This is a genomic window from Luteimonas arsenica, from assembly GCF_004352825.1.
Taxonomy (GTDB): Bacteria; Pseudomonadota; Gammaproteobacteria; order Xanthomonadales; family Xanthomonadaceae; genus Luteimonas; species Luteimonas arsenica.
The window spans coordinates 845,077-901,529 of record NZ_SJRW01000001.1 but is presented as its reverse complement, the minus strand read 5'-3'; the positions used below and the strand labels follow the sequence as shown (position 1 = coordinate 901,529).

Sequence of the window (56,453 nt, the reverse complement as noted above, 5' to 3'; positions counted from 1 at the left end):
CGGAGAAGGCGCGCGCCGACATCTCGGTGCTGGAGCAGGCGCTGGAGACCTACCGGCTCGACAACATGAGCTACCCGACCACGGCGCAGGGCCTGCCCGCCCTGCTGGATCCGCCGGCCGGCCTCGCGCGCCCGGAGCGCTACCGCAAGGGCGGCTACATCCGCCGCCTGCCCGAGGATCCGTGGGGCAACGCCTACCAATACCGGCAACCCGGCCGCAGCGGCGGCTTCGACGTCTACTCCTTCGGTGCCGACGGCGCCGAGGGCGGCGACGGCGACAGCGCCGATATCGGCAACTGGCGCTGAGGCAGGGCCATGCGGCGCGCGCGCGGATTCACCCTGGTCGAGCTGATGGTGGCGCTGGCCGTCATCGGCCTGGCGGGTGCCGCCGTCGCGCTGACCCTGCCGCCGTCGGACGACGTGCTGGTGAAGGAGACGGAAACCTTCGCGGCGCGCCTGGCGCACGCGCGCGACGAGGCCATCCTCGGCATGCGCACGATCGAGGTCGGCGTCACCGCGCGCGGCTACGGCTTCAGCCGCCGCCGCTTCGAGGGCTGGCAGCCGCTGGAGGGCCGCGCCTTCGCCGCGGTCGACTGGGCGCCCGGCACGCAGCCGCAGCTGCCCGGGCGCGACGGGCGGATGGCGTTCCGCTTCGATCCCACCGGTGCCGCCGAACCCGGCAGCCTTGTGCTGCTGCGCGAAGGGCGCCGCGCACGCGTCTCGGTCGACGGCGGCGGCGAGGTGACGGTCGATGGCAGCGCGCGCTGAGGCCACCGACATCGACGGCGTCCGTGCCCGCAGGTCGTATTGCGCCCTCATCGCGCACGGGCGCCGCGCTGCCGGCTTCTCGCTGATCGAGATGCTCGTGGCGCTGGCGGTGTTCGCGCTGGCCATGCTCGGCCTGATGAATCTTTCCGGCGAAAGCACGCGCACCGCGTTCGCGATCGAGGAGCGCGTGCTGGCCGCGGTGGTCGCCGACAACGTCGCGGTCGAGGCCGCCACCGTGGACGTGCGCGAACTGGCCGACGAGGCGAGTGGCCGCGAAGAGGCAGGCGGCCGCGACTGGCGCTGGACGCGCAGCACCACGCCGACCGCCGACCCGTCGCTGCTGCGCGTGGACATCCGCGTATCGCCGCCGGGCGAGTCGCGGGTGGCGGCGGACGTCTCGCTGTTCCGGAGCGCGCCGCGGTGAGCCCGGCGCGCGGCTTCACCCTGCTCGAGGTCATGGCCTCGCTGGCGATCTTCGGCCTGATCGCCGCCGCCGGCGTGGCGGTGATGGGCCACGCCGCCGACAGCCAGGGCGTGCTGCGCGAGCGCATGGACCGCCTGGGCGAGTTCCAGCGCGCGCGCGCCCTGCTCCGCGCCGACCTGTCGCAGGCGGCGCTGCGCCTGGTGCGGCGCAGCGACGGCAGCAGCGCCCGCGACGCCTTCCACGGCGGCCGCCCGGACGAGTCTGGCCCGCTGTTCGCCTTCGTCCGCCGCGGCCGCGAAAACCCCGAGGCCGCCGCGCGCTCCTCGCTGGAGTACGTCGAATACCGCATCGTCGACGGCCGCCTGGAGCGCAGCGCGCGCGCGGCCGTCGACGGCGCCGCCCCGCCGCCTGCGCGCGTGCTGCTGGACGGGATCGGCAGCGCGCGCGTGGCCTACCTCAGCGACGGCCTCTGGAACGACGGCTGGCGCGGCGGCACCGGCAACCTGCCGCAGGCGATCGAACTGGAACTCGAGCTCGAGGCCATCGGCCACGTGCGCCAGCGCTTCCTGCTGCCGGGGATCACGCAGTGAGCCGCGCCTGCGAACGCGGCGCCGCCCTGCTCACCGTCCTGCTGCTGGTGGCGGTGATGACCGTGCTGCTGGTGGCGGTGATGGACGACATCCGCTTCGGCCTGCGCCGCACCGGCAACGCCCAGGCCCTGGCCCAGGCGCAGTGGTATGCGCTGGGCAGCGAGGAACTGGCGCGCGCACGCATCCACCAGCTCGACCGCGGCGACGGCCGCACCACGCTGGAGGGCGGCTGGAACGGCCGTCCCTTCGTGTTCCCGATCGACGGCGGCGTCATGCGCGTGCGCCTGGACGATGCCACCGCCTGCTTCAACCTCAACAGCGTGGTCGAGGGCGCGCCCGGGCAGTGGCGGCGGCGCGAGGCCGGGGTGCGGCAGTACCTCGCCCTGCTGCAGGCGCTGGGTTTCGACGCGACGCGAGCCGACGCCATGGCCGACGCCCTGGTCGACTGGATCGATGCCGATCAGCTGCCCGGCCCGGCCGGGGCGGAGGATCCCGCCTACGCCTCGCGCGGCCCGGGTTATCGCACCTCCAGCGCCCTGCTCGCCGAGGCCAGCGAACTGCGCGCGATCGCCGGCCACGACGCGGAGGCGTATGCGCGACTGCGGCCGCACGTCTGCGCGCAGCCCGACCCGGCCCTGTCCCCGGTCAACCCCAACACCCTGGGCGAGGACGACGCCGTGCTGCTGGCGATGCTGAGCGACAACGTGCTCGACCTCGCCGCGGCGCGGCGCGTGATCGCCTCGCGCCCGGCGCAGGGCTGGCCGGACGTGCCCGCCTTCCTGCAGCAGCCGGCGATCCAGGCGGCGAACCTGCCCGACCCGTCCCTGCAGCAGCTGCGCGTGCGCACCCGCTGGTTCGCGCTGCTCACCGAAGTCGAATACGACGGCGCCGAAGTGGTGCTGAGCGCGCTGCTGGACGGCGAATCCCCCGGCTCCGCGCGCCTGGTCGCGCGGCGATGGACATACGACGAATGAACCACCGCATCCTCTTCCTGCCCGCCGATCCCGCGGCCGCGGCCACACTGCTGGACGTGGACGACGGCGGCCGCGTGCTGTCGCGCGCCACGCTGCGCCCGGGCGACATCGCCGCACCGGCGCCGACGCCGACGCCGACGCACACCGTGCTGGTGGTACCGGGCGAGGCCGTGCGCATCGACCACCTCGACCTGGCGGCGCACAGCGAAGCCCAGGCGCGCGCCGCCGCGCAGGCCCTGCTCGCCGCCCGCCTGGCCCGGCCCGGCGCGCTTCACGTCGCGCTCGATGTCGGCACCGCCGGGACCCTGCGCACCGTGGCCGCGGTGGAACCCGGGCTGCTCCGCGACTGGCTCGCGCGCGCCGGTGCCTTCGGCCTGACCCCCGACGCCGCGGTACCCGAACAGCTGCTGCTGCCCATGCCCGATGACGAAAGCGATGCCGCCGTGCGCGTCCTCGACGCTGGCGACCGCTGGCTGGTGCGCGGTGACGGCCTGGCCTTCGCCGCCGCCCCGGCGCTGGCGGTGCGCGTGATCGGCGAGCGCCCGCGCATCGCGGTCGAAGGTGGCATGGACGCCATGGCCACGCAGGCCCTGCGCCCCGCGGTCGACCTGCTGCAGGGCGACTTCCTCCCCGCGTCCCGGCGCGCGCGCCCAGCCGGCCGCCGGCGCCTGACCTGGCTGGCCGCGGCCCTGCTGGCCTCGCCGCTGCTCCTGCTCGCAGCACAGGCGCTGCGCCTGGAGCTGGCCGCGCGCGCGCTCGACTCGCGCGCCGAGGCCCTGGTCCGCGACGCGCTGCCCGGCACCGGCCGCGCCGGCACCGGTCCCGACACCCTGGCCGCCCACCTGCAGGCGATCCGCGAGCCGCGCGCCTTCGCGGCCGCCAGCGGCGCCCTGTTCGCGGCCGTCGCCGGACGCCCCGGCACCCACCTGCTCGAGCTCGAGTACCAGCGCGGCGACCGCCTGCGCGCGGTCGTCTTCCACGCCAGCGCCGACGACATCGAAGCCCTCCGCGCCGCCCTCGCCGCCGACGGCTGGCGGGTGGTCGAAGGCGGCAGCAGCGAAACCCCGGACGGCCTGCGCACCGGGCTGGCCCTGGAGCCCGAAGCATGAAACCGATCCCACGAATCCTGGCCTGGTGGCACGGCCGCGAGCCGCGCGAGCGCCTGATGCTCGCGGTGATGGCGATCCTGGTCGCCGCCTTCGTCGCCTGGTGCGGCCTGCTGTGGCCGCTGCGCGCATGGCGCGAGAGCGCCGGTGCGCGCTACGACCGTGCCACCATTGCACTCCAGGCGACCGAAGCCGAGGTCGCGGCGCTGACCGGCAGCGCGGCGTCGACACCCCCTGCCAGCGGCGAAGCCCTGCAGCACCGCCTGCTCGAAAGCGTCCGCGACGCGGGACTGGCGCCCAGCCGCCAGCGCAGCGCCGCCGACGGCGCCTTCATGCTCGAATTCGAAGCCGTGGCCCCGCCCGCGCTGTTCGGCTGGCTCGGGCAGCTGGCCGAAGGCGACGGCCTGGCCCCCGCCTCGCTTCGGGTCGAGCGCGCCGACGGCAGTCTGCGCGCCGAGGTCGGTTTCGGCGGGGCCGCACCGTGAGCGGTCGCCGCCTGGCCCTGTGGTTCACCGGCGCCTTCGCCCTGGCCCTGCTGCTGTGCCTGCCGCTGCAGCTCGTGCTTCCCAGGCTGTCATTGCCGCCGGGCCTGTCGGCGACCGGCGTCGAGGGCAGCCTCTGGCGTGGCCGCCTGCGCCAGGCACGGTGGCGCGGCGCCGAACTGGGCGAGCTGCAGCTGGGCCTGTCGCCGCTGCCCCTGCTCGCGGGGCGCCAGCAGCTCTGGCTGCGCGGCCCACACCTGCACCTGGCGCTGCAGGGCGGGCGCATGCGCGGCATCGACAAGGCCCAGGGCGTGCTGCCGCTGCCCTCGCCACCGGGGCTGGCGCTGCGCGCATCGCTCGAGGACGCGCGGATGCGCTTCGACGCCGACGGCTGCCGCGACGCCGGCGGCCGCGTGCGGATCGAGGCCACGCTGCCGGGCGACGCGCTGCCGCCCCTGCTGCTGTCCGGCACGCCGGCTTGCGACGGCCGCAGCGGCAGGATCGCCCTGCTGCCCGAGGCCAGCGGCGGCCCGCTGGTGCTCGAGGCCACCCTGTCGATCGAAGCCGATGGCCGCTACGCGCTGCAGACGCTGGCGCGCAGCGACGACCCGGCGATCCGCTCCGCCCTGCTGGCGGCCGGCTTCCAGGACGCCGGCGGCGGCCTCAGCCGCGCCGATGCCGGCCACCTCGCCTACTGAACGAACGGCCCCGGGCAGGCCGCACGTCGCCGGTCACGCCCCAGCCCCGGGGTAAAATCCGCGGCTGCACGTTCCGTGCGCCCCCGGTACCCCGATGAAACGCCTGACGCTCTCCCTCGCGCTCGCCGCCGCCTGCTCCACCCCCGCCCACGCCGAAATCCCCTTGGGCACGGTGGCGGGATCGGACATCGCCTTCGAGGGTCTGTTCCAGGTCGACGGCTACCGCTTCGACAACGACCGCAGCGACCTCGACGGCCGCGACGACGGCCGCGATCGCGCGACCGGCGTCCGCCGCCTCGAACTGGTGCTGAAGGGCAGCGGCCCCGGCGGCTTCGCCTGGACCCTGGGCTACGACGCCCACGGCGAGGCCTGGCTGGACAACAACCTGTCGTGGAGCTTCGGCGGCGACGGCGCGCCGAAGCACACCTTCCTGCTCGGCCAGGCCAAGCAGCCCAACAGCCTCGAAGAGCTGTCCTCCACCCGCAACAACGACTTCATCGCCAAGGCCGCCGCCACCGGCGTCTTCGCCACCGGCCGCCGCCTGGGCGCCTCCTGGGCCTACGACGCCGGCGGCCACGGCGCCACCGTGGGCTGGTTCGGACACAACCTGGACAATGACGCCGGCGGCGCGGGCTACGGCGCGCGCGCCTGGTGGGTGCCGCTGCGCGACGAGGGCCGGCTGCTGCACCTGGGCCTGAGCCACGTCGACCGCGACACCCGCGCCGACCAGCTGCGCCTGCGCGCCCGGCCCAACGCCGACATGGCGGCCGTGCGCCTGGTCGACAGCGGCGCGCTGGCCGACGTCGACCGCCTGGCCACCACCGGCCTGGAGGCGATGTGGATCCAGGGCCCGCTGAAGCTGCAGGGCGAGTACTACCTGGCCAGCGCCGACCGCATCGGCGCTGGCGGTTACGACGTCGACGGCGGCTACGCCAGCCTCCTCTGGGCGCCCGGCAGCGAAGGCTGGGGCTACCGCGGCGGCCTGCCGCGCACCACGGTCGACGGCGCCGGCCTGTGGCAGTTCGGCCTTCGCTACGACCTGCTCGACCTCGACGACGGCGCCGTGCGCGGCGGCCGCATGCAGGCCTGGACGCTGGGCGTGAACTGGTACTGGCGCGAGAACGCCAAGCTGATGCTGAACTACGTCGACGTCGCCAGCCGGCGCGCCGGCCCCGGCAGCGGCGAAGTGCTGCACGACGATCCCTCGATCGTCGAGGCGCGCGTCCAGCTGCACTGGTAGCGGCGTCACACGGCGGTAAAGGAACCGCAACAGGCGCGACACCGCGCATCGTCAGGCTTCGATCAAACCGGAGCCCTGCATGCGCTACGCCATCGTCACCGAGACCTATCCGCCGGAAGTCAACGGCGTTGCGCTCACCGTGCAGGAGCTGGAACGCGGGCTCCGCGCGCGCGGCCACGAGGTCGACGTGGTACGGCCCCGCAAGCACCGCGGCGAACGCCCCAATGACGGCGAGATGCTCGCCGCCGGCATCCGCCTGCCCTTCTATGCAGGCCTGCGCTTCGGCCTGCCTGCCGCCGGGCGGCTGCGCCGCCGCTGGCGCCGGCAGCGCCCCGACGCGGTCTACATCGCCACCGAAGGTCCGCTGGGCTGGTCGGCGATGCGCGCCGCGAAGGCACTCGGCATCCCGGTCGCCTCCGGTTTCCACACCCGCTTCGACCACTACATGCGCGACTACGGCCTGCCGTTCATGGAGCCGGTCGCCCTGGCCTGGATGCGGCGCTTCCACAACGCCGCCTCCGCCACCCTGGTGCCGACGCGGGAACTGCAGGCCGAGCTCGAAGGCCTCGGCTTCGGCGCCGTCGTCCACCTGCCGCGCGCGGTCGACACCGCGCGATTCGACCCCGCCCACCGCGACGAGGCGCTGCGCGCCCGCTGGGGCCTCGCGCCGGGCGCGCTGGCGGTGACCTACGTCGGCCGCGTCGCCGCGGAGAAGAACCTCGACCTCGCCATCCGCGCCTTCCGCGCCCTGCAGGAGCTGCGTCCCGACGCGCGCTTCGTCTGGGTCGGCGAAGGTCCCGAGCTGGCGGCGATCCGCGACGCCAACCCCGATTTCGTCTACTGCGGCCTGCAGCGCGGCGAAGCGCTCGCGCGCCACTTCGCCAGCGCCGACCTGTTCCTGTTCCCGAGCCTGTCGGAAACCTTCGGCAACGTCACCATCGAGGCCATGGCCAGCGGCGTGGCCACCGTCGCCTACCGCTACGGCGCCGCCGCCGAGCACCTGCGCCACGGCCAGCACGGCGCCGCGATCGCGCCGCACGACGAGGCCGCCTTCATCGATGCCGCCTGCCGCCTGTCGCTGGAAGACCGCTCCCGCCGCGGCATGGGCGCCAACGCCCGCGCATCGGTGCTGCCGCTGCGCCCGGCGCAGGTCGCCGCCGACTTCGACGCCATCCTCAAGGGCATCGCCGCCCACCGCAGGAGCCATGCCGATGTCCACGCTGCCCTCGCCTGAGCGCCGCCACGCCGCCGCCGACCGCTTCCTCTGCCTGCGCACCAACGACTGGTGCGCGCGCAGCGGCGTGCTGCGCATCTTCGCCGCGACCAGCCGCCTCGGCGACGGCGTCGCCTGGTACGCGCTGATGGCGGCGATGGTGCTGTTCGACGGCTTCGACGGCCTGCGCGCCTCCGCGCACATGGCCGCCACAGGCGCCATCGCGCTGCTGCTGTACAAGGCGCTCAAGCGCTGGACGCGACGCCCGCGGCCCTATGCCGCGGACGTGCGCATCCGCGCCTGGATCGCGCCGCTGGACGAGTTCAGCTTCCCCTCGGGCCACACCCTGCACGCGGTATCGTTCACCGTGGTGGCGCTGGCGTACTACCCGCAGCTGGCCTGGCTGCTGCTGCCCTTCACCGCCATGGTAGCGCTGTCGCGCGTGGTGCTGGGCCTGCACTACCCCAGCGACGTGCTCGCCGCCACCGCGATCGGCGGCATCCTCGGCGGCGGCACGCTGTGGCTGGGTTCGCATATCCCCGGCCTGTCCTGAGCGGCCTGTACTGACCGGGCCACGACTCAGCGACCCATGGCCGGCATCGCCGCGCCGACGCGGTACCAGTCGACCCTGCGGGTGACCACCATGATCGCCGCGAGCACCACGAACAGCAGGCCGGCACCGAGCACCAGGGCATTGTCCTCGGACACCAGCAGGCCGTAGAGCGCGGCGTACAGCGTCGCCAGCATCGCCGCGAAGCCCGCACCACGCGCCACGCCGCCGAGCACCGCCGACAGGTAGAAGCCGATCAGACCGATGCAGGCCAGCGCCGCCGACAGGTAGGCGAAGCCGAACGGGATGTGCTCGCCCAGGCTGACCAGCAGCAGGAAGAAGATCGCGATCGCCAGCCCCACCAGGCCGTACTGGATCGGGTGGATCGGCTGCTGGCGTATCAGCTCGAACATGAAGAAGGCCACGAAGCTCAGGAGCACGAACAGCAGGCCGTACTTGGTCGCGCGCTCGGCCTGCAGGTAGGCGTTGACGGGATCGACCAGGGTCACGCCGGCGGCATCGGGATCGGCGCTCCAGCCCATGCCCCCGCCGGCCAGCGAGGCCTTGCGGCGGTAGCGGCCCTGGGCCTCGGTCGCCAGCGAAGCCACCTTCCAGTTCGCGTTGAAGCCCGCCGCGTCGAGGTCGTGCACCGGCGACAGGCCCTCGAAGCGCGGATGCGGCCAACTGGAGCGCAGGCGCAGGTCGTTGTCGCGCGCCAGCGGCATCATCGCGAAGGATTCCGTGCCGCGCAGCTCGAGGTCGAGCCGGCTGTCGAAGGCCAGCCTCGCACCCGCCACCGGCGCCTTCAGGCGCGCGTGCACGCCCGGCCCCTCCTCGTGGCCGATGCCCTGCGCCAGCGCCTGCACGCGGCCGCCGATCTGCAGCCGTGGCAGTTCGCGCAGGCCGCGCACGTCGGCGATGCCGAAGGCCAGCCACGGCTCTCCGATGCGGCGATCCGCGCCCTCGGGCGCATCGTCGGGCAACTGCGCGTCGAAGCGCGCCTGCACCGTGCCCTGCCACTGGTAGACCCGGACCTCGTGCAGTCCGCGCTTGCGGACGTCGGGCGCCAGTGCGCCGTCGACCACCAGGGTCTCGGGGAAAAAGGTCCAGTGCCGCGTCCGCCGCCGCACCGTGGTGCGCATGATGCCGGCGGCATCGGCCGACTGCTCGCGCACTTCTTCCGAATAGGGCACCACCAGCACCGGCCCCGCCACCACCTGGCGCCCGCCATAGCTGGCGGCGATGTTCGCCACCGCCTCCGCCCGCCGCTCCTGGCGCTCCTGGATCACGCCCCGCACCATCGACAAGGGCACCAGGATCGCGATCGTCATCGCCGCCACCATCAGGATCTTCACCCACAAACGCATGTCCGCACTCCCATGGAAAACCGCGGACAGGCTGCGGCCGCCGCGTGTGCGCAGCGCGGGGCGAGGGTGAGGTGAATGTGAAGTCGCGGCAGGGAGAGTCCTCGCAGCCCACCGTGGAGGCAGGGGGGATGCCCAGCCGGATAGAGTCCGCATCCAGCTACCAAATCCGGCCGCCGGCCATCCATGGCCGGCTCTGGGCATCCCCCCTGCCTCCACGGCGGGCCCGACTGTTTTCGCGATCTGGCAGACAAGAGCCCCGCGAGCGGAACGTTCTGCGCCAGCCGAAGAGAAACAACGTTTCCCGTACGCCGGCTCTTGGCTCTTGGCTCTTCGCTTTTGGCTTTTGGCTTCTGCTCTTCGACCCGAAGCCGACGAACGCCACAGCCCGTCCCGTGCACAGGGGGTGTGCGGACAGCCGGCCATGGATGGCCGGCGGCCGGCTTCCGTAGCTGGACGCGGAGGCGGCCGGGGGAGCACACCCCCTGTGTACGGGACGGGCAGCGCGAACTCCAACGGAGTCGCCCCAGACCCAACGGAGCTGCTCCAGTCACGACAACAGAGCTGCCCCAATCACCAACAGCGCGTCAGGCCGCGGGCAGCTCGATCCCGGCCAGGGCGCCGCCGCCGTCACGGTTGCGCAGCCAGGCGCGACCGCCGTGCAGCTGCGCGACCTCGGCGACGAAGGTCAGGCCGATGCCGCTGCTGCGACCGGCGTCGCCGGGGCGCGGCAGCGAATAGAAGCGTTCGAACACCTGGTCGAGCGCGTAACCCGGAACGCCTGGCCCTTCGTCGGCGACCTCGATGCCGACGCCGTCGCCGCGCGCGCGCATTGCCACCGACACCGTGCCGCCGCGCGGCGAGAACGCGATCGCGTTGTCGACCAGGTTCTCCAGCGCCTGGCGCAGCAGGAATGCGTCGCCCGCCGGTGCCGGCAGCGGTTCGTCGGCCTCCAGCGACAGTGCCACGCCGGCCGCGCGCAATCGCGGGGCGACCGCCTCGGCCACGTCGCGCGCGACCGCGGTCAGATCGACCGGCGCTGGACTCTCGATCCGCTGCCGGTGCTCGACCGCGGCCAGCGCCAGCAGCTTGTCGATCATCGCCGCCATGCGCTCGCTCTGCGCGCCGATGTTGGCGGCGAAGCGCCGGTGGTCGGCGTCGGGCAGCGGTGATTCCAGCAGCTCGGCCGAACCGCGGATCGCCGCCAGCGGCGACTTCAGCTCATGGGTAAGCGTGTGCACATAGCGTTCGACGTAGCGGCGATCCTCGAGACGCTCGCGCATGGTCTCCAGCGCGCGACCGAGGTCGCCGAACTCGCCCGCGGCGTCCGGCGGCAGCGCGCGTTCGCCGGCGGTGACCGCATCGGCATAGCGACGCAGCCCGCCGAGCTCGCGCGACAGCCACCACGCGGCCACCAGCCCCACCAGCAGCGCCGCGCCCAGCAGGACCAGCCCCCAGCGCAGGATCACGCCCTCGCTGCGCGCGATGAACGGCGCCATCGCCCGGTTCGGCTTGGACACGGTGAGCACGCCGGCGATGCGCGCGCCGTCGTGGATGGGCGCGGCGACGTGCATCACCGAGCTGGTGTCGTCGTCGGGATCGGTGCGGGTCGAGCGCGCGCCGTAGCGCCCGCGCAGGGTCAGGTGCACGTCGTTCCAGCGCGAGTAGTCGGCGCCGAGGTCGCGGCCGGCCGAATCGAAGACCACGATGCCGCGGTCGTCGGTCACGGTGACGCGGTAGCTGGCTTCGCGCTTCTCGAAGCCCCAGATGCCGGCGCCGATGTCGCGCCCGGCGAGCGCACGCACCCGGGTGGCGAAGGCACCGTCGTCCATGCGTCCAGCCAGGAAGTCGTCGGTGGCGAGCTCGGCCAGCACGTTGGCGGTGTCGACCAGGGTGTCCTCCATCGCCTGGCGCACGCCCGGCTTCACCTCGCGCAGGAAGACCTGGCCCAGCAGCAGCGCCGCCAGCGCCACGATCAGGAAGTAGCCCAGCAGGATGCGCAGCCCGATGCGCATGGCCTCAGTCCACGTCCAGCGAATAGCCGATGCCGCGGTGGGTGCGGATCGGGTCGGCTCCGGGATCGACCTGGCGCAGCTTGGCGCGCAGCGTCTTCACGTGGGTGTCGACGGTGCGCTCGCCGCTTTCCGGGGCATCGGCCCAGGCGCGGTCGAGCAGCTGCGCGCGGCCGAGGATGGCGCCCGGGCGGCGCAGCAGTTCGGCCAGCAGGGCGTACTCGTGGCGGGTGAGGTCGAGCAGGCGGCCATCGAAGCGGAGCCTGCGCGCGTCGGCGTCGTGCTCGAAGCGCCCCTGCCGGCGCGGCCCCGCGGCCTCGGCCGCCGGATGCCGGCGCAGCCGCGCGCGCACCCGCGCGACCAGCTCGCGCGGCGAGAACGGCTTGGCGATGTAGTCGTCGGCGCCCAGCTCCAGGCCCAGCACGCGGTCGAACTCGTCGCCGCGCGCGGTCAGGAACACCACCGGCAGCGCGCTGAAGCCGCGCAGCTGGCGGCAGACCTCGAAGCCGCCGATGTCGGGCAGGCCGACGTCGAGCAGCACCAGGTCGACGCCGCCGGCGCGTACCCGCGCTGCCACGTCGCCGCCCAGCATCCGGTGCTCGACCGCGAAGCCCTCGGCTCGCAGCGCGTACAACACCGCCTGGGCGATCGCCGGGTCGTCCTCGACCAGGAGCACGGTGGATGGCGCGGGCGTGGCGGGATCGGTCATGGCGCGCAGCATAGCCGCCGCGCGCGGCGGCGGGCCGGTATCCTGCAGCGATGAACTACCGCCATGCCTTCCACGCCGGCAACCACGCCGACGTCCTCAAGCACGTCGTCCTGCTCGCGCTGTGCGATGCGCTGGTGGCCAAGCCCGCGCCGCTGTTCGCGCTCGACACCCACGCCGGGCGCGGCCTGTACCACCTGTCCGGCGCCAGCGCACAGCGCACCGGCGAGGCCGACGACGGCATCGCGCGGCTGATCGCCGAGTCCCCGCGCGAGCCGCTGCTGCGGCGTTACCTGGAGGCCGTCGCCGCCTGCCGGAAGCAGCACGGCGCCGACGCCTACCCCGGCTCGCCCTGGCTGCTGGCGCACGCGCTGCGCGACATCGACCGCATCGCCTGCTGCGAGGTGCAGCCGGAGGAGGCCAAGGCGCTGCAAGCGACCTTCAGCGGGGAACGCCGCCTGCGCGTGCAGGCCGGCGACGGCTACGCCGCCATGCGCGCCCTGCTGCCGCCGCGCGACGGCGAGGCCCGCGTCGGCCGCGGCCTGGTGCTGATCGACCCGCCCTACGAAACCCAGCTGGCGGAGTTCGACGATGCCCTGGCGGCGATCCGCGACGGCCTGCGCCGCTTCCCGCAGGGCGTGTTCGCGCTCTGGTACCCGATCAAGCTGCGGCGTTCGCTGGGGCCCTTCCAGCGCCGTGCCGCCGACCTGCCGGCGAAGTCGGCGCTGCTGGCCGAACTGATGGTTCGCCCTGACGACTCCCCGCTGCGCATGAACGGCAGCGGCCTGCTTGTGGTCAACCCGCCCTGGCAGCTGGATGCGGTCCTGCAGCCCGCGCTCACCGCGCTGGCCGGCGCGTTGGGCGAACGCGGCGCCGGAGCGCGCCTGCATTGGCTGCGCAGCCCACCCTGAGCCGGGCGCGGGCGGCGTGTAGAGGCAGGCTTCACCTCGACCGTGCCAGCATCCGGCCCATGGTCGCCAGAAACCGCCTTCCCCCGTGGCATGAGGAAATCCACCTCCGCAACGGCCACGACGTCCTGATCCGTCCCATCCGCCCCGAGGATGCGCCGGTGCTGCGCGCCAGCTTCGACCTGCTGGAGCCCGACGATGTCCGCAGCCACCTGCTCGGTGGCCTCGACGCGATGGGCGTGGACCTCTCGCGCCGGCTGGCCCAGCCCGATGTCCGCAACGAGTTCACTCTGGTGGTGACCGAGCAGCAGCTCGCGCCGGGCGAGGCCATGATCCTGGGCCTGGCCCGGGCCGCCGTGGTTCCGGGCAGCCGCGAGGCGGCCTTCAGCATCCTCGTCGGCCGCAACGTCGCCGGCATGGGCCTGGGCCGCCACCTGATCCGCCGGCTGGCGCGCTGGGCCCGCGGCAAGCGCCTGGACGCCCTGCAGGGCGACGTGCCCGAGGACAACGGCCCGCTGGTGGAGCTGGCGCTGTCGATGGGCTTCGCCCAGGTCGAGGGCGCCGACCCGGGCTTCACGCGCATGCGGCTGCCGCTGGCCGAAGCCACCCCGTCGGCCGGCATCGAAGACGGCAACGGTTAAACTGCGCCCCCCTGCGCTGGCGGCCCGACCGCTCCGGCGCTGCCGCTGTTTTCCGAGCCGATGACCAAGCCACACGCCGCAACGCCCGCCCCGCTGTCGATCCCCGCCCCGCCCTTGCCCGCACCCGGCCGTCCGCGCGCCTGGTGGCGGGCACCCGCCTCGCGCTCGGCCCTGGCCTGGTTCGTGGCCGCGGCCGCGCGCGCCCACGACGGCGTGCTGCTGGCCGTCGCCCGCGACAACCACGCCGCCACCCAGCTCGAGGCTGACCTGCAGACGCTGGTCGGCACCGATCCCGCGCTGCCGGTGCTGGCCTTCCCCGACTGGGAAACCCTGCCCTACGACCGCTTCAGCCCGCACCCGGACATCGTCTCCCAGCGCCTGGCGACCCTGCGCCGGCTGCCTTCGATGAAGCGCGGCGTGCTGGTGGTGCCGGTGCAGACCCTGATGCAGCGCCTGCCGCCGCTGTCCTACGTGGTCGGCAACAGCTTCGACCTGCGGGTGGGCCAGCGCCTGGATCTGGACGCCGAGAAGCGCCGCCTGCAGGCCGCCGGTTACCGCAACGTGCCCCAGGTCTACGACCCCGGCGACTTCGCCGTGCGCGGCGCCCTGCTCGACGTTTACCCGATGGGCGAGGCCGCGCCGTTCCGGGTCGAACTGCTCGACGACGAGATCGACACCATCCGCGCCTTCGACCCGGAGAGCCAGCGCTCGCTGGACCGGGTCGAGGCCGTGCAGCTGATGCCCGGGCGCGAGGTGCCGCTGGACGAGACCTCGCGCGGCCGCGCGCTCGACGCCCTGCGCGAGCGCTTCGACATCGACAGCCGGCGCAGCGCGCTGTTCCAGGACCTGAAGGCCGGCGCCGCGCCCGCGGGCATCGAGTACTACCTGCCGCTGTTCTTCGAAGGCGACGCCACCGCGACCCTGTTCGACTACCTCGGCGACGACGCCCTGCCGCTGGTCGACGACGGCGCGCCGGCGGCGGCCGACCACTTCTGGGCCCAGGCCGGGCAGCGCCATGAGCAGCGCCGGCACGACATCGAGCATCCGGTGCTTTCGCCCGACGCGCTGTGGCTGGCGCCCGACGAACTGCGTGCGCGTTTCAACGAGGCACCGCGGATCGAGGTCGCGAGCGAAGGCCACCCGCGCCACGCCGAAGCCGCGCGCCTGGGCGAACAGCCCGCGCCCGAACTGCCGGTGTCCGCCCGCCACGACGCCACCGCGGTCCCGCTGAAGGACTTCCTGGGCAGCTACCCGGGCCGCGTGCTGGTCTCCGCCGACACCGCCGGCCGTCGCGAAGCCCTGCTTGAAGTGCTCGACGCCGCCGCGCTGCGCCCGCAGGTGCTGCCGGACTTCCGCAGCTTCGCCGCCGGCGACGCGCGCTTCGCGATCTCGGTCGCGCCGCTGGAAGACGGCTTCGCGCTCGACGCCGGGATCGCCGCCGGCGAACCGCTGGTGGTGCTCACCGAGCGCCAGCTGTTCCCCGAGCGCGCCGCCGCGCCGCGCCGCCGCAAGCGCGCCGGCCGCGAACCGGAAGCCATCATCCGCGACCTCGGCGAACTGTCCGAAGGCTCGCCGATCGTGCACGAGGACCACGGCGTCGGCCGCTACCGCGGCCTGGTGACGCTCGAAGCCGGCGGCATGCCCGCCGAATACCTCGAGATCGAGTACGCCAAGGGCGACCGCCTCTACGTGCCCGTGGCGCAGCTGCACCTGATCAGCCGCTACTCCGGCGCCTCGCCGGAAACCGCGCCGCTGCATTCGCTGGGCGGCGAGCAGTGGACCAAGGCCAAGCGCAAGGCCGCGGAGAAGGTGCGCGACGTCGCCGCCGAGCTGCTGGAGATCCAGGCCAAGCGTCAGGCACGCGCGGGCCTGGCGATCGACGTCGACCGCGGCATGTACGAGCCCTTCGCCGCCACCTTCCCCTTCGAGGAAACGCCCGACCAGCACGCCGCCATCGAGGCCGTGCTGCGCGACCTGCAGTCCTCGCAGCCGATGGACCGCGTGGTCTGCGGCGACGTCGGCTTCGGCAAGACCGAGGTCGCGGTGCGCGCGGCCTTCGCCGCAGCCGCAGCCGGCAAGCAGGTCGCGGTGCTGGTGCCGACCACCCTGCTGGCCGAGCAGCACTACGCCAACTTCCGCGACCGCTTCGCCGACTGGCCGATCCGGGTCGAGGTGCTGTCGCGCTTCAAGTCGACGAAGGAAATCAAGGCCGAACTGGACAAGGTCGCCGAGGGCACGATCGATGTCATCGTCGGCACCCACCGCCTGCTGCAGAAGGACGTGCGCTTCAAGGATCTGGGTCTGGTGATCGTGGACGAGGAGCAGCGCTTCGGCGTGCGCCAGAAGGAAGCGCTGAAGGCGCTACGCGCCAACGTGCACCTGCTCACGCTGACCGCCACCCCGATCCCGCGCACGCTCAACATGGCCATGGCCGGCCTGCGCGACCTGTCGATCATCGCCACCGCCCCGGCGAACCGCCTGGCGGTGCAGACCTTCGTCGTGCCCTGGGACGACGCCCAGCTGCGCGAGGCCTTCGACCGCGAGCTCGCCCGCGGCGGCCAGCTGTTCTTCCTGCACAACGACGTCGAGTCGATCGGCCGCATGCAGCGCCAGCTGCAGGAGCTGGTGCCCGAGGCCCGCATCGGCGTCGCCCACGGCCAGATGCCCGAGCGCGAGCTGGAGCGGGTGATGCTCGACTTCCAGAAGCAGCGCTTCAACGTGCTGCTGGCCTCGACCATCATTGAATCCGGCATCGACATCCCCAACGCCAACACCATCATCATCAACCGCGCCGACAGGTTCGGCCTGGCCCAGCTGCACCAGCTGCGCGGCCGCGTCGGCCGCAGCCACCACCGCGCCTACGCCTACCTGGTGGTGCCCGACAAGCGCTCGATCACCGCCGATGCGAGGAAGCGCCTGGACGCCATCGCATCCATGGACGAGCTCGGCGCCGGCTTCACCCTGGCCACCCACGACCTCGAAATCCGCGGCGCCGGCGAACTGCTGGGCGAAGACCAGAGCGGGCAGATGGCCCAGGTCGGCTTCAGCCTCTACACCGAGCTGCTGGAGCGCGCGGTGCGCAGCATCAAGCGCGGCGAGCTGCCCGACGTCGACGGCACCGCCTCGCGCGGCGCCGAGGTCGAACTGCACGCCCCGGCGCTGATCCCCGAGGACTACCTGCCCGACGTGCACACGCGCCTGACCCTGTACAAGCGCATCAGCTCCGCGCGCGACGCCGAGGCCCTGCGCGAACTGCAGGTGGAGATGATCGACCGCTTCGGCCTGCTGCCCGACCCCGCCAAGCTGCTGTTCGCGACCGCCGAACTGAAGCTGCAGGCCACGGCGCTGGGCATCGCCAAGATCGACCTCGGCGCCAGCGGCGGCCGCGTGAAGTTCGTAGAGAAACCCTCGGTCGACCCGATGGCGATCATCCGCCTGGTCCAGGGCCAGCCCAAGCACTACCGCATGGATGGCCCCGACACCCTGCGCCTGACCCTGGAACTCCCCACCCCCGAAGAACGCCTCCACGCCGCCCGCGCCCTGCTCACGCTCCTCGCTCCGAACGCCTGACGTCTGGGCTTCGGACGGGACGGAGGTTCTTTGGCCACGGATTTGCGCGGATTGCGCGGATCTGGCCGGGGCAAGCGTGGGGCACAGGGCCGCCATGAGACAGCTCGCCAGAAGCCTATATTGGAAGAAGAACTTTGCGCAGCGCGCTTTGCCGGCACTGGCCTCGGCCAGATCCGCGCAATCCGCGCAAATCCGTGGCTAAAAAAGCTTCTGCTCTATCCGCGTAAATCCGCGTCCATCCGCGTTCATCCGTGGCCAAAAGCTCTTCGCCTCAATCCTGCGAACGCTTCGTCGGTGTCGTAGCAGCAGTGGCGGAGTCGGCGATGCGCCAGAGGTAGCGCGCGGCATGGGTGCGGAAGGGGCCCCAGCGTTCGCCGCGGGCGGCGAGTTCTCGCGGGGTAGGCATGGCTTCGGCGCGGTCCAGGAGCTGGGCGCCCTTGCGGATGCCGAGGTCGTCGACCGGCAGCACGTCCGGGCGGCCCAGGCGGAACATCAGCATCATCTCCACCGTCCAGCGGCCGATGCCGCGCACCGGGACCAGGGCGGCGACGATCGCGTCCGGATCCATCACCGACATCCGGCGCAGGTCGGGGATCTCGCCGCGGGCCTCGCGCGCGGCGAGGTCGCGCAGGGCCAGCGCCTTGTTGCCGGAGACGCCGCAGGCCCGCAGCGCCGCATCGTCGACGCGGCCCAGGGTGTCGCAGTGGAAGCGGGTGCTGCCGATCGCGGCCTCGACCCGGCCGACGATGGTCGCCGCCGCCTTGCCGCTCAGCTGCTGGTACAGGATCGCCCGCGCCAGCGCGTCGACAGGGTCGAAGCCGCGGCGCCAGCGCGGGTCGGCCTCGATCGGCCCCAGGCGGCGGATCCAGGTGCCCAGGCGGCGGTCGCGCCGGGCCAGCCAGGCCTCGGCCTCCAGGGTGTCGTAGCCGCGGCGGTAGCGGGGCATGGCCTCAGCGCCTCCAGGCCGCGACGGCGTGGGCCAGCCAGCCGAGGATCATCAGGCTGCCGCCGATCGGCGCGAGCCGGGTCGGCAGGCCCATGAAATGCGCCCCGGCCAGCGAGCCGGCGAACAGCAGCACGCCCAGCAGCAGGCCGCACAGCGCCAGCGTCGCCAGCCGCCCGTTCGCGCGCGGCGCCAGCGCGGCCAGCGCAAGGCCGTGGCCGAAGGCGAAGGCCGCCGCCAGGCCAAGCCGTGCGCCCGCCTCCGGGCCGGCGGCGTGCGAGGCATAGGCGGCGAGGGCCACCGCGGCCGCGGCCAGCACCGCTCCGGTCGAGGCCAGGACCCGCGACAACGTTGTTCCCGCTTCGCTCATTGGACCTCCAGGTTCCTCAAACGCGAAACGCCGCATCCTTCGATGCGGCGTCCCGGGGTCGGACTCGATGTCGCGGTCCTTCCGTCGCGCTTACTGCTTCAGGTTCCAGAACACCTGGAACTGGCCGTCGGCGGTGAAGGCGGTGTCGATGCCGTTGAGGTAGTACTCGTACGGGCGGCCGATGGCCTCCTCGCCCTGGGTCAGGGCCCAGGCACGGGTGGCGTTGCGGGCGGCGTCGAGCTCGGCCATGTAGCCCTTGTAGCTGCCGCGGGCCACGCGCACGGGCTCGCTGCGGACGTAGGTCACCGGGCCCTGGAGCTTGACCGAATCCTCGTCGATGGCCTCGGAGGCGGTCGGCACGAAGCGCGCCACGGCCGGCGATTCCTCGCCCTCGTCGCCTTCGGCGGCGTCGGCGGTGCTGGCATCCGCACCGGCATCGTCCGCGTCGGCAGCGCCGCTGCCCTTGCGGCGCACGGCCTGGACCACGTCGAAGGTGTAGGTGTCACGCGCGAACTCGGTGGTCACGATGCGCACCGGGCCGACCGGTTCCAGGCCGCTCTCGTCCATGGTGCGCTTGATCCACTCGACGTTGTCCTTCATCGCCTTCTTGATGACTTCGTTGTTGCGCTCGATCGCGCCGGCGTTGACCACGAGCAGGTTCTCGGCCGGGATCTCGGCGACCTCGAGGCCGGTCAGCATCGAACCGTCGACGCGATAGTCGAAGTTCGGCACCGAGGCCAGCATGTTGGTCAGGCGGCCGAGGCCGAATTTCATGGTGTCACCCACGTTGCGGCTGACGTAGAGGCCCGCGTAGCGACCCAGCAGGTCCCAGCCGTAGTCGACCCGGTAGTTCTGGGTGATCTCGATGTTGCGGCCACCGCGGCCGGTCGGGGTCAGCGTGAACGAGGTGCTCTTGTCGGAGCCACGCTTGTCGTCCTCGATCCTGTAGACCACGCGCGCGTCCTGCTCGGACTCGGCGATCTCCCAGCTGCCCTTGCCCACGCCCGAGACTTCGGAGTCGTAGTCGATGCGGGCGCCAACGCCCGATTCCGGGCCCGAGCGGTTCAGCTTGACGTCGCCCAGCGCGAAGGGGTGCCAGTCGCCGAAGCGCTTGAAGCTGTTGAGCGTGTCGAACACGATCGCCATCTTGCGGTTGGTCTCGACGCTTTCGGTCAGGGAGCGGCTGGACGGCAGCAGCACGCCGACGATCACGAACAGCACGGCGACGATCGCCATGGAAATCAGGAGCTCGAGCAAACGGGTCATTCAGGGTTCTCCGGGACCAGGACCGGCACGGGGCCGGGGCGCAGACCGGCAATCCTAGCAAGATTGCCGGCGTCGTCGCGACCTCTCCGCCGCGCGAATTTCACTCCGGCACCCTCAGGGGGCGCCTTCCGGGGCCCGTGGCCCCGCGAGTGCTCAGACCAGCTGCAGCTCGAAGGCCTTGAGCACGGCCCGCGTGCGGTCGCGGACCCCGAGCTTGCTGAGGATGTTGGACACGTGGTTCTTGATCGTGCCCTCGGCCACGCCCAGCGAGTTGGCGATCTCCTTGTTGGAGAAGCCCGAGGCCATCAGGCGCAGGATCTCGGTCTCGCGGTCGGTCAGGGGGTCGGGGCGATCCAGGCTGACGAAATCGTTGCGCATGTGCTCCAGGCCCGAGAGCAGGCGCTGGGTGACCGCCGGCTGCACCAGCGAACCGCCACCGGCCACGGTGCGGATGGCGCCCACCAGCTGTTCCAGCGACACGTCCTTGAGCAGGTAGCCCTTGGCCCCGGCCTTGAGCCCGGCCAGCACCAGCTGGTCGTCGTCGAAGGTGGTGAGGATGATGGTCGGCGGCAGGGTGCCGGCGCGGGAGAGCGCCTGCAGCGCCTCCAGCCCGGACATCACCGGCATGCGCATGTCCATCAGCACCACGTCCGGGGCGATGCCGGGGATCATCTCGACGGCCTGGCGGCCGTCCACGGCCTCGGCGACCACTTCGATGCCGTCGTCGAGCGCCAGCAGCGAGCGGATGCCCTGGCGCACCAGGGTCTGGTCGTCGACCAGGCAGACGCGGATCGCGCGCGCCGGCGCCTCGGGGTTTCCGGTGGTCGTCATGTGGCCTCCATGGGGGTTCCCGGCGGGCCGGACGGCTCCGCCGCGGGTATCGCGATGTCGGCGACGTCGTCCAGCGGCAGTCGCAGGCGCAGGGTGAAACCCTGCCCCGGCGCGGTTTCCGCCTCAACCTCGCCACCATACGCCGCCAGCCGCTCGCGCATGCCGCGCAGGCCGTTGCCGGCGGTGAAACCGTCGGCGCCGCGGCCGTCGTCGCGGGCGACCAGGCGCACCGCACCGCGCTCCAGCGCGTACTGCAGCTGCAGCATGCTGGCCTGGGCGTGGCGCACGGCGTTGGTGATGATCTCCTGGGTGCAGCGCAGCAGCACGTGGGCGCGCTCGGGGTCTTCCATCGGGAACGGGCGCGGCAGACGCATCTCGACCTTCAGCCCCGGCACGTTGCCGGCCAGCGGCTCCAGGGTCGCGGCCATGTCGATCGTCTCGTTGCCGCGGATCTGACTGACCGCCTCGCGCACGTCCGAGAGCAGCAGGCGCGCCAGAGTGTGGGCCTGGCCCACGTGTTCCTGGGCCTTGCCGCTGGTGAGGTGATTGGCCACCTCCAGGTTGAGGCTGAGTGCGGTCAGGTGGTGGCCCAGCAGATCGTGCAGCTCGCGCGAGATCCGGGTGCGCTCGTTCACGCGCACGCTTTCGGCCAGCAGGGCGCGGGTGGCGCGCAGCTCCGCATTCAGGCGGCGCTGCTCGTCGCGGGCCAGGGCCTGCTGGCGCGCCACCAGGCCGGTGACGAAGGCGAAGCCGGTGAAACCCACGTACAGGCTGGCCTGGAGCACCGCCTCGCCCCAGGAGAAATCGAAGCCGCGCACGTACACCGGCACGATCACGAACTCGCACAGCACCAGCAGGGCCACCCCCTGCCAGGCCGGCAGCAGCCAGGGCAGGACGCTGGCCAGCACCATCAGCAGGATGCTGCCCAGGCCGCTCTGGCTGTAGTAGCTGATCGCGATCGCACCGCCGGCCAGCCCCGCGAGGAGCACCCGGTCCACCGCGCCGGCGCGCTGCCGGCCCAGGCCACGGGTCAACCAGGCATAGCTGGCGCCGAACACCGCCCAGGCGATCCAGGCCTGCAGCCCGCCGGGGGCGGCCGCCGCCATCCCGCCGTCGCCGTCAGGCTGCGGCAGGGTCAGCAGCAGCAGCGGCAGGCCGATCACCCCCCAGGTGAACAGTCCCGCGTAACGCAGCAGCCGGTTGTGGTCGAAACGCGCGAGCATGGCCGCATGGTAGGCGCAACCGCGGCCGCGGCTACGGTCCGGAAGTCATGGCCGCGTTCGCCCGCCGGATCGGCGGCATGCGATAATCGCCGCTGTCCACGGACGCGCCACGCTGGCCCCCGGCCACCGCGCGCGACGTTGGCGTCATTGGCCACACCACGGAGTCTGGAATGTCGATTGTCGTCCGCGACGTGCGCGAGCACGAGCTGGATTCCGTCCTTGCCCTGAACAACGCCGCCGGTCCCTCCATCCTGCCGCTCGATGCCGCGCGGTTGCGCAGGTTCCACGACACCGCCGACTATTTCCGCGTCGCCGAGCGCGACGGCACCCTCGCCGGCTTCCTGGTCGGCTTCGGCTCGCGCCGCGGCCACGACAGCAGCAACTTCGCCTGGTTCGCCGAGCGCCACCCCGAGTTCATGTACATCGACCGCGTGGTCGTGGCCAGCCGCCGCCGCGGCGGCGGCGTCGGCCGCACCATGTACGCCGACGTCCAGGGCTATGCCGAGCTCCGCTACCCGGTGCTGGCCTGCGAGGTCTTCGTCGAGCACGACAGCGACACCGCGCGCATCTTCCACGGCAGCTTCGGCTTCCGCGAGGTCGGCCAGCACGTGATGCCCGACACCGGCATCCGCGCCTCGATGCTGACCAAGGACCTGTGCAGCTACGCCTGGGTCCGCGACACCTACGGCGACGACCTCCCCGATGCCCCGTGGCTGGCCCGTTCGCGCCCGCGCGGCGAGGCCCGACTGGCGACGGGCACCCGATGATGGCGAATACCCGGGGCGCGCAGGCGCAGGACTTCGAACTCGCCGGCGACCTGCGGATCGGCCAGGTCGGTATCGCCAACCTGCGCGTCCGCAGCCTCGACATCGAACGGCTCGCGGCCGAGATGCGCGACCGCGTGCAGCGGGCGCCCAAGCTGTTCGCACGCGGCGCCGTGGTCGTCGACTTCGGCGGCCTGCCGGCGCTTCCCGACGTGGCCACCGCGCGCGCCCTGCTCGACGCCCTGCGCGAGGCCGGCGCCCTGCCCGTGGCCCTGGCCTGGGGCAGCAGCGAGAACGAGCAGTTGGCGGTGGAGCTGGGCCTGCCGCTGCTGGCCAGGTTCCGCGCCCAGTACGAGCCCGCCGACGCCGCGCCCGCCGCCACGGCGCCCGCGCCCGAGGCTGCGAAGCCGGCCCGGACCGCGGAGGCGCCCCGCCCCGAAGCGGCGGCCGAAGCATCTCCCCGCAGCGGCGGCCCGGGACTGATGCAGGCCACCTCGGTGCGCTCGGGCCAGCAGGTCTACGCCGACAACCGCGACCTCACCGTGCTGGCCGCCGTGGGCGCCGGCGCCGAGGTCATCGCCGACGGCTCCATCCACATCTACGGCGCGCTGCGCGGCCGCGCCCTGGCCGGCGCGCAGGGCAACGCAAAGGCACGTATCTTCTGCCGCGAGTTCCACGCCGAACTCGTGGCCGTGGCGGGACACTACAAGGTGCTGGAAGACATCCCGGTGGAGCTGCGCGGCAAGGCCGTGCAGGTCTGGCTGGATGGCGACCAGCTGAAAATAGCAGCGCTCGACTGAGAAGCGCGCACACAGGAGAGAGACTTTGGCCGAGATCATCGTAGTCACGTCCGGCAAGGGCGGCGTCGGCAAGACCACCACCAGCGCGAGCCTGGCCTGCGGCCTGGCGCGTCGCGGCAAGAAGACCGCAGTCATCGACTTCGACGTCGGCCTGCGCAACCTCGACCTGATCATGGGCTGCGAGCGCCGCGTGGTGTACGACTTCGTCAACGTCACCCAGGGCGAGGCCACGCTGAAGCAGGCCCTGATCAAGGACAAGCGCTTCGACAACCTGTACGTGCTCGCCGCGTCGCAGACGCGCGACAAGGACGCGCTCAACCGCGAGGGCGTGGAGAAGGTGCTCAAGGAACTCGACGCCGACGGCTTCGAATTCATCATCTGCGACTCGCCGGCCGGCATCGAGAAGGGCGCCTTCCTGGCGATGTACTTCGCCGACCAGGCCGTGGTGGTGGTCAACCCCGAGGTGTCCTCGGTGCGCGACTCGGACCGCATCATCGGCCTGCTCGACTCCAAGACCCGCAGGGCCGAGGGCGGCGAGCCGATCAGGTCGCACCTGCTGCTCACGCGCTACAACCCGCAGCGCGTGGAAGGCGGCGAGATGCTGTCGATCACCGACGTCGAGGAGGTGCTCGGCCTGAAGACGGTGGGCGTGATCCCCGAGTCGGGCGACGTGCTCAATGCCTCCAACAAGGGCGAGCCGGTGATCCTGGACATGGAATCGCCGGCCGGGCAGGCCTATGACGACGCCGTCGCGCGCATCCTCGGCGAGGAGCGGCCGATGCGCTTCACCCAGCTGGAGAAGAAGGGTTTCTTCAGCAAGCTGTTCGGGGGTTGAGGCATGGGCATGTTCGATTTCCTGAAGGCCAAGAAGAACACCGCGTCGATCGCCAAGGAGCGGCTGCGGATCATCGTCGCCCAGGAGCGCAGCAGCCGCGGCGCGCCGGATTACCTGCCGCTGCTGCAGCGCGAGCTGCTGGAAGTGATCCGCAAGTACGTCAGCGTCGACGTCGACGCGGTCAAGGTCGACCTGGTCAAGGATGGCGAGCATGACGTGCTCGACATCAGCGTCGCCCTGACCGACGAGCGCGCGGCGGCCAACTGAGCCCGTGGCGGCGGTACCCGTGGACCCCATCCCTGTGGGAGCAGCTGTAGCCGCTCCCACAACAGCGGACGCCCCGGATGTGCTGCGGCTGGGTGACATCGCCTTCGCCGATGCCGCGACGCTGCTCGCCAGCCACGGTCTCGAACTCATCGCCGTCGACGACGGCGCGCCGATTCCCGGCAGCTACTGGGGCGAGCCCGAGGCCGGGATCATCGGTGCCACCGTCTACGCCCGCGCCGATACCCCGGTGCACTCGCTGCTGCACGAGGCCTGCCACCTGATCGTGCTGCCGCCGGAGCGCCGCGCCCTGGTGCACACCGACGCCACCGATTCCGTACCCGAGGAAGACGCAACCTGCTGCCTGCAGATCGTGCTGGCCGACGCCCTGCCCGGCGTCGGCCGCGACCGCCTGATGGCCGACATGGACGCCTGGGGCTACAGCTTCCGCCTCGGCTCCACCCGCGCCTGGTTCGAAGGCGACGCCGACGATGCGCGCGCCTGGCTCGCCGCCCGCGGCCTGCCCTCGGCCTGACGCGCTGCCCCTTGCGGCTGCGCCACCCGCCCACTAGCCTGCGGGGGTTTCGCGCCGCCGCCGGCGCCACCGGAGAAACCCCGTGAAGCCACGCACCCGCCTCGTCATCGCCATCGCCGCCGGCCTGGCCCTCGCCGCCTGCTCGCGCGGCCCCTCCGACGCCCCCGGCCCCGACGGCGGCCCCTCGCAGGCCCAGCTCGAGAAGGAAACCGCCGACGAGTTCATCGCCCGCGTGAACCGCGAGTTCGCCGAGCTGATGCCGGAGCTCACCGCATCGCAGTGGGTCGCCGCGACCTACAGCAACGACGACAGCGAACTGCTGTCGTCCAAGGGCAACGAACGCTACCTCGCCCGCACCCAGCAGTGGGTCGAGCAGTCGCGGCGCTTCGAGGGCAAGGCGATGTCGCCGGCCACCGAGCGTGCGATCAGCCTGCTCAAGCTCGGCACCTCGATGCCGCCGCCGCGCGATCCCGCCAAGCTGTCCGAGCTCACGCGCCTGGCCAGCAAGATGGAGGGCGCCTACGGCCGCGGCGAGTACTGCACCGGCGAAGGCGACGCCCGCCGCTGCCGCCAGCTCGGCGAGCTGGAGGACGTGCTGCGCAACGACCGCGACTACGACGCCCAGCTCGAGGCCTGGGAAGGCTGGCACACCATCTCCCAGCCGATGCGCGAGGACTACGTGCGCTTCGCCGGCCTGGTCAACGAGGGCGCGCGCGACCTCGGCTTCGCCGACGCCGGCGAACTCTGGCGCGCCGGCTACGACATGACCCCGGCCGAGCTCGCCACCGAGACCGACCGCCTCTGGGGCCAGGTGGAACCGCTTTACGAGCAGCTGCACTGCTATGCGCGCACGCGCCTGGAAGCCGAGTATCCCGGCAAGGGCTCGGTCAACGGCATGCTGCCCGCGCACCTGATGGGCAACATGTGGCAGCAGGACTGGAGCAACCTCTGGTCGATGCTGGCGCCCTATCCCAACGCCAGCCAGCTCGACGTCAGCGGCGCGCTGGAGCGCCAGTACCAGGCCGCGCTCAACCAGCGGCTGACCCGCGAGAACGCGCTGCTGCCGACCGACGAGCGCGTGGAGATCGTGCGCGGCGCCCAGCTGGAGCATGCGAAGGCCATGACCCGCCAGGCGGAGGAGTTCTACACCTCGCTGGGCATGCCGGCGCTGCCGGAGTCGTACTGGGAGAAGACCCAGTTCATCAAGCCGCGCGACCGCGAGGTGGTCTGCCATGCCAGCGCCTGGCAGATGAACGCCGACGCCAGCGACGTGCGCACCAAGATGTGCATCAAGCCCAACGAGGAAGACTTCACCACCATCTACCACGAGCTGGGCCACGTCTATTACTACCTGGCCTACGGCCAGCAGCCGCCGATGTTCCAGAACGGCGCGCACGACGGCTTCCACGAGGCCATCGGCGACACCATCGTGCTGTCGATGACGCCCAGCTACCTGCAGTCGATCGGCCTGGTCGAAGGCCAGGCGCCGGGCCACGAGGCGCTGATCAACGCGCAGATGCGCATGGCGCTCAGCAAGGTCGCCTTCCTGCCCTTCGGCCTGATGATCGACCGCTGGCGCTGGGGCGTGTTCGACGGTTCGATCGCGCCTGGCAACTACAACCAGGCCTGGTGGGACCTGAAGGCGAAGTACCAGGGCGTCGCCCCGGCCACCCCGCGCGGCGAGGAGTTCTTCGACCCGGGCGCGAAGTACCACGTGCCGGGCAATACCCCGTATACGCGCTACTTCCTCTCGCACGTGCTGCAGTTCCAGTTCTACAAGGCCCTGTGCGACGCCGCCGGCCACGACGGCCCGCTCAACGAGTGCAGCTTCGCCGGCAACCCGGCCGCGGGCGAGAAGTTCTGGGCGATGCTGTCCAAGGGCAACAGCCAGCCCTGGCAGCAGACGCTCAAGGAGTTGACCGGCGGCGAGACCATGGACGCGTCGGCGGTGCTGGAGTACTTCGCGCCGCTGCAGGAATGGCTGGTGGAGCAGAACGAGGGCAAGACCTGCGGCTGGCAGGCGGCGGCCGCGGCTCCGGTCGCTGCCGCTCCGGACGGGGAATAAGGCAGGACCCCGACAGTACCTACACGTGCTCAGCCGGGTCTGGCATCCCCGGCTCGCACTGCCCCGCCGGCAGCCGCTTGATCCGGTAGCGCTCCAGTCGCCACACCAGCCAGGCCGCCGTGGTGAACACCGCCGCGGCGACCGCCAGCGTCAGCATCGAGCCGCTCACCAGCGGTGACAGCAGGCCCGCCACCGCTGCATTGAGCGCGAGGCTGGTGAAGGCCTGCAGCGAGGAGGCCGAGCCACGCTGCCGCGGATACATGTCGAGCACCGCCAGGGTCAGCACCGGGAACACCATCGCCACGCCGAAGGCGCACAGCGCCACCGGCAGCACTGCCCACGGCACCGTGGGCACCTCGACCAGCAGGCCGTAGGCGACGTTGCCCAGCGCGGCCAGCCCGCAGCAGGCGAAGCCGATGTTCACCTGCACCACGTGCGGCATCCGCCCCGCGACGCGACCTGAGGTGAAGGCGCCGAGCATCATCCCGCCGATCATCGGCCCGAAGAACCAGGCGAAGCTGCGCTCGTCGAGCTTCAGCAGGTCGAGCACGAAGGCCGGCGCCGAGGCGATGTACAGGAACAGCGCCGCGAAGTTCAGCGCACCCGCCGCCGCCAGCCGCTGGAAGCGCCGATTGGCGAAGATCAGCACGTAGTCGCGCAGCATCCGCCGCGGCACCGGCGGGCTGCGGTTTTCCGCAGGGTGGGTTTCGGGCAGCCAGGCCCAGGTCGCCGCGAACAGCAGCACGGCGAAGCCGACCAGGAACCAGAAGATGTCGTGCCATTCGCCCCAGCCCAGGATCCAGCCGCCGATCACCGGTGCGATCGCGGGCGCGATGCCGAAGATCATCGACACCTGGCTCATCAGCCGCTGCGCGTCGTCGCCGTGGAGCAGGTCGCGGATCACGGCGCGGCCCACGATCAGGCCCACGCCCGCCGACAGGCCCTGCAGGGCGCGGAACACCAGCATGGTCGCCAGGTCGTTGGCCAGGGCGCAGCCCACCGAGGCCGCGATGAACACCAGCAGCCCGCCCAGGATGACCTTGCGGCGGCCGATGGCGTCCGACAGCGGGCCGTGCACCAGGCTCATCAGCGCATAGGCCACCAGGTAGGCGCTGATGGTCTGCTGCATGGCCAGCTTGTCGGCGCCCAGCGACACGCCCATGGCCGGGAACGCCGGGAAGATGGCGTCGATCGAGAACGGGCCGAACATCGACAGCCCGGCCAGCAGCAAGGCCAGGCGGCCCATGGACTTGGGGAGGTGCGGGGGCATGGGCGGCAAGCATACCGGCTCCCCGTCCCCACCCGCCCCGACGCCCATGGAACTGACCGATCCCGGGCCGGCCGCCGGGCGGGCTATAATCGCCGGGCTAGACCCTCCAGCGGGAGAAGCCGCCCCGATCCACCGGGCACCGGCTGCCGAAGGCGCAACGCCCGTAATCGCTCAGGCCCACGTACCGCCGGCTGGGACAACTCTGGAGAGACCGGTCAAACCCGGCGCCGAAGGTGCATGGGACAGGCTCCGCGCCCGTCCCGAACTCTCAGGCAAAAGGACAGAGGGGCGCCCCGCGTGCGTGCACGCGGCCCTCCCGCGCCCGCCAGAGTCCCGACCGCCATGTCCAAGCCCGCCTCCCTCCGCTCGCTCGAGCACCACGACGCCTTCGTCTCGCGCCACATCGGCCCCAACGACGCCGAGATCGCGCACATGCTCGACGTGGTCGGCCACGCGTCGCTCGATGCGATGACCGACGCCATCGTTCCCGGCTCGATCCGCTCCGCCGGCGCGCTCGACCTGCCGCCGCCGATGACCGAGGTCGACGCGCTGGCGAAGATCCGCGCCATCGCCGACCGCAACACCGTCTTCCGCAGCTTCATCGGACAGGGCTACTACGACACCCACGTCCCCAACGTCATCCTGCGCAACATCCTCGAGAACCCGGCCTGGTACACGGCCTACACGCCCTACCAGGCGGAGATCTCGCAGGGCCGCATGGAGGCGCTGATCAACTTCCAGACCATGGTCGCCGACCTGACGGGCATGGAGATCGCCAACGCCTCGCTGCTCGACGAGGCCACCGCGGCGGCCGAGGCGATGACCCTGGCCAAGCGCTCGGCGAAGTCGAAGTCCAACCTCTTCTTCGTCTCGAAGAACGTGCATCCGCAGACGCTCGAAGTGCTGCGCACCCGCGCCGGCGGCCTGGGCATCGAGCTGCACGTGGGCGACGACGCCGACGCGGCGACGGTCGACAGCTACGGCGTGCTGCTGCAGTACCCCGACACCTTCGGCCGCATCAACGACTACCGCGCCGTGGCCGAGGCCGTGCACGCGCGCCAGGGCATCGTCGCGGTGGCCTCCGACCTGCTGGCGCTGACCCTGATCGCGGCGCCCGGCGAATGGGGCGCGGACATCGTGGTCGGCAACACCCAGCGCTTCGGCGTGCCCTTCGGCTTCGGCGGCCCGCACGCCGGCTTCATGGCCTGCCGCGACGCCTTCAAGCGCTCGATGCCGGGCCGCCTGATCGGCGTCTCCGTCGACACCGAGGGCAACCCCGCCTACCGCCTCACCCTGCAGACCCGCGAGCAGCACATCCGCCGCGAGAAGGCGACCTCCAACATCTGCACCGCGCAGGTGCTGCTGGCGGTGATGGCGAGCATGTACGCCGTCTACCACGGCCCGGAGGGCCTGGAGCGCATCGCCCGCCGCGTGCACCGCTTCGCCGCGATCCTGGCCGCCGCGCTCGGCAAGGCCGGCGTGGCCGTGGGCGAAGGCTACTTCGACACCCTGCACGTCACCGGCGTCGACGCCGCGGCCGTGCACGCCAAGGCCCGCGAGGCGCGCATCAACCTGCGCGCGATCGACGACGGCAGCGTCGGCATCAGCCTGGACGAGACCACCACCCGCGAGGACGTGGCGGCGCTGGCCGCGCTGTTCGGCGCCGCGGTCGATGACATCGACGCGCTCGACGCCGCCACCGCCGACGCCCTGCCCGCCGGCCTGTCGCGCACCACGCCCTACCTGACCCACCCGGTGTTCAACACCCACCACAGCGAGCACGAACTGCTGCGCTACATGCGCGCCCTGGCCGACAAGGACCTGGCCATGGACCGCACGATGATCCCGCTGGGCTCGTGCACCATGAAGCTCAACGCCACCGCCGAGATGATCCCGATCACCTGGCCGGAGTTCAGCCAGATCCATCCGCTGGCACCGGCCGAGCAGGCCGAGGGCTATCGGGAGCTGATCGACGGCCTGGAGGCGATGCTGGCCGAGATCACCGGCTACGACGCGGTCAGCTTCCAGCCCAACTCCGGCGCCCAGGGCGAGTTCGCCGGCCTGCTGGCGATCCGCGCGTACCTGGCGTCGGAGGGCGAAGGCCACCGCGACATCTGCCTGATCCCGGAGTCCGCGCACGGCACCAACCCGGCCTCGGCGCAGATGGTCGGCATGACCGTGGTCGTGACCCGCTGCGATTCGAACGGCAACGTCGACGTCGAGGACATCCGCGCCAAGGCGGAGAAGTATTCCGACCGCCTGGCGGCGATCATGATCACCTACCCTTCCACGCACGGCGTGTTCGAGGAGGACGTGGTCGAGATCTGCGAAATCGTCCACGCCCACGGCGGCCAGGTGTACACCGACGGTGCCAACATGAACGCCCTGTGCGGCGTCGCCCGCCCCGGCAAGTGGGGCTCGGACGTCAGCCACCTCAACCTGCACAAGACCTTCTGCATCCCGCACGGCGGCGGCGGCCCGGGCGTCGGCCCCTGCGCGGTGAAGTCGCACCTGGCGCCCTTCCTGCCGCGCGCATTCGGGGGCGAGGGCGAAGTCGGCATGGTCTCGGCGGCCACCCACGGCTCGGCCAGCATCCTGCCGATCAGCTGGATGTACATCGCGCTGATGGGCGCCGAAGGCCTGCGCCGCGCGACCCAGGTCGCCCTGCTCAACGCCAACTACGTGGCGAAGCGCCTCGAGCCGCACTACCCCACCCTCTATACCGGCCGCAACGGACTGGTCGCGCACGAGTGCATCCTCGACCTGCGCCCGCTCAAGGACGCCACCGGCGTCGGCGCGGAGGACGTGGCCAAGCGCCTGATCGACTTCGGCTTCCATGCGCCCACGCTCAGCTTCCCGGTCTCGGGCACGCTGATGGTGGAGCCGACCGAGAGCGAGTCGATGCACGAACTCGACCGCTTCATCGACGCCATGATCCAGATCCGCGAGGAGATCCGCGCGATCGAGGACGGCCGCCTGGACCGCGAGGACAACCCGCTCAAGCACGCCCCGCACACCGCGGCGCAGGCCTCGGCCAGCGAGTGGACGCATGCCTACCCGCGCGAGCTGGCGGTGTTCCCGCTGCCTTCGCTGCGCCTGCAGAAGTACTGGCCGCCGGTGGCGCGCGTGGACAACGTGCACGGCGACAAGAACGTGTTCTGCAGCTGCATTCCGATTGGCTCGGCCGAGGACGAGCCGGAGGCGTTCAGCGAGCCGGACGTGGTGTAAGCCACTTTCCCGCAAGCTTCGCCCCCATCTGCCGCATGGGGATGGGGCCGAACTTGCGGGATCCGCGTTTCACGCAGCCGTAGCCGCCCCGCGCTACCCTGCGCCCATGCCCGCTCTCCCGGCAGCCGACGCCGTCGCGCCACCCACGGCCGACGCCACGCACGACCTCCGCCATCGCTACGCGGAGGTCCGTGCACGCACGCGCGCACTCGCCGCGCCGCTGTCGGCGGAGGATGCCCAGATCCAGTCCATGCCCGACGCCAGCCCGGCGAAATGGCACCTGGCGCACACCACCTGGTTCTTCGCCCGCTTCGTGCTGGACGATCCGGCCGCGATCCCGGACGGCTGGGACTACCTCTTCAACAGCTACTACGTCGGTGCCGGCGAGCGCCACCCGCGGGCGCTGCGCGGGCAGGTGTCGCGGCCGTCGCTGGCCGAGGTGCTGGCCTGGCGCGACGCGGTGGACGAGCGCGTGCTGCGCGGCCTCGACGAAGGCCGCTTCGATGACGCCACGCGCGACGTGCTCCTGCTCGGCACCCACCACGAGCAGCAGCACCAGGAGCTGCTGCTCACCGACATCAAGCACGCACTCTGGTGCAACCCGCTGGCGCCGGCCTACCGCAACGACCTGCCGGTTCCCGCCGCGCCCGCGACCGCCGGCACGGCCGGTGGCGACCCGCGCTGGCTGCGCCGGGGCGAGGCCATCGTCAAGATCGGCGCGCCGCGCTGGCCGGGCGCTGGCAGCGCCTTTGCCTACGACAACGAAACCCCGCGTCACCGCGTGCTGGTGCCCGCGCACGCGCTGGCCGAACAGCCGGTGTCGAATGCCCAGTTCGCCGCCTTCGTCGCCGACGGTGGCTACCGCACCCCGTCGCTCTGGCTCAGCGACGGCTGGGACCTCGTGCAGCGCGAAGCCTGGGCGCGGCCGCTGTACTGGCACGAGGACGGCGCGCGCGAGTTCACGCTGGGCGGCTGGCGCGAGCGCGATCCCGATGCGCCCGCATGCCATCTCAGCCACTACGAGGCCGACGCCTTCGCACACTGGGCGGGTGCGCGCCTGCCCACCGAAGCCGAGTGGGAAGCCGCCGCCGCGGGACTGCCGGCGGAAGGCAACTTCGCCGACGACGGCGCGCCCCTGCACCCGGTCGCCGTGGACGGCACCCTTGGCCGCAGCACCGCCCCGCTGGGCCTGTTCGGCAACGCCTGGGAGTGGACCTCCAGCGCCTATGCGCCCTGGCCCGGCTTCCGTCCGCTGGCCGGCACCCTGGGCGAGTACAACGGCAAGTTCATGAGCGGCCAGCTGGTCCTGCGCGGCGGCAGCTGCGCCACGCCGCGCGGCCATGCGCGCGCCAGCTACCGCAACTTTTTCGCACCCCACGCGCGCTGGCAGTTCTCCGGCCTGCGCCTGGCCAAGGACCTCGATTGACCACCGACCTCAAGCTCACCGACCTGCATCCCAGCGCGGACGACATCGCCGGCGACGTGCTGCGCGGGCTGTCTTCCAGCCCGAAACGCCTGCCGTCGAAGTACTTCTACGACCAGCGCGGCTCGGAGCTGTTCGAGGCCATCACCCGCCAGCCCGAGTACTACCCCACCCGCCTGGAGCTGGCGATGCTCGCCGACCTCGGCCCGGCGATCGCTGCCGCCATCGGCCCGCGCGCGCACGTGGTCGAGTACGGCAGCGGCAGCGGACGCAAGACGCGGCTGCTGCTCGATGCGCTCGACGATCCGGTGGCCTACACCCCGATCGAGATCTCGCGCTCGGCGCTGACCGCCAGCGCCGGGCGCCTGGACCGCGAGTTCGGCGACGTGGAAGTGCTGCCGGTGCTGGCCGACTTCACGCAGGCCGTCCCGCTGCCGCAGCCGTCGCGGGCGGCGGCCTCGGCCCTGGTGTTCTTCCCCGGCTCGACCCTGGGCAACTTCAGCCGCGACGAGTCGGTCCGGCTGCTGGCGGCGATGCGCGACACCATGGGCGAAAACGGCGCAGCGCTCGTCGGCATCGACCTGGAAAAGGATCCCGCCATCATCGAGGCCGCGTACAACGATGCTGCCGGCGTCACCGCCGAGTTCACGCTCAACCTGCTGCGCCGGCTCAACCGCGACGTCGGCAGCGACTTCGACCTCGCCGCCTTCGCCCACCGCGCGCGCTACGTCGCCGCGGAGGGCCGCATCGTCACCACCCTGGAAAGCCTGCGCGACCAGGTGGTGACGGTGGATGGACGGGCCTTCGCCTTCGCCCGCGGCGAGGAGATGCACGTCGAGCAGAGCCAGAAGTACAGCGACGCCCGCTTCGACGCGCTGGCGGCCGAGGCCGGCCTGCGCGTGGCCGGACGCTGGAACGACGGCGACGACTGGTTCGGGCTGCGCCTGCTCCGGCGCGCCTGAAGCCCGCCCCTCAGGCCTGCGGCGGCGCCCCGCCCGGCCGCTGCCGCGGCACCGCGTCCGCCGCCAGCATGATCTTGGCGTCCTTGAAGTACATCACCCGCAGCTGCTTGCCGCGCGGCGACCAGCCGATGAAGTGCGCGTGCACTTCTTCCTCGTACATGTCCTGGTAGCTCTTGGCCACGTCGTCGTTCTGCAGCTCGATCATCACGCCGACCGACTCGGGCTTCGGCAGCGAGGCGTTGTAGGCCTCCAGCGTGCGGCGGATGGTCTGCAGGAAGGGCACGGTCTGCTTCAGGCCGCGGGCGCCGACGTCGAAGAACTGGCGGTAGAGGTAGGTCGGCTGGCCGAACGAGGGCACGATGCCCAGCACCGCGGTGCCCACGCCCCAGAGCGCGCCGGTCTCCGTGTCGCGGCCCACGGCCACGGCCTGCTGCGCGCGCTCCGCCGCCTTGGTCGGGTCGGGCAGCGCGCTGTTGCGCGCCCACATCGAGATCAGCCCCGAGGACAGCTCGGGCGTCACCTGCTTCCACACCGGCACGATTTCCAGGCTCACCCGCGCACCCCGCCGCTCTGCATCCGGTTCGATACCATCGGTTCCTCTCCTCCCTTGGTTCCGTTCGATCATGGCGCAAGCGGCGCGACGGGCGCAACGCGGGCACGACCGGAAACGAAGCTTTAACGGGACATTCCCGATCATTGCAGGCCATCCACCGGAGTGGCCCCCATGTCAGACATCCGCATCGCCGTCCTCGTCGGCAGTATCCGCAGCGAGTCCCTGAACCGCGCGCTGGCCGAAGGGCTCGAGAAGCTGCTTCCCGACGGTGCCGGCTTCGAATACGCAAGCCTGGCCGACCTCCCGCCCTACAACCAGGACCAGGACGACGACCAGCCCGCTCCGGCGAAGGCGCTCAAGGCGCTCATCTCCGGCGCCGACGGCGTGCTGTTCGTGACCCCGGAGTACAACCGCTCGATCCCGGGCGTGCTCAAGAACGCCATCGACCACGCCTCGCGCCCGTACGGGAAGAGCGCGTTCGCCGGCAAGCCCGCGGGCATCGTCGGCATTTCGATCGGCGCCATCGGCACCGCCTGCGCCCAGCAGCACCTGCGCGCGATCACCGGCTACCTCGACATGCCCACGCTGGGCCAGCCGGAAGTGTTCCTGCAGGCGAAGGACGGGCTGTTCGACAGCGACGGCGGCATCGGCGAAGGCAGCCGCAAGTTCCTCCAGGGCTGGGTCGATGCCTATGTGGCCTGGGTGAAGAAGCACCGGGCATGAGCGCGGTCATCTACCACAACCCGCGCTGCAGCACCTCGCGCAATGCGCTGGCGATGCTGCGCGAGGCCGGCGTAGAGCCCGAGGTCGTCGAATACCTGAAGCACCCGCCCACGCGCGAGCGCCTGTCCGAACTCATCGCGGGTGCCGGGCTGCAGGTCCGCGACGCGATCCGCAGCAAGGAAGCGGCGTATGCCGAACTGGGCCTGGACGACCCGATGCTCGACGACGCCGCCCTGCTGGACGCGATGGTGCGCGAGCCGGTCCTGATCCAGCGGCCCTTCGTGCAGACCGCGCGCGGCATCCGGCTGGGACGGCCGGTCGAACTCATCCGCGAGATCCTGTAAGCCACGTTCCGCGGCAAGTAACTGGGCCGGCCGACGCTTCAGCCGGCGGCTGGAGGCGCTGCTTCGCGCGCCAGGGATTCGTGCAGGTTGCGCAGTTCGCGCTCCAGCAGCCGTGGCAGCGGTCCGGGTTCGGACGGCGCCTGCCCTGCGACCACCGCGGCGGCAAACCCGGCCAGCGCGGCCTGCAGTTGCGGGACGCTGGCGCCGGCCATCAGTTCGTCCGCGCGTACCGCCGCGGCTCCGGCATCCAGCGGCTCCAGGGTCCAGCACGCCGACAGCGTGCGATACGCCAGCTGCTGCGCCGCCGCCACCGCCGGCCACCGCCGTTCCGCCTCGCGCCGTTCCGCGGGCGAAGCCTCGATGGCGCTGGCGTAGGCACCCTCGAGTTCGAAGCTGGCGTGCTGCAGGTCGCGGCGGAGCGCGCGCGCGGCAGGCGTCGCGACCTCGCCGCGGGCCAGGTGCGGCGCGACCGCGGACACGCCGCGAAGGATGCCGGCCAGCTCCGCGGGCAGCGTCGCGGCCGGCCGCGAGGGCATCGCCCGGTACACCAGCAGCGCCACCAGGCAGCCGACCGCGGTATCCACGCCGCGCGCAAGGACATAGCTGCCCGGCGCCTCCACCGGATGACCGCCGGTGGCGAGCACCAGCGCCGCGCAGGTGATGAACACCACCGCCAGCGCGTAGTTGCGCAGCACCGACATCTCGATCACGAACTGGAGCACCACGACCGTCGCCACCAGCCACAGACCCTGCGGATGCAGCAGCAGGACCGCCGCGGCGAGCAACAGTCCGACCCAGGTGCCGAGCAGGCGCTCGATCGAACGCACCAGGGTGCGCGACCAGTGGAAGCCCTGGTGCAGCAGGAGCACCGCGGTGGCGACCGCCCAGTACGAACGTTCCAGGTGGAACAGCGCGCCCAGCAACCCCGCCACCAGCGCCCCCACGCCCACGCGCAGCACCACGGCCCGCGACATCGATCCCGGGGCCAGCGCCTCGCGCAGCACGACGCCCGCACCCGGGCGGCCAAGCGGGACCAGTCCCGGCACCACGCCCGGGGGCAGCGCCTGTCGCCGGGTCAGCGAGCGCGCCAGCGACTGCAGCCGGCGCAGCTCCTCGACCACCCGCTCCTGGACAACGCGGTCCGGCGGCACTTCGCCGGCCGCGCCCGCGGACAGGGCGTCCCCGAACAGCAGGTGCATCCGCCGGTTCACCGCGCGCAGCGCGGTCAGGCGTCCGCCCGGCCGTGCGTCCACGGGCTGGTGGGTGACCAGAGTGGTCCAGGCCTGTACAGGGCCTGCGCGGCCTGGTGACGGGCCGCGTCCTGCCGCGGCGTGCCGATGGCCTGCACGTAGGCCATCACCGCATCACCGGCGCGCACCACCGCGCGCTGCTCCGGACCACGCGGCGCGACCAGCGCACCGGCCATGTGCACGCACCAGGCCAGGCCGATGCCCACGCACAGCGCGAAGGCCAGGGCGATCACCGCCAACTCGCGCGCGGCTCAGGTAGGGGCGCCCGCTGTCGTAAAGCGCTGTGAATCCGCCGGTGGCGGCCATCATTCCCGCCGGGACATTCCCCGCCAGCCAGCCGACGAATATCGGCGTCCCCATGCACAGCGCGGCCCGAAGCGCGAAGCGCCAGCGACCCGGGGGGCCCGGGCGCAGCCTGAACATGCCGCGGAGCTGCTCGCGCAGCGTGGGCGACGACGGAATGGCGGGCGCGGTGGGCACCCCGTGATTCTAGCCACCGCGCCCATGCCCGGACTCAGTACGTGTAGCCCACCCGCAGCCAGAACGTCCGCCCCGGTTCGTTGATGCGCACCGCGTCGGCCGGGTAACCGAAGTCGGCGTTGCCGGCCAGGTTGAGGTGTTCGCTGTAGGCGCGGTCGAACAGGTTGTCGACGCCGGCCGTGACCTGCACCCCGCTGGCGAAGCGGTAGCCGCCGTTGAGCGCGAGCGTGGCGAAGCCGGCGCTCGGGCCGATGTCCTGGCCCACCACGTTGCCGTAACCCTCGGCCACGCGGTGCTGCCCGTCGACCACCCGCAGCAGCATGCCCGCCGACCAGTTGCCGTTGTCCCAGTCGGCGCTGAACCGGCCCTCCAGCGGCGGCATCTGCGGCAGCGGGCGACCGCTGTCGCGGTCCTTGCCGCGGGCATAGGCCAGGCTGCCGCCAAACTTCCAGTCCTGCGAAGGCCGGTATTCGACGCCCAGTTCGGCGCCGCGGGTTTCGGCGTCGATGTTGGTCACCTGCGACATCTTTCCCGTCATCGTGTCCATGTAACGGAACTGGATGAAGTCGTCGACGCGACCGGCATACGCCGACACCCACGCGCTCCAGCGCTCGCCGCGGTACTGCAGGCCGGCGTCGAGCTGGGTGGTCTTCTCCGTGTCGAGACCGGAGAACGCATTGGCCGCGCCCATCGGGCCCATGTCGGCGGAGAACAGCTCCCAGTAGTCGGGCATGCGCTCGGTGTGGCCGATGCCGGCGTACCAGCTGGTGTCGCGGTCGATGTCCTGCTCGAAGCGGACGAAGCCGGCCTTGAGCGTCTCTTCGCGCGACAGGCCCGCGGTCGGGTTCGGCATCGCGTGGCCGCCGTGGCCATGTCCGCCGGACACCGTTGCGCGCGCGTCCTCGGCGCCGGCACGGTCCACCCGGGCGCCGGCGATCCAGCGCTTGTCCTCGCCGCGGAACCAGGTGCCTTCGGCGAACACGCCGAGGTTGTCGAAGCGCGCGTCCACCGTCCACGGCAGGGCCAGGTGGGCGTTGCGACCCATGCCGCCGCGGCGGCGGTGGCGGCTGTCCTGCACGTCGAAGCCGGTCGCCAGCTCGAAGGCATCGCCACCCCAGGTCGCCACCGCGCGGCCGCCGCTGGTGCTGCGTTCGACGTTGGACACCATCGGCATCGGCATCGCGCCGTCCGGGTTGGGGTCGCGCAGGCTGTAGTTGTCCATCACATGGTCGGCGACGTTGTGGTAGGCGCTGGCCTCCAGCGTCCGCAGGCGCTGGCCGATGTTGTCCTTCTCGAAGCGCAGGCTGTAGTTGCTGCGGTCGAACTGGCTGCCGTCCATGCCGCGGGTGGCATAGCGCGCCTGGCCGTCGCCCATGCCGATGCCGAGTTCGACCAGCGTGTCCTCGTCGGGCGTCCAGCCCAGCGCGAAGTCGGCGTTCCACTTCTTCCAGGCCGAGCCCACGCGCTCGCCGTTGCCGTCGTCATAGTCGCCGGACTCGGAGCGGTTGGCGCTGATGCGGGCGTAGCCCAGCGGTGCACCGTACGTGGCGTCGAGCACCTGGTCGTTGCGCCCCCAACTGCCGCCGAGCGCGGAGCCGGCAAGCTTCCAGGTCGGCTCCGCGTAGTACTCGCGGTCGCGCTCGAAGCGCACCGTGCCGGCCGAGGCACCCGGACCCCAGAGCACCGTCTGCGGACCCTTGACCACGACCAGGGCGTCATAGGTTTCCGGCGCGATGTAGGACATGGCGTTGTCCATGCGCGAAGGACAGGCGCCTGGCATGGCACCGTCGTTGGTGAGCAGGTTGAGGCGCGAGCCGAACATGCCGCGCAGCACCGGGTCGCCGTTGCTGCCGCCGTTGCGGATGGCGCTGAAGCCGGGGATGGTCTTGAGGTAATCGGCACCATCGCTGGCGGGCACCGGCTGGCGCGGAAGCTTGGGGCTGGTTTCCCAGGTCAACGCCGAGACCGGAGCGGCGGCGGTGACGACCAGCGCGTCGAAATCGACGGTGCGGCGGGAATCTTCCGCAGCCTCGGCGGCGGCGGCGGCGATGGCGGTGGCGGTGGCGGCATCGACCATCGCGCCAGCGACGTCGGACGCGAAGGCGGAAGGACTGGCCAGCGCGGCGGCGATGGCTACGAACAGGCAGGACGAACGGATCGCCGGACAATACGGGATCGACATGGCGGAACTCCATGGAAACAGGGCTGCTGGAATGCGCGCGGCGGCGGCCTGCGCGCGTGGCGGGCGATCAGCCGCGCAACGGCGGTCCGCGTGAGCCGAGTCCGGTGGGGTACAGCCAGGGAAGTCGCGGCGCGCCGACGCTCAGGCACGACGGCGGCGCGGACGGCAGCGCAGCCAGCAGGAACGGCACCCCGGGCAACGCCGCCATCGCCGCCAGCAACGGGCAGTAGTCGCAGTCGGAGTCTCCCGGCGCAGGCCGCGACGGATGGCGCTTGCCAGGGTCGGCGGCGTCGCTGTGGTGGGCATGTCCATGGCCGGCCTGGCCATGCACATGTGCCGCTCCAGGCGATGCATGGACAAAACGCCCCACCGTCGGTACCGCCAGCAGCAACAGCGCTGCCGCCAGCCCTATCCGACCCATCCATGCCTGGAGTGCGCGAGCGCTCATCGTGATGGTGATTATCGCGGAGGCGACCGCGGCACGCCCCTGACACAAGTCAAGCCCACGCGCTTTCCATACCACTGCGCATGCGCTTGACCCAGGTCATGGAGTCGGCTGCGGGGCGGGCCATATCGTCATGCCAATGGCGAAGGAGCAACTGCTCCACAACCCCGACCACTTCCGACCACCGCTGAGGAATCCATCATGAGGAACCTGGTACTGCTGTTCGCACTGGCCGCCGCCGGCGGCTTCATCCCGCACGAGGTCGCGGCCCAGGGCCACGCGTCGGTCACGCCCGTCGCCGACGTCACCTTCAGCATGCGCACCGCCATCCAGGACGGGCAGATGGTGTTCATCGGCAACGCCGGCGCCATCAAGGACCAGGTCAATCCCGACCTGCGCGTGCCCGAGGGCGCGGTGGTCGCGATCACCCTGACCAATGCCGACGGCGCCATGCACGACATCGCCGTGCCCGACTTCGGTGCCCAGTCCGACCAGGTGATCGGCGAAGGCGCGGCCACCACCATCGTGTTCCGCGCCAGCAAGGCCGGCATCTTCGAGTACCTGTGCACCATCCCCGGCCACAAGCTCGCCGGCATGGTCGGCAAGCTGGTCGTGGGCGACGTGCAGGAAGTCGCCAGCACCGCGATCGACGTCGCCAAGGACCCAGCCGAGGTCGGCACGCCGGTCGGCGACCGCGCGCCGCAGCACCTCACCTACGACCTGCTGACCACGGAAGTGGAGGGTCGCCTCTCCGACGGCAGCACCTACCGCTACTGGACCTTCGACAACACGGTGCCGGGCCCGTTCCTGCGCATCCGCCAGAACGACACGGTCACCATCAACCTCAAGAACGCCGAGGACAGCATCAACATCCACTCGGTCGACTTCCACGCCGTGACCGGCCCCGGCGGCGGCGCCGCGGTGACCCAGGTGCGCCCGGGCGAGACCAAGAGCTTCACCTTCAAGGCGATCAACCCCGGGCTGTTCGTCTACCACTGCGCCACGCCGATGATCGCCCACCACATCTCCAACGGCATGTACGGAATGATCCTGGTCGAGCCCGAGGGCGGCCTGCCGAAGGTCGACAAGGAGTACTACGTCATGCAGGGCGAGCTGTACACGGCGCAGAAGCACGGTTCGCGTGGGCTGCAGGAGTTCTCGGTCGACAAGCTGCTCGACGAGAAGCCCGAGCACCTGATGTTCAACGGCTCGATGGACGCGCTGACCAGGACCTTCGACATGAACGCGAAGGTCGGCGAGGAAGTCCGCATCTTCTTCGGCGTCGGCGGCCCGAACCTGACCTCGAGCTTCCACCTGATCGGCGAAGTGTTCGACCGGGTCTACGACCTGGCCTCGCTCACCAGCCCGCCGCTGACCGACGTGCAGACGACGCTGGTGCCGCCGGGCGGCGCGACCATGGTCGAGTTCAAGGTCGACTATCCCGGCAAGTACATCCTCGTCGACCATGCGCTCTCGCGCGCGGAGAAGGGCCTGACCGGCTTCCTCACGGTCACCGGCGATGCCGACCCGGCGATCTTCGACAGCAAGGAGCAGATCGACCATTCCTCCGGCCACTGACCGGCCGGCCACGGCAACCACGGACGGCCCCGCCATGGCGGGGCCGTTCCGCATCCGCGGGTCAAGTGCACACAAGGGTCATGCATCAGTCACGCCGGATGAGACGAAGCCGGGGACAATAGGCGCATGCAGCAGATGATCGAACTCCACCCGAAGGCAGATGCGCTCGACGTGCTAGGCCTTCCTGCCATCCCCTACCCCGTCGCCCTGCCGGTGTTTCAGGCCGCCGTCGCCAACGACGGCGCGCTGCCGCTGGCCGACATGCTGCATGGCCTGCAGGTGCGCGCTGCCGACGCCGCGGCGCCCGAACGGCTGGAACCGGCGATGGCGCGCCTGGCCGAACTGCTGGCGCCCGACGACGCGCGCGAAGTCGTGGACACCCGCGGCGACGACTGGTGGCTGGAGATCGGGCCGGTGGACCTGGCCCGCGAATGCATCGCCGTGCAGCGCGGACAGACGCTGCTGGCCGCGCTGTCCGACCGCGGCGACGGCCGCCTGCGCGTGGCCGCCTGGCGCCCGCTGGATGCGCACGCGATCGCGCTGCTGGCCGACCTGGCCTTTGTTCCCGCCGCGAACGGTGGGGCCGACGAAGCCTGCGGCAGCTGGCAGCGGGCGTGTGCGGCCGCGGCCGCCGTAGACAGCGGCCGCGCGCCACCGGAAAACGAGGGCCGCCTCCACGCGTCGTACTGGCCCGATGGCATCGGCGCCGGCAACGACGGAATGCCTGCTGGATCGGGCGCACAGGCCGCCCAGCCGCCGCGCCGGCCGGCCTGCGTGCTGGCCGAGATCGAAACCTGGCGGATGCTCCACGCCTGAATGCGGAAGGGCGCCCCGCCGCCCTAGGGACGCCCCCATCTACGGCGCGCACCGGGCGGCCACTAGAGTCGTGCATGGAATCCCCGCAGGACCATGCGCCATGACCACGATCGAATCAGCCACCAGCACCCTGCTGGGCAACTACGACCGGATCCTCGATGGCCGCACGGGACTCATGGGGGTGTTCGGCGGCGACAACATCCGCCAGGCCGATCTCGAACGCATCGCCAATGACCCCTCGGCGCCGCAGGAACTGCGCGAGGCCGCCCGCTTCCTGCTCGACAGCGACGTATCGCGCAACTTCCTCGACGTGGGCGCGGGCAAGGGCAGCGTCGACGGCAGGATCAGCCGCGAGGACCTGGAAGCCGCGCTGGAGACCATCGGGTCGGGCGCCTATTACGACGAGCTCCTCGATACCGCCGCCGGCAAGGGCGGCTCCTGGAATCCCTTCGTGCAGGGCGCACGCGACGGCGAAATCGGCCCGTCGGACATCGAGGCGGCGCTCAACGACCCCGGCGTCCCGCTGGAGGTCAAGGACACGCTGCGCCTGCTGCAGTCGACCGAAGCCGGCCGCCCGGTCGGCGAGGTCCTCGCCGGCATGGACGGCGACGATTTCGCGGCCCTGTCCGCGCTTGCGTCCTCGCCGGAATTCCGCAGCCTGCCGACGTCGGACCAGGCCCTGGTGGTCGAAGCCTTGCGCAACGCCGGCGGCGACGACGCCGTCGCCCGGGACATCGCGACCCTGCTCGCCGATCCGTCGTTCCAGGCGATGACCGCGGCGCAGCAGACCGCCAAGCTCACCGAGGTCGCGATCCAGCAGTCGCCGGAATTCACGGCATTGCCGGCGTCGGACCAGAAGCTCGTGCTCGATGCCCTCGCCGGCCGCGCGCCGGGCGACACCGGACTGCCGGCTACCGTCGCCTCGCTGCTCGCCAGCGACGACTTCCAGGACCTTTCGGCCGCGGAGAAGACCGCCGTGCTCAGCCAGGCGGCGAACTACCCGGATTCACGCTCGGTGGAGAACATCGAGCGCCTGCTGGCCAAGGACTGGTTCCAGGACTTCGATCTCGCCGACAAGCAGCGCACGCTCAAGGCCGTCGCCTACATGTCGCAGAACGACGCCGGCGACGCAACGATCAATGCGAACACGCTCGACCACGTGCTCTCGCCCGATTCCGACATCGTGTTCGCCTGGGACTCCAGCTACAACGGCGACATCAACTCCAACGGCGGCCTGTATGGCACGGCCGGCGGCGGCACCATCACCTTCAACTCGAACATGGTCAACGCCGGCAACGGCCCGCTGACCGAAACCTACAACTCCAAGCACGTTGTGCTGCACACCATCGCGCACGAGGTGAACCACATCCTGTCCGGCGACCGCGTCGCCGACAGCTACGAATACCTGGAGCAGGAATACCGGGCCTGGTACACCGGCTTCAAGGCCGAGTTCGGCCGCGAACCCACCAACGCCGAGGCGATGGGGCGCTGGCGCAACCAGATCGACGGCTCGGCCAGCTACAGCACCCGCTCCTGGGCCGCCATCAACAGCAGCCCGGAAGAGGCGCTGAAGTTCGCCGAGCAGCTGTCGTTGATGACCGGCGTCCCGGTACCCCAGAATGCGAGCCATGACGAGCTCAAGCAGTACATCCAGGACCAGGTCGACCTGCCCTCCTCGAAGTACGCCGATGCCGGCGGCGCGGCCCCGGTGCCACCCGGCAACATCACCAATGAATGAGCGGGGCTCTGCACGTGGCTAGGGCCGCCCCGCTCGCGGCCCTCCTCTGCCTTTCCATGGCCTGCGCCCAGGGATCCAAGATGAACGATGACGTGAACGCCAGACTTGTCCAGGCCGCCGTCGCCGCCGGCTGGGACGCCGACGACGTGGAGATCGCGGCCCCCGGCGGCATCGATGCGCGGGGCTGTCGCTTTTTCACCGCCCTGCACCGGACGCGCATGGACGCCCCCGCGCTGGAACTCGCGGCGCTGCCCGACGGCAGCGTTGTGGTTGGTGGCCGGGATGACGAAGCCGCCGCGCGGATCCTTGCCGCCTGTGGCACCGATGCCGACGCCATCTGGTGGGCCGAGGTCGTCGCTCGCTTCAGCGCCGCCGCTCAGGGCAAGGTGGTCAAGCCCCGCAACGAGGCCGACATCGAAGCGATCGCGGGCATGGGTGGCGACTACGCCCCGCCCAGCCTGGATCGCGGCGCCGGTGCCACGACGCTGCGCTTTTTCACCATCCAGTACGAACCCGCACGTGCGGCGCGCGTGTCGGCGACGCTGTCCGACGCCGGCACGATCGACGTTTCCCGGGTGCCCGTCGGCGCCGACTAGGTGGACGCGGGAAGCGAGGCGTCCATCCTCCGGTAGTGCGGCCACAGCGCCGCGGCGCGCACGCACACATAGGCCACGAAAGCGGCCCACAGCCCGTGGTTGCCCCAGACTGCCACCGCCGGCCAGGCCAACAGCAGGAAGGCGGTCAGCGACAGCAATCCCGCCTGCCGCATCTCCCGGGTCCGCGTGGTCCCGATGAACACGCCATCGAGCTGGAACGCCGCCACCGACAGCAGCACGTACAGCGCCGCCCAGGGCAGGTGCATTGCCGCCGTTTCGCGCACCGCCAGCAGGCTGGTCAGGGCCGCGACCGCAACCTCCCCCAGCACAAGGACCGCGGCCGCCAGCGCCAGCGCGGCCCCCGCCGCCAGCTCGCTGGTCAAGCGCACCGCGTGGCGGAAAGCCGCGCGGTCGCGCGCGCCCCAGGCCGCGCCAACGCGTGCCTCCGCGACGAAGGCGAAGCCGTCCAGGAAGAAGGCGCTGAACGACACCAGCTGCAGCAGGATGTGGTTCGCGGCCAGGGTCACGTCGCCGAAGCGCGCACCGGCGTTGGCGAACCAGGCGAAGGCGAACAGCAGGCACAGGGTACGCACCAGGATGTCGCCGTTCGCCGCCAGCGCCTGGCGGATTCGCCGCGCATTCGCGATCCGCGACCACTGCAGGAAGGGCCAGGCGTCGCGATGGCGCGCGCGCAGCACGCGCAGGACCACCACCAGCGCCACCGCGCAGGTGCCCCACTCCGCGATCGCCGTGCCCAGGCCGATGCCGCGCGCGCCCAGGCCCAGCGCGCCCGCGAACCAGATGTCCAGGCCGGCGTTGAGCCCGTTGAGCAGCAGCTGCACGAACAGCAGTTCGCGGCTGCGTCCCAGGCCGATCAGCAGGCCGCTGATCACGAACAGCGCCAGCGCCGCGGGCGCGCCCCAGATGCGGGCGCGGAAGTATTCGCCGGCGACGGACTCCACCGCCGCGCTGCCGTCCATCAGCCCGAAGTACAGCCATGTGATCGGCCACTGCAGCAGCCAGAGCCCCCCACCCAGCCCCGCGGCCAGCAGCAGCGCGCGTGCGAGCGTCGCCCGCACCTCGGCCTCGTCGCCGGCACCGCGTGCCTGCGCCACGAAGCCGGTGGTGCCCATGCGCAGGAAGCCGAAGCTCCAGTAGACGAAGTTGAACAGCAGCGCCCCGAGCGCGAGCGCGCCCAGCTCCGTCGCGCTGCCGTAGTGGCCGATGACCGCGGTATCGACCAGGCCGAGTGCGGGCACGGCCGCGTTGGCGAGGATGATCGGCCAGGCCTGCCGCGCGACGGCGGCGCGGGTCAACGGCTCCGTGGACCGTTCGGCGGCCACCATCCGAACATCTCCTCGCTTCGGAAACGCCCAGTCTAGAGCCGCTCGACGGCCGTGGCCCGCACCAGCACCTCGTCCTGGCGGAAGCGCTGCTCCAGCGACTCGCGGTAGTGGCGCCACCAGGCGTGGTCGACGTGGTCGGCCATGACTTCGACCAGCACCACGTCGTCGCGCTGCACGTCACCGTCGTCGTCCTCCCACAGCCCGGCCGCCGGCGTCGTACAGCGGCAGGAACAGCTGGACCAGGTGCATGGGCGACAGGGTTGGCGGCGCTCCGTCAGCGGGCGGTGAACGCGCCGCGCATCCAGGGCACCAGCGCGCGCAGGTGCCCGGGACGGCGCGCCAGCACCATGGCGATGGCCGACCACCTCTCGGCCGCCTGGACGCGCGGCTGCTGGGCGGCGCGGCGCTGTTCGGGGTCGGCTGGGGCTGGCGGGGTACTGTCCGGGTCCGGCCCTGGCCGGGTTGGGCACGGCCGCGCGCGAAGCCCTGTGGTTCGTGCCCGCGATGCTGGTGGGCATCGCGGTCCAGCGGGTTTTCAACCGCGGATCGCGCCGCTGACCGTGGCAGACGTCAATCTTCACGCCCTCTCCACGTACGCCAACCCGGGCTGAAGCTGCCGACGGAGGCCGCGAAAAAACAGGGCTATATTCGGTCTCCCCCAAACGAAGGAGCCCCGCCATGTCCCTGTCCAGGCAGCATCTTGTGATGGCGCGAACCCTTGGCGTCGCGATGGTCGCCGCCGTCGGCCTGTCCGCCTGCGCCACCTACGACGACGAGTTCGCCGGCATCAACTCCCGCCTCGACCGCCTCGACACCCAGGTGCAGGGCGCGGCCCAGAGCGCCGAATCCGCCAACCAGGGCGCCCAGCGTGCCAACCAGCGGCTCGACCAGATCGAAGGCCGCGTGCAGCAGCTGGAATCGTCGCCGCGCCGCGTGCCGCGCGGGTGAGCACGCACTCCGCTTGACCGACCGGCGCGGGGATCCGTCGCCTGCGCGGCGCGGATCCCCGCGTTGGATGGTGTTCCGCCCCCGAGGAGCTTCCCATCCGTACTTTCCCCCACTCCCTCCCCCACCCGCGCCGGCGCGCGGTTGCGCTGGCCTTGGCGCTGGCGCTGGCCAGCGTGGGCGCCACCGCCAGCGCGCGCGACGACGGCACCCCGCCGGTGACGTCACTGGACGAACTGCCCCGCGGCCAGGACGTCTCCGACACGGTGATCGAACTGGCCGGCTGGGTCGTCGCCTCCGGCGACAGCCAGGGCTATCCCTTCGCGATCATGGACAAGGCCGCCGCCCAGATCCTCGTGTTCGGCGGCGATGGCCGCCTGCGCGGCGCCGCGCCCGGCCTGTTCGGCTCCGCCGTGGGCGACCACACCGCCCCCGGCATCGCGGGCCTCGCCCTGCGCGAGATCCCCGGCCGCGACCGAACCACCCCGGCGGGCCGCTTCGTCGGCGGCTACGGTCCGTCCATCGATGCCGGCCGCGTGCTGTGGGTCGACTACGACTCCGCGGTCTCGATCCACCCGACCGCGACCGGCGTGCCGGAGGAAAAGCGCCCCGAGCGCCTGGCCTCGCCAACGCCCGACGACAACCGGGTCACCCACGGCTGCATCAACGTGTCTCCGGCGTTCTACGAGCAGGTCGTCAGCCCCACCTTCGCGCGCGGCGGCGTGTTCTACGTGCTGCCGGACGAGGGCTCGCTGGAGGAGGCGTTTCCGGAGTTCGCGGGCGCCGGCACCCGGAAGACCGCCGGCGACTGAGCGCCGGTGCGTGGCCGCGCGGCGGATGACGCGGCGGCTCCGGTGCGTCGTCCGCAGCATGAAAAGGGCGACCCGGTCGCCCGGGTCGCCTTTTCGTTACCGCACCCGCCGAAGGGTCACTTCAGGCCGCGGTTGCGCAGCAGGGCGTCGGCGCTCGGCATGCGGCCGCGGAAGGCCTTGCAGCTTTCGGCCGGATCGATATTGTCGGCCAGCACATCCAGCGCGCAGACGATCTCCGATACCCGCGCAGAAGCCGCCCCGGCCCCGTGCTCCGTGACCGGCCCGTCAGGCGCCGTCCCGCCCCGGGGCGTAGCGCCATACCGCCAGCGCGCCATACAGCAGTGTCAAAAAAAAGAGGTTGCACAACTCGGGAAGCGCCTCGGCGAAGCTTGCGCCCATCTGGTTGAACTTCACCATCAGGTTGATGCCGGGCGTGGAGGGAACAAGCCTCGCCAGCCACGCCAGGGGCTGTGGCATCGCCACGGCCGGCCATGACAGCCCGGACAGGAAGAAGAGTGGCAGCGCGGTGACGAGCATCAGCTGGAAGGGCCGTTCGCGGGTGCGGAAGAAACTGCCTGCGAAAAGCGCGAACGCCACCACCGCGGCCACGTACAGCGCTCCGCCCACCAGCGTACCGGGCGGATTGCCGCCACGCGGATAGTCCTGGAGCCACATCACCAGACCGTTGTAGTACAGCATGCTGCACACGCCGATCAGCGCGAACGCGGCGGCGATGCCGAGCAGGCCGCGGCGCGAGAACGCCAGCCGACCCAGGCGTTCGCGACGCGTGCCGGCCATGACCAGCATGCCGATCAGCAGTGTCTGCTGCACGATCAGCTGTGCCACGCCCGGCACCACGGCGCTGCCGTAACCCTCGCGGGTGTTGAACAGCGGCCGCGCCACCACCTGCAGCGGCGCTGCACCGGGCGCACCTGCGAAACCTGCCTGCACCACGGCGGCCTCGCGCGCGAACGCGGCGGCGGCCTCGCCCAGGCCCTCCAGCACCACGCCGCCGCGACCGAGGAACGCACCACTGCCGTACAGCGCCAGTTGCCCCTGCCCGCCGCGCAGGATCCCGCGTTCGAACCCCGCGGGCACCACCAGCAGGCCCTGCGCTTCACCACGGGCGATCCTTGGCCGGGCCTCCTCCACCGAGGTCGCATCGCCGACGATCCTCACCGCGCGCACCGCGCCCGCCTTGCGCACCAGGGCGCGGCTCATGGCGCTATGGTCGAGGTCGACCACCAGCACCGGATACTGCGAAGCCACCTGGTGCCGGTAGGCGACCGGGTAGAAGAACGAGTACAGCACCACGGCGCCGATCAGCGTCACCACCGCGTAGCGGTCCGAGAACACGGCGCGCAGAGTCTCCAGGAAGGCGGCCCTCACCTGGTTCATCGCTGCCCCCAGGAGGCCGGATCGCGCGCTCCGCGCGCATACAGGCGCAGCCCCGCGCCGCCGGCCACCAGCACGAACAGCAGCAGGGTCCCCAGCAACGACAGCGAGGCCGTCCATGCCGCATCCAGGTCGAGCTGCTGCGCCTGCAGCTTGAGGTAGGCGGTGAAGGGAAGCAGCTGGCTCCAGGCCTGTGCGAACAGCGGCGCTCCCTGCACCGGGAACGTGGCGCCCGAGAACGCCAGCGACGTGCCCGCATACAGTCCGGTCAGCGACAGCGACGTGCCCATGTTGCGGGTGGCCCCGACCAGCAGCAGCGCGATGCCGCCGTAGGCCAGGTACATCGCCGCCTGCGCGGCGACCAGCAGTACCGCGCTGCCGGCCACACCGCCGCGGATCGCGGCCAGCCAGAGCAGCGACAGCGTGCCGTAGGCGGTGAACAGCAGCAGGTACGGCGCCAGCTTGCCGGCCACCGCCGGCAGCAGGCGATCGCCGCACTCGGCCAGCCATGTGCCCGCGCTGCCGTCACGCAGTTCGCGCCCGAGCGCGCCCACCATCGCCAGGCAGGCGGCGAGGTGCAGCAGTGCCGGGAACAGCAGGCCGAGCAGGAAGTGCTCGTAGCTGCGCGCGGCGTTGGCCAGCACGGTGGCCTGCACCCGCAGCGGCGGCTGGCGGACCGCCTGCGCCCCGCCGACCCGCGCCACCCCACGGCGTACGAGATGCGCACTGGTCGCCTGCGCCGCCTCTCCGATCCCCCGCAGCACCGCCTGCCCTGCCGTCTGGTGGCTGGCGTTGTAGTAGGCGAAAACAACGGCGCTGCCGCCACGCAGGACCTGACGCTCGGCACCCGCAGGCACGTGCACCACCGCGAACGCCCGGACCGCGCGCACCTCCGACCAGGCCTGCGTCAGGTCCGCCGGCCGCGCGGCCACCCGCAGGCCCGGCACGGCATCGAGCCTGCGCACCAGTTCGCGGCTGGCCGCGCTGTTGTCATGATCGACCACCGCCACCGGCAGTTCGCGCGGCACGCCGGCCGAGAACATCCAGGCCAGCAGCGCCAGCGCCAGCAGCGGGACCCACGTGGCCAACGCCAGATCCCAGGGATCGGCGCGCAGCCGTGCGCACTCGCGCAACGCCGAACGGACGAACGCCTCGCGTGCCGTGGGCCGCGTCAGCGTTGCGGCCATGCGAACAGCACGCTCATGCCCGGCCGGAAGCCTGCGACTTCCGCGACCGGCCTCGCGCGCACTTCGAAACTCCTCACGTCGTAGCCGGCCGACTGCCGGGTCGCGCGCCAGGTCGCGAAATCGCCGGCCGGGCTGATGTGGTAGACCTCGAACTCGACGTCCTCGCGCTCCAGCGCCGGGATCGAACCGCGCAGGCGGCGGCCCACCTCCAGGCCCGCGAACTGGTCCTCGCGCAGGTGGAACGCCACCCACATGTGGTCGAGGTCGACCAGGGTGAAGACCGGATAGCCGGCCGCCACCAGCTCGCCGGTTTCGACCAGGCGCTTGGACACCTCGCCGGCCGTCGGCGCGCGGCCGCGCACTTCGCTTTCAGCCGCCTGCACTTCGGCCACGGCGCCTTCGGCCTGCCGCACCTGCGCCTGCGCGGCGCTCCTGTCCTGTTCGCGGGCGCCGGCCTGCGCCTGTTCGTACAGCGCCCGCGCTGCGCGCGCCTGCTGCTCGGCATCGATCGCCTTCGCACGGGCCTCGTCGCGCTGCTGCCGGGTGACCACGCCCTCGGCATGCAGCCGCTCCAGGCGCTGGAAGGTGGAACGCGCCAGTTCGTGTCCGGCCTGGGCGCGCCGCCAGTTGGCCTCCGCTGCGCGGATGTCCTCCACGCGCGCGCCTTCCTCGGCCTTGTCCGCCAGCGCCTGCGCGGCCGCGAGCGCGGCTTCGGCCTGTCGCTGCTTCGCGGCGATCTCGGGGCTGTCCAGCTCGAACAGTACCTGCCCCGCCTCGACCCGCTCCCCCTCGGCCACCAGCAGCGCCGACACCCGCGCGGTCACCTTGGCCGACACGTTGATGCTGTCGGCATCGGCCATGCCCTGCACCAGGTCCGCCGGGCTGCGGAACGCCAGCCACAGGCCGCCGACCAGGATCACGGCCATCACGCCCAGGGCGACAAGGCGCAGGCGACGGCGGCCGGACGGTGCATCCGCAGCCACGGGTGGCGGCGGCGGCGACGGAGCGGGTTCATTCATGGGGAAATACCCTGTGGTCTGCCTTGCGGATGTACTCGCCAAAGCGCGCCGACTGGCCACCCAGCTCGAGCAGGTGCGCCAATGCCACGCAATAGTCGTAGGCGGCGTGCGCGTGTTCGACCCGTGCGGCGCCAAGGCCGAGCCTGGCGTCCATGACATCGAGCGAGGTCGACTGCCCCTCGCGGAACGCCAGTTCCTGCAGGCGCAGGTTCTCACGCGCCTGCTCGATGCTGCTGTCGAGCAGCAGGAACTGCTGGCGTGCCGTTTCCAGCGCATTCCAGGCCTGTGCCACGCCGATCCTGATCTGGTTCTGCGCCTCGCGCAGTGCGGCCTGCGCCTGCTCCTGCTGCGCGCGCGCAGCACTGATCTGGCGCGGGCGATCCCGCCCGGACAGGAAGGTGTACTTCAGGCCAATGCCGAAGGCCCAATCGGTGTCGGTCAGCAGCGCATCCTCGCGGTACAGGTCGTACTGGCCGAACAGGTACACCTGCGGTTTCAGTGACGCCTCCTGCACACGCACGCCTGCGCCCGCCTGGTCGTCAAGCGCCCGCAGCTGCGCCAGCTGCGGGTGCCGCTCAAGCGCGGCCCGGGTGAACGCCTCCAGCGTGCCCGGCGATGTGCCGACCACGAACAGCGGCGTGATCGGCGTCACCGGCCCATCGCTGCGCAGCAGCAGCGCCAGGGCCTGGGCGGCGGCGTCGCGGTCGTTGAGCGCCTTCTGGTACTCGCGCTCGCTGGCATCACGCGCGACGACCGCCTGCAACACCTGCGCGCGCGTGGCGAAGCCTTCGCGTTCAAGCGATTCGGCATGGGCCAGGTGCTGGCGCATGCCGTCGCGCACCTCGCGGCGCACACTCAGCGCCTGCTCGGCCAGGCCCTGGCCGAAGTAGGCCTGGACCAGTTGCGACGTCAGCTTCTGGGACTGCTGCGCCCGCTCCGCGTCCGCCCCACGCAGGGCGGCCGCGGCCGCCGCCTGCGCGGCCGGGATCTGCCCGCCCGTGTACAGGGGCAGCACCGTGGTCAACACCGGACGCAATCGCCGGTCGCGCTCCTGGAACCGCAACGGGCTTTCGATGCCGAACGCCTCGCCCACTGGCGCCAGCGAACCCAGCGGCAAGCTCAGCGTCTTCTGGAACTCCAGGTAGCGCGCTTCGAGCGAAATCTCCGGCAGCCGCAGGCGCGCGGTCGCATCGGACAGGTCCTGCCGGGCGCGCAGGTTGGCGTCCGCGGCAGCCAGCGCGTCGGAGACCCGTTCCAACCGCTCGCGCGCCTGATCGAAGCTGAGTGCGTCCGCATCCTGCGCGAGTGCCGAGGTGGCCGGTACAAGCAGGACCAGACCCAACGCCAGACCGAATGCCCGTCCCTGCGCGGCGCGGGATCGCCGACGGTATGCCCCACCCAGCCTGCCAGCCTTGCCTGTCGACACCTGCCACTCCATTGCACCCGCCGCCGCTATCGTGATGCCAGTCATGGTGGCGCCGCAACCTCACTGGCGTTTGCGGCCCTCCGCCGCAACCTCCCGAGCACCCGCTCCTCCACATCATCCACCAGCGTGTACGCCGCCGGCACCACCACCAGGCTCAACACCGTCGAGGTGATCAACCCACCGATCACCGCCACCGCCATCGGCATGCGGAAGCTTGAATCCGCCGTCAGACCCAGCGCGATCGGCATCATGCCCGCCCCCATCGCCAGCGTGGTCATGATCACCGGCCGCGCACGCTTGTGGCACGCGTCCATCAGCGCCTCGTGGCGGGTCATGCCCTTTTCCTCGGCCATCACGGCGTAGTCGACCAGCAGGATCGAGTTCTTGACCGCGATGCCGATCAGCAGGATCAGGCCGATCAGCACCGACAGCGAGATGTCCAGGCCGGTGATCAGCAGCGCGCCGAACGCGCCGCCCGCGGCCAGCGGCACCGCGACCAGGATCGTCACCGGCTGGCTCGCGTGGTTGAACAGCAGCAGCAGCACCCCGTAGACGCAGAAGATGCCGGCCACCATGGCCATGGCGAAGCCGCCGAACATCTCGGCGAAGATCTCGCTGTCGCCGGCGGCCTGGCGGTCCACGCCCGGCGGGAGGTTCTGCAGCGAGGGCAGCGCGTCGATCTGGCCTTCCACCTCGCCCATCGCCATGCCGTTGAGGTCGACGGTGATCGTGACGTTGCGACGCCTGTCGAAGCGGTCGATCTGCGACGGCCCGCTGGCGGTGGTGATCGAGGCCACGGACGACAGCGGCACGCTGCCGCCGGTGGACGTCGGCACGCGCAGCTGGCCGAGCAGCGAGGGATCCGACAGCGCGCGTTCGTCCAGCTGCACGCGGATCGGTACCTGGCGTTCGGGCAGGTTGAGCTTGGCGAGGAACTGTTCGTAATCGCCGCGGGTGGCCACACGGGTGGCGGCGGCGATGTCGGCGGTGGACACGCCCAGGTCGGCCGCGCGCGCGGGGTCCGGGCGCACGATCACTTCCGGCCGCACCAGCGCCGCCGATGACCCGACGGTGCCCAGGCCGGGCAGCTGCCGGATCTCGCGCTCCACCTCGCGCGCGGCCGCGGCCAGCTTGACCGGGTCGTCGCCAGCCAGCACCAGTTGCAGCGCGCGCCCAGGCTCGCCACCCTGGAAGCTCAGGCGCACGCCGGGCAGGTCGGCCAGTCGCTCGCGGACCACCGTTTCCAGCTCGTACTGGGTCAGGTCGCGGTCGTCCTTCCAGCGGATCGTGAGCGTGGCCTTGCGCAGTTCGGCGCTGGTGAGGTCGCCCGCGGGGCCGTTGGCACCCGAGTTGCTGCCGGCGGTCACGAACACGTGTTCGATCTCGGGGATGTCGGCGATGCGCCGGCGCGCGGTCTCGGCCACCTCTTCGGTGGTGGCGAGCGCGGTGCCCGGCGGCAGCTCGATCAGCACGTTGCTCTGGATGCCGTCGGTGGGTGGGATGAAGGTGACCTTCAGCAGCGGCAGCAGCGCCAGCGAGCCGATGAAGATGCCCAGCGCGACCACCAGCGTGCGGTTGCGGTGCTGCAGCGCGTTGTCGACGAAGCGCAGGTACCACTGCATCAGCTTCGAGTCGCCCTTGTGCTCGGGCAGCGGCTTCAGCATGTACGCCGCCATCATCGGCGTGATCAGGCGCGCCACCAGCAGCGAGAACATCACCGCCGCGGCCGCGGTCCAGCCGAACTCGCGGAAGAACTTGCCGGGAATGCCGGGCATGAAGGCCACGGGGATGAACACCGCCGCCAGCGTGCACGAGGTCGCGATCACCGCCAGGCCGATCTCGTCGGCGGCCTCGAGCGCGGCCTGCTTCGGCGCCTTGCCCATGCGCAGGTGGCGGTCGATGTTCTCGACCTCGACGATGGCGTCGTCGACCAGGATGCCGACCACCACGGCGAGTGCCAGCAGGGTGATCATGTTGAGGCTGAAGCCCAGCCAGTACATCACCGCGAAGGTCGGGATGATCGACAGCGGCAGCGCCACGGCGCTGATGAAGGTGGCGCGGAAGTCGCGCAGGAACAGGAACACCACCAGCACCGCCAGCGCCGCGCCCTCGTAGAGCATGTGCATCGAGGAGTCGAACGAGTCCTCGGCCACCTGGGTGGTGGAGGCCACTTCCACCACGCGCACGCGCGGCTGCTCCTGCTGCAGCTTCGCCACGCTCTCGCGCACGGCGTTGCCGACGTCGACCTCGCTGGTGCCGGTGGTGCGCTGCACGGCGAAGCCGATCACCGGACGGCCATCGAGCGTGGTGCGCTGGCTGACGGTGGCGTGGCCGTCGCTCACCGTGGCCAGCGTCGACAGGCGCACGCTGCGGCCGTCGGGCATGGAGATGGGGAAGTCGGCGAGGTCGGCGGCGCTGTCGACCGTGCCGAGCGTGCGCACCGCCTGCTCGCCTCCGCCCACGGTGGTGCGCCCGCCGGGCTGCTCTTGCTGGATGCGCGCGAGCTGCTGGCTGATCAGCGCGGGGCTGGCGCCGAAGCCCTGCACCGCTTCGGGCCGCAGCGCCACGCGAATCTCGCGGTCGACGCCGCCGATGCGGCGCACCGCGCCGACGCCGGGCACCGCAAACAGCCGCTTGGACACGGTGTCGTCGATGAACCAGCTGAGCTCCTCGTCGCTCCAGCCATCGGCGGTGACGGCATAGGTCAGCATGTCGCCGCCGGTGACGTTGACCAGCGACACGATCGGCGGCTCGACGTCGGCCGGCAGGTCGATGCGCACGCGGTCGATGGCGTCGCGCACCTCGTCCTTGGCGATGGTCCCGTCCTTTTCGATCTCGAAGGTGAGGATCGTGGTCGACACGCCCTCGTTGACGATCGAGGCCATGTTGCGCAGGCCGGCGATGCTGGCGGTGGCGTCCTCGACCTTGCGCGTGACCTGGGTTTCCAGCGTGCTCGGACTTGCGCCGGGCAGCGTCACCGTCACGTTGACCACCGGCACGGTGAGGTCGGGGAACTGCGAGACGGCGAGCCTGTTGAAGGCCAGCAGGCCCGCGGCGGTCAGCAGGATGAAGACCAGGATCGCCGGAAGCGGGCGGTGGATCGACCAGGCGGAGAAGTTCATTCGGCGACGGTCCTGGCCGCGGGCGCGGCCTTCGCGCTGGCGTCATCCGCGGCATCCACTGCGCCTTCGCCCTCGACCACGCGCACCAGGTCGCCATCGCCCAGGAAGCCGGCGCCACGCGCGACCACGCGATCGTCCTGCGCCAGCCCGTCGCGAACCTCGACCAGGTCACCGTGCGCCCCACCGAGCTCGACAACGCGCTCGCGCACGCGGCCGTCGTCACCCACGGTGAACACGAAGGCGCGGCCGTCCCGGCGCACCACGGCGTCGCCCGGCACCAGCAGCGCCTGCGCGCGGTCAAGCGCGAGGCGGCCCTGCGCGAACATGCCCGCGCGCAGCGCGCCCGGGTCCGGGAGATCGACGTACACCGTGCCCGTGCGGCTCTGCGCATCCAGCGCCGGCGAGACCGTGCGCACGCGGCCGTCGACCACGCTCCCGCCCGGTGCCTCCACGCGCACCGGCGTGCCGGCGT

At 71.7% G+C, this 56,453-nt stretch carries 52 protein-coding genes, 2 pseudogenes and 1 riboswitch (2 of these 55 only partly in view); of the genes and pseudogenes, 32 read left to right on the top strand and 22 right to left on the bottom strand.

Annotated elements, in window-relative coordinates:
* The 11 genes from gspG to E2170_RS04145 form a co-directional block, all read left to right on the top strand.
* Positions 1 to 305: the 3' portion of a type II secretion system major pseudopilin GspG gene (gene gspG, locus E2170_RS04195; RefSeq protein WP_243708046.1), read on the top strand. 145 nt of this gene lie to the left of the window's left edge; 305 of the gene's 450 nt are visible here — the last part of the coding sequence; its start codon lies off the left edge, out of view; its stop codon occupies positions 303 to 305.
* Positions 306 to 314: 9 nt separating this feature from the next.
* A complete protein-coding gene (locus E2170_RS04190; protein ID WP_132999359.1) occupies positions 315 to 767 on the top strand; it encodes a GspH/FimT family pseudopilin in 453 nt (150 codons plus the stop codon).
* Positions 751 to 1,191 carry a type II secretion system minor pseudopilin GspI gene (gspI, locus tag E2170_RS04185; protein WP_132999358.1) on the top strand — a complete coding sequence of 147 codons (441 nt, stop codon included), beginning with the start codon at positions 751 to 753 and terminating at the stop codon, positions 1,189 to 1,191. Before E2170_RS04190 ends, gspI begins: the two co-directional genes overlap by 17 nt.
* Positions 1,188 to 1,781 carry a type II secretion system minor pseudopilin GspJ gene (gene gspJ / locus E2170_RS04180; protein WP_279432853.1) on the top strand — a complete coding sequence of 198 codons (594 nt, stop codon included), beginning with the start codon at positions 1,188 to 1,190 and terminating at the stop codon, positions 1,779 to 1,781. The genes gspI and gspJ overlap by 4 nt, the downstream gene beginning before the upstream one ends.
* Positions 1,778 to 2,755, top strand: a complete 978-nt coding sequence (gspK, locus tag E2170_RS04175; protein WP_165942148.1) for a type II secretion system minor pseudopilin GspK — start codon at positions 1,778 to 1,780, stop codon at positions 2,753 to 2,755. The genes gspJ and gspK overlap by 4 nt, the downstream gene beginning before the upstream one ends.
* Complete coding sequence (gene gspL / locus E2170_RS04170) at positions 2,752 to 3,864, top strand: type II secretion system protein GspL (RefSeq protein ID WP_165942147.1); 1,113 nt, start codon at positions 2,752 to 2,754, stop codon at positions 3,862 to 3,864. The genes gspK and gspL overlap by 4 nt, the downstream gene beginning before the upstream one ends.
* On the top strand, positions 3,861 to 4,346 hold the full coding sequence (gene gspM / locus E2170_RS04165) for a type II secretion system protein GspM (RefSeq protein WP_132999356.1): 486 nt from the start codon (positions 3,861 to 3,863) through the stop codon (positions 4,344 to 4,346). Before gspL ends, gspM begins: the two co-directional genes overlap by 4 nt.
* Positions 4,343 to 5,041: a type II secretion system protein N gene (gspN, locus tag E2170_RS04160; RefSeq protein ID WP_165942146.1), complete on the top strand. Its 699-nt coding sequence runs from the start codon at positions 4,343 to 4,345 to the stop codon at positions 5,039 to 5,041. The genes gspM and gspN overlap by 4 nt, the downstream gene beginning before the upstream one ends.
* Before the next feature lie 94 nt (positions 5,042 to 5,135).
* Positions 5,136 to 6,281, top strand: coding sequence for an OprO/OprP family phosphate-selective porin (locus E2170_RS04155; RefSeq protein WP_132999355.1), 1,146 nt, complete (start codon positions 5,136 to 5,138; stop codon positions 6,279 to 6,281).
* 79 nt (positions 6,282 to 6,360) lie between these two features.
* The gene (locus tag E2170_RS04150; RefSeq protein WP_132999354.1) at positions 6,361 to 7,515 is read left to right on the top strand and encodes a glycosyltransferase family 4 protein; all 1,155 of its coding nucleotides are present in this window, start codon (positions 6,361 to 6,363) and stop codon (positions 7,513 to 7,515) included.
* Positions 7,493 to 8,047 (top strand): phosphatase PAP2 family protein, encoded by a 555-nt coding sequence (locus E2170_RS04145; RefSeq protein ID WP_132999353.1) that lies wholly within the window; start codon positions 7,493 to 7,495, stop codon positions 8,045 to 8,047. The genes E2170_RS04150 and E2170_RS04145 overlap by 23 nt, the downstream gene beginning before the upstream one ends.
* Before the next feature lie 26 nt (positions 8,048 to 8,073).
* Here the strand turns inward: E2170_RS04145 and creD are convergent, their stop codons facing one another.
* From creD to creB, 3 genes are all read right to left on the bottom strand, one after another.
* Positions 8,074 to 9,411 (bottom strand): cell envelope integrity protein CreD, encoded by a 1,338-nt coding sequence (creD, locus tag E2170_RS04140; RefSeq protein WP_132999352.1) that lies wholly within the window; start codon positions 9,409 to 9,411, stop codon positions 8,074 to 8,076.
* 584 nt (positions 9,412 to 9,995) lie between these two features.
* Complete coding sequence (gene creC, locus E2170_RS04135; protein WP_132999351.1) at positions 9,996 to 11,423, bottom strand: two-component system sensor histidine kinase CreC; 1,428 nt, start codon at positions 11,421 to 11,423, stop codon at positions 9,996 to 9,998.
* Between the two features lie 4 nt (positions 11,424 to 11,427).
* Positions 11,428 to 12,141, bottom strand: coding sequence for a two-component system response regulator CreB (creB, locus tag E2170_RS04130; protein ID WP_132999350.1), 714 nt, complete (start codon positions 12,139 to 12,141; stop codon positions 11,428 to 11,430).
* Positions 12,142 to 12,179: 38 nt separating this feature from the next.
* Here creB and E2170_RS04125 point away from each other — a divergent pair, with 38 nt between their 5' ends.
* Genes E2170_RS04125 through mfd form a run of 3 tightly spaced genes read left to right on the top strand, consistent with a single transcriptional unit; the run spans position 12,180 to position 17,245 of the window.
* Positions 12,180 to 13,037: a 23S rRNA (adenine(2030)-N(6))-methyltransferase RlmJ gene (locus E2170_RS04125; protein WP_132999349.1), complete on the top strand. Its 858-nt coding sequence runs from the start codon at positions 12,180 to 12,182 to the stop codon at positions 13,035 to 13,037.
* A 59-nt stretch (positions 13,038 to 13,096) separates the two neighbouring features.
* The gene (locus tag E2170_RS04120) at positions 13,097 to 13,675 is read left to right on the top strand and encodes a GNAT family N-acetyltransferase (RefSeq protein ID WP_132999348.1); all 579 of its coding nucleotides are present in this window, start codon (positions 13,097 to 13,099) and stop codon (positions 13,673 to 13,675) included.
* Between the two features lie 60 nt (positions 13,676 to 13,735).
* Positions 13,736 to 17,245 (top strand): transcription-repair coupling factor, encoded by a 3,510-nt coding sequence (gene mfd / locus E2170_RS04115; protein ID WP_132999347.1) that lies wholly within the window; start codon positions 13,736 to 13,738, stop codon positions 17,243 to 17,245.
* 271 nt (positions 17,246 to 17,516) lie between these two features.
* On the opposite strand, the gene E2170_RS04110 is transcribed toward mfd, so the two are convergent.
* The 5 genes from E2170_RS04110 to E2170_RS04090 form a co-directional block, all read right to left on the bottom strand.
* Positions 17,517 to 18,191, bottom strand: coding sequence for a DNA-3-methyladenine glycosylase family protein (locus E2170_RS04110; RefSeq protein WP_132999346.1), 675 nt, complete (start codon positions 18,189 to 18,191; stop codon positions 17,517 to 17,519).
* A 4-nt stretch (positions 18,192 to 18,195) separates the two neighbouring features.
* Entirely contained in the window at positions 18,196 to 18,558 is a 363-nt protein-coding gene (locus tag E2170_RS04105) for a DUF423 domain-containing protein (protein ID WP_132999345.1), read from the bottom strand.
* Between the two features lie 90 nt (positions 18,559 to 18,648).
* On the bottom strand, positions 18,649 to 19,824 hold the full coding sequence (locus E2170_RS04100) for a polyketide cyclase (RefSeq protein ID WP_132999344.1): 1,176 nt from the start codon (positions 19,822 to 19,824) through the stop codon (positions 18,649 to 18,651).
* Positions 19,825 to 19,977: 153 nt separating this feature from the next.
* A complete protein-coding gene (locus E2170_RS04095; RefSeq protein ID WP_132999343.1) occupies positions 19,978 to 20,655 on the bottom strand; it encodes a response regulator in 678 nt (225 codons plus the stop codon).
* Complete coding sequence (locus tag E2170_RS04090) at positions 20,652 to 21,878, bottom strand: sensor histidine kinase (RefSeq protein ID WP_132999342.1); 1,227 nt, start codon at positions 21,876 to 21,878, stop codon at positions 20,652 to 20,654. Before E2170_RS04090 ends, E2170_RS04095 begins: the two co-directional genes overlap by 4 nt.
* 170 nt (positions 21,879 to 22,048) lie before the next feature.
* Here E2170_RS04090 and E2170_RS04085 point away from each other — a divergent pair, with 170 nt between their 5' ends.
* The 6 genes from E2170_RS04085 to E2170_RS04060 all read left to right on the top strand — a co-directional run bounded on the left by E2170_RS04085 (position 22,049) and on the right by E2170_RS04060 (position 27,141).
* Positions 22,049 to 22,645 carry a GNAT family N-acetyltransferase gene (locus E2170_RS04085; RefSeq protein ID WP_132999341.1) on the top strand — a complete coding sequence of 199 codons (597 nt, stop codon included), beginning with the start codon at positions 22,049 to 22,051 and terminating at the stop codon, positions 22,643 to 22,645.
* Positions 22,642 to 23,442, top strand: a complete 801-nt coding sequence (minC, locus tag E2170_RS04080; protein WP_243708045.1) for a septum site-determining protein MinC — start codon at positions 22,642 to 22,644, stop codon at positions 23,440 to 23,442. The genes E2170_RS04085 and minC overlap by 4 nt, the downstream gene beginning before the upstream one ends.
* A 25-nt stretch (positions 23,443 to 23,467) precedes the next feature.
* Positions 23,468 to 24,277, top strand: a complete 810-nt coding sequence (gene minD / locus E2170_RS04075) for a septum site-determining protein MinD (RefSeq protein WP_132999340.1) — start codon at positions 23,468 to 23,470, stop codon at positions 24,275 to 24,277.
* Positions 24,278 to 24,280: 3 nt separating this feature from the next.
* A complete protein-coding gene (gene minE / locus E2170_RS04070) occupies positions 24,281 to 24,544 on the top strand; it encodes a cell division topological specificity factor MinE (RefSeq protein WP_132999339.1) in 264 nt (87 codons plus the stop codon).
* Between the two features lie 79 nt (positions 24,545 to 24,623).
* Positions 24,624 to 25,076, top strand: coding sequence for a hypothetical protein (locus E2170_RS04065; RefSeq protein WP_243708044.1), 453 nt, complete (start codon positions 24,624 to 24,626; stop codon positions 25,074 to 25,076).
* Positions 25,077 to 25,158: 82 nt separating this feature from the next.
* Complete coding sequence (locus E2170_RS04060) at positions 25,159 to 27,141, top strand: M2 family metallopeptidase (RefSeq protein WP_132999338.1); 1,983 nt, start codon at positions 25,159 to 25,161, stop codon at positions 27,139 to 27,141.
* A gap of 19 nt (positions 27,142 to 27,160) precedes the next feature.
* On the opposite strand, the gene E2170_RS04055 is transcribed toward E2170_RS04060, so the two are convergent.
* Positions 27,161 to 28,411 (bottom strand): multidrug effflux MFS transporter, encoded by a 1,251-nt coding sequence (locus E2170_RS04055; RefSeq protein WP_132999337.1) that lies wholly within the window; start codon positions 28,409 to 28,411, stop codon positions 27,161 to 27,163.
* A gap of 192 nt (positions 28,412 to 28,603) precedes the next feature.
* Positions 28,604 to 28,705: riboswitch (glycine riboswitch) on the top strand.
* Between the two features lie 48 nt (positions 28,706 to 28,753).
* On the opposite strand from E2170_RS04055, the gene gcvP reads away from it, so the two are divergent.
* From gcvP to egtD, 3 genes are all read left to right on the top strand, one after another.
* Positions 28,754 to 31,639 (top strand): aminomethyl-transferring glycine dehydrogenase, encoded by a 2,886-nt coding sequence (gcvP, locus tag E2170_RS04050; RefSeq protein WP_132999336.1) that lies wholly within the window; start codon positions 28,754 to 28,756, stop codon positions 31,637 to 31,639.
* A gap of 106 nt (positions 31,640 to 31,745) precedes the next feature.
* Positions 31,746 to 33,065 carry an ergothioneine biosynthesis protein EgtB gene (egtB, locus tag E2170_RS04045; protein ID WP_165942145.1) on the top strand — a complete coding sequence of 440 codons (1,320 nt, stop codon included), beginning with the start codon at positions 31,746 to 31,748 and terminating at the stop codon, positions 33,063 to 33,065.
* Complete coding sequence (egtD, locus tag E2170_RS04040) at positions 33,062 to 34,024, top strand: L-histidine N(alpha)-methyltransferase (protein WP_243708043.1); 963 nt, start codon at positions 33,062 to 33,064, stop codon at positions 34,022 to 34,024. The genes egtB and egtD overlap by 4 nt, the downstream gene beginning before the upstream one ends.
* A gap of 10 nt (positions 34,025 to 34,034) precedes the next feature.
* Here the strand turns inward: egtD and E2170_RS04035 are convergent, their stop codons facing one another.
* Positions 34,035 to 34,577 (bottom strand): hypothetical protein, encoded by a 543-nt coding sequence (locus E2170_RS04035; RefSeq protein WP_132999333.1) that lies wholly within the window; start codon positions 34,575 to 34,577, stop codon positions 34,035 to 34,037.
* 171 nt (positions 34,578 to 34,748) lie between these two features.
* Between E2170_RS04035 and E2170_RS04030 the strand changes: the two genes are divergently transcribed.
* Both E2170_RS04030 and arsC read left to right on the top strand, forming a co-directional pair.
* Positions 34,749 to 35,300 (top strand): NADPH-dependent FMN reductase, encoded by a 552-nt coding sequence (locus E2170_RS04030; RefSeq protein WP_132999332.1) that lies wholly within the window; start codon positions 34,749 to 34,751, stop codon positions 35,298 to 35,300.
* Positions 35,297 to 35,641: pseudogene (gene arsC / locus E2170_RS04025) on the top strand (arsenate reductase (glutaredoxin)); the annotation flags it as partial. The gene E2170_RS04030 and the pseudogene arsC, both read left to right, overlap by 4 nt.
* A gap of 41 nt (positions 35,642 to 35,682) precedes the next feature.
* Here arsC and E2170_RS04020 read toward each other — a convergent pair.
* The 4 genes from E2170_RS04020 to E2170_RS04005 form a co-directional block, all read right to left on the bottom strand.
* Entirely contained in the window at positions 35,683 to 36,897 is a 1,215-nt protein-coding gene (locus tag E2170_RS04020) for an FUSC family protein (RefSeq protein WP_132999330.1), read from the bottom strand.
* Positions 36,870 to 37,127, bottom strand: a complete 258-nt coding sequence (locus E2170_RS04015; protein ID WP_132999329.1) for a hypothetical protein — start codon at positions 37,125 to 37,127, stop codon at positions 36,870 to 36,872. The genes E2170_RS04020 and E2170_RS04015 overlap by 28 nt, the downstream gene beginning before the upstream one ends.
* Positions 37,128 to 37,408: 281 nt before the next feature.
* The gene (locus E2170_RS04010) at positions 37,409 to 39,451 is read right to left on the bottom strand and encodes a TonB-dependent copper receptor (RefSeq protein ID WP_133000006.1); all 2,043 of its coding nucleotides are present in this window, start codon (positions 39,449 to 39,451) and stop codon (positions 37,409 to 37,411) included.
* Positions 39,452 to 39,623: 172 nt separating this feature from the next.
* Complete coding sequence (locus E2170_RS04005) at positions 39,624 to 40,004, bottom strand: DUF2946 family protein (protein ID WP_132999328.1); 381 nt, start codon at positions 40,002 to 40,004, stop codon at positions 39,624 to 39,626.
* Between the two features lie 198 nt (positions 40,005 to 40,202).
* Here E2170_RS04005 and nirK point away from each other — a divergent pair, with 198 nt between their 5' ends.
* From nirK to E2170_RS03985, 4 genes are all read left to right on the top strand, one after another.
* Positions 40,203 to 41,579: a copper-containing nitrite reductase gene (nirK, locus tag E2170_RS04000; protein ID WP_207914913.1), complete on the top strand. Its 1,377-nt coding sequence runs from the start codon at positions 40,203 to 40,205 to the stop codon at positions 41,577 to 41,579.
* 126 nt (positions 41,580 to 41,705) lie between these two features.
* Positions 41,706 to 42,395, top strand: coding sequence for a hypothetical protein (locus E2170_RS03995; protein WP_132999327.1), 690 nt, complete (start codon positions 41,706 to 41,708; stop codon positions 42,393 to 42,395).
* 100 nt (positions 42,396 to 42,495) lie between these two features.
* A complete protein-coding gene (locus tag E2170_RS03990) occupies positions 42,496 to 44,133 on the top strand; it encodes a hypothetical protein (protein ID WP_132999326.1) in 1,638 nt (545 codons plus the stop codon).
* A gap of 80 nt (positions 44,134 to 44,213) precedes the next feature.
* A complete protein-coding gene (locus E2170_RS03985) occupies positions 44,214 to 44,729 on the top strand; it encodes a hypothetical protein (protein WP_132999325.1) in 516 nt (171 codons plus the stop codon).
* On the opposite strand, the gene E2170_RS03980 is transcribed toward E2170_RS03985, so the two are convergent.
* The gene (locus E2170_RS03980) at positions 44,726 to 46,075 is read right to left on the bottom strand and encodes an MATE family efflux transporter (RefSeq protein ID WP_132999324.1); all 1,350 of its coding nucleotides are present in this window, start codon (positions 46,073 to 46,075) and stop codon (positions 44,726 to 44,728) included. The two genes, E2170_RS03985 and E2170_RS03980, sit on opposite strands and share 4 nt — an antisense overlap.
* Before the next feature lie 32 nt (positions 46,076 to 46,107).
* On the bottom strand, positions 46,108 to 46,251 hold the full coding sequence (locus E2170_RS03975) for a hypothetical protein (protein ID WP_243708042.1): 144 nt from the start codon (positions 46,249 to 46,251) through the stop codon (positions 46,108 to 46,110).
* Between the two features lie 235 nt (positions 46,252 to 46,486).
* Between E2170_RS03975 and E2170_RS13990 the strand changes: the two are divergent.
* The 3 genes and pseudogenes from E2170_RS13990 to E2170_RS03960 form a co-directional block, all read left to right on the top strand.
* Positions 46,487 to 46,633 (top strand): annotated as a pseudogene (locus E2170_RS13990) (DUF6691 family protein); the annotation flags it as partial.
* Positions 46,634 to 46,753: 120 nt separating this feature from the next.
* Complete coding sequence (locus E2170_RS03965) at positions 46,754 to 47,023, top strand: hypothetical protein (RefSeq protein WP_132999323.1); 270 nt, start codon at positions 46,754 to 46,756, stop codon at positions 47,021 to 47,023.
* Between the two features lie 152 nt (positions 47,024 to 47,175).
* On the top strand, positions 47,176 to 47,832 hold the full coding sequence (locus E2170_RS03960) for a L,D-transpeptidase (protein WP_026070257.1): 657 nt from the start codon (positions 47,176 to 47,178) through the stop codon (positions 47,830 to 47,832).
* Between the two features lie 285 nt (positions 47,833 to 48,117).
* Here the strand turns inward: E2170_RS03960 and E2170_RS03955 are convergent, their stop codons facing one another.
* The 6 genes in view from E2170_RS03955 to E2170_RS03930 are tightly spaced (at most 29 nt apart) and all read right to left on the bottom strand, a layout consistent with a single transcriptional unit that may run on beyond the window.
* Positions 48,118 to 49,230 carry an ABC transporter permease gene (locus tag E2170_RS03955; RefSeq protein WP_132999321.1) on the bottom strand — a complete coding sequence of 371 codons (1,113 nt, stop codon included), beginning with the start codon at positions 49,228 to 49,230 and terminating at the stop codon, positions 48,118 to 48,120.
* Positions 49,227 to 50,414 carry an ABC transporter permease gene (locus E2170_RS03950; protein ID WP_132999320.1) on the bottom strand — a complete coding sequence of 396 codons (1,188 nt, stop codon included), beginning with the start codon at positions 50,412 to 50,414 and terminating at the stop codon, positions 49,227 to 49,229. The genes E2170_RS03955 and E2170_RS03950 overlap by 4 nt, the downstream gene beginning before the upstream one ends.
* Complete coding sequence (locus E2170_RS03945; RefSeq protein WP_132999319.1) at positions 50,399 to 51,433, bottom strand: HlyD family secretion protein; 1,035 nt, start codon at positions 51,431 to 51,433, stop codon at positions 50,399 to 50,401. Before E2170_RS03945 ends, E2170_RS03950 begins: the two co-directional genes overlap by 16 nt.
* Positions 51,426 to 52,871, bottom strand: a complete 1,446-nt coding sequence (locus E2170_RS03940) for a TolC family protein (RefSeq protein ID WP_133000004.1) — start codon at positions 52,869 to 52,871, stop codon at positions 51,426 to 51,428. The genes E2170_RS03945 and E2170_RS03940 overlap by 8 nt, the downstream gene beginning before the upstream one ends.
* Positions 52,872 to 52,900: 29 nt before the next feature.
* Entirely contained in the window at positions 52,901 to 55,981 is a 3,081-nt protein-coding gene (locus tag E2170_RS03935) for an efflux RND transporter permease subunit (RefSeq protein ID WP_132999318.1), read from the bottom strand.
* A protein-coding gene (locus E2170_RS03930) for an efflux RND transporter periplasmic adaptor subunit (protein WP_132999317.1) crosses the window boundary here: on the bottom strand, positions 55,978 to 56,453 show its end. 667 nt of this gene lie beyond the right edge of the window; only the last 476 of its 1,143 coding nucleotides appear in the window; the start codon falls outside the window, past its right edge — the gene reads right to left on this strand; its stop codon occupies positions 55,978 to 55,980. The genes E2170_RS03935 and E2170_RS03930 overlap by 4 nt, the downstream gene beginning before the upstream one ends.

Bases quoted from the DNA above. Each gene is read 5' to 3' on its own strand.
- E2170_RS04125 (WP_132999349.1), top strand. From the start codon at position 12,180: ATGAACTACCGCCATGCCTTCCACGCCGGCAACCACGCCGACGTCCTC.
- egtB (WP_165942145.1), top strand. From the start codon at position 31,746: ATGCCCGCTCTCCCGGCAGCCGACGCCGTCGCGCCACCCACGGCCGAC.
- E2170_RS03965 (WP_132999323.1), top strand. From the start codon at position 46,754: ATGTCCCTGTCCAGGCAGCATCTTGTGATGGCGCGAACCCTTGGCGTC.
- E2170_RS04150 (WP_132999354.1), top strand. From the start codon at position 6,361: ATGCGCTACGCCATCGTCACCGAGACCTATCCGCCGGAAGTCAACGGC.
- gcvP (WP_132999336.1), top strand. From the start codon at position 28,754: ATGTCCAAGCCCGCCTCCCTCCGCTCGCTCGAGCACCACGACGCCTTC.
- E2170_RS03995 (WP_132999327.1), top strand. From the start codon at position 41,706: ATGCAGCAGATGATCGAACTCCACCCGAAGGCAGATGCGCTCGACGTG.
- E2170_RS03990 (WP_132999326.1), top strand. From the start codon at position 42,496: ATGACCACGATCGAATCAGCCACCAGCACCCTGCTGGGCAACTACGAC.
- E2170_RS03945 (WP_132999319.1), bottom strand. From the start codon at position 51,433: ATGAATGAACCCGCTCCGTCGCCGCCGCCGCCACCCGTGGCTGCGGAT.
- E2170_RS04010 (WP_133000006.1), bottom strand. From the start codon at position 39,451: ATGGTCGATGCCGCCACCGCCACCGCCATCGCCGCCGCCGCCGCCGAG.
- E2170_RS03985 (WP_132999325.1), top strand. From the start codon at position 44,214: ATGAACGATGACGTGAACGCCAGACTTGTCCAGGCCGCCGTCGCCGCC.
- gspI (WP_132999358.1), top strand. From the start codon at position 751: ATGGCAGCGCGCGCTGAGGCCACCGACATCGACGGCGTCCGTGCCCGC.
- E2170_RS04005 (WP_132999328.1), bottom strand. From the start codon at position 40,004: ATGAGCGCTCGCGCACTCCAGGCATGGATGGGTCGGATAGGGCTGGCG.
- E2170_RS04190 (WP_132999359.1), top strand. From the start codon at position 315: ATGCGGCGCGCGCGCGGATTCACCCTGGTCGAGCTGATGGTGGCGCTG.
- E2170_RS04030 (WP_132999332.1), top strand. From the start codon at position 34,749: ATGTCAGACATCCGCATCGCCGTCCTCGTCGGCAGTATCCGCAGCGAG.
- E2170_RS04090 (WP_132999342.1), bottom strand. From the start codon at position 21,878: ATGCTCGCGCGTTTCGACCACAACCGGCTGCTGCGTTACGCGGGACTG.
- E2170_RS04095 (WP_132999343.1), bottom strand. From the start codon at position 20,655: ATGACGACCACCGGAAACCCCGAGGCGCCGGCGCGCGCGATCCGCGTC.
- E2170_RS03940 (WP_133000004.1), bottom strand. From the start codon at position 52,871: ATGGAGTGGCAGGTGTCGACAGGCAAGGCTGGCAGGCTGGGTGGGGCA.
- mfd (WP_132999347.1), top strand. From the start codon at position 13,736: ATGACCAAGCCACACGCCGCAACGCCCGCCCCGCTGTCGATCCCCGCC.
- E2170_RS04110 (WP_132999346.1), bottom strand. From the start codon at position 18,191: ATGCCCCGCTACCGCCGCGGCTACGACACCCTGGAGGCCGAGGCCTGG.
- E2170_RS04145 (WP_132999353.1), top strand. From the start codon at position 7,493: ATGTCCACGCTGCCCTCGCCTGAGCGCCGCCACGCCGCCGCCGACCGC.
- E2170_RS04105 (WP_132999345.1), bottom strand. From the start codon at position 18,558: ATGAGCGAAGCGGGAACAACGTTGTCGCGGGTCCTGGCCTCGACCGGA.
- minC (WP_243708045.1), top strand. From the start codon at position 22,642: ATGATGGCGAATACCCGGGGCGCGCAGGCGCAGGACTTCGAACTCGCC.
- minE (WP_132999339.1), top strand. From the start codon at position 24,281: ATGGGCATGTTCGATTTCCTGAAGGCCAAGAAGAACACCGCGTCGATC.
- E2170_RS03935 (WP_132999318.1), bottom strand. From the start codon at position 55,981: ATGAACTTCTCCGCCTGGTCGATCCACCGCCCGCTTCCGGCGATCCTG.
- gspM (WP_132999356.1), top strand. From the start codon at position 3,861: ATGAAACCGATCCCACGAATCCTGGCCTGGTGGCACGGCCGCGAGCCG.
- E2170_RS03955 (WP_132999321.1), bottom strand. From the start codon at position 49,230: ATGAACCAGGTGAGGGCCGCCTTCCTGGAGACTCTGCGCGCCGTGTTC.
- nirK (WP_207914913.1), top strand. From the start codon at position 40,203: ATGAGGAACCTGGTACTGCTGTTCGCACTGGCCGCCGCCGGCGGCTTC.
- E2170_RS03980 (WP_132999324.1), bottom strand. From the start codon at position 46,075: ATGGTGGCCGCCGAACGGTCCACGGAGCCGTTGACCCGCGCCGCCGTC.
- E2170_RS04085 (WP_132999341.1), top strand. From the start codon at position 22,049: ATGTCGATTGTCGTCCGCGACGTGCGCGAGCACGAGCTGGATTCCGTC.
- E2170_RS03950 (WP_132999320.1), bottom strand. From the start codon at position 50,414: ATGGCCGCAACGCTGACGCGGCCCACGGCACGCGAGGCGTTCGTCCGT.
- creB (WP_132999350.1), bottom strand. From the start codon at position 12,141: ATGCTGCGCGCCATGACCGATCCCGCCACGCCCGCGCCATCCACCGTG.
- E2170_RS04055 (WP_132999337.1), bottom strand. From the start codon at position 28,411: ATGCCCCCGCACCTCCCCAAGTCCATGGGCCGCCTGGCCTTGCTGCTG.
- gspL (WP_165942147.1), top strand. From the start codon at position 2,752: ATGAACCACCGCATCCTCTTCCTGCCCGCCGATCCCGCGGCCGCGGCC.
- creC (WP_132999351.1), bottom strand. From the start codon at position 11,423: ATGCGCATCGGGCTGCGCATCCTGCTGGGCTACTTCCTGATCGTGGCG.
- creD (WP_132999352.1), bottom strand. From the start codon at position 9,411: ATGCGTTTGTGGGTGAAGATCCTGATGGTGGCGGCGATGACGATCGCG.
- E2170_RS04120 (WP_132999348.1), top strand. From the start codon at position 13,097: ATGGTCGCCAGAAACCGCCTTCCCCCGTGGCATGAGGAAATCCACCTC.
- E2170_RS04155 (WP_132999355.1), top strand. From the start codon at position 5,136: ATGAAACGCCTGACGCTCTCCCTCGCGCTCGCCGCCGCCTGCTCCACC.
- E2170_RS04100 (WP_132999344.1), bottom strand. From the start codon at position 19,824: ATGACCCGTTTGCTCGAGCTCCTGATTTCCATGGCGATCGTCGCCGTG.